The sequence below is a fragment of the Amycolatopsis sp. NPDC059235 genome (assembly GCF_042754125.1).
Lineage (GTDB): Bacteria > Actinomycetota > Actinomycetes > Mycobacteriales > Pseudonocardiaceae > Amycolatopsis > Amycolatopsis albidoflava.
In genome coordinates this window covers 57,672-115,342 of the sequence record NZ_JBHZAG010000020.1, presented here as the reverse complement: position 1 = coordinate 115,342, position 57,671 = coordinate 57,672, and the positions used below count along the sequence as shown (strand labels likewise).

Sequence of the window (57,671 nt, the reverse complement as noted above, 5' to 3'; positions counted from 1 at the left end):
CAGAGCACGAACCGATTCAGGGGCACTGTCACGATCGAATGAGCGACAGCGGCGAACACCGCCCGCACGGCAGCTCGCGCTACTGATGACGTGCGGCTGGCCCAGCATGAAACAACTTGTGCTGTCGCGGGCACCTCGTGAACCGAGGAGATCCAGTCCGCGTCCGGGCTCCGCGCGACGCCAGGAGCTGCTGGCCGAATTCGTCTTCCACCTCCCCCTTCGCGGAGTCCGCGCAAGGATGTGATCGGATTCGAAACCGGGATTGCCCGGCCCCGCAACGGACTCCGATTCGCGCGCGAACTGAAGCAGTCTTCCAGCCGAAGGCGCTACGGCGCATCGCCGACTCTGCCCAGCCGAATATCTCTTTGTCTTCTGCGCCATCGACGTTGTCCGGAGGATCGCCGGCCAGCGCTACGCCGACTCCGGGTGCCACGCGGGGCGCGGTCGATTCGCATTGCCACCAACCGGTGGCCCAGTGGACGAGTCAACTGCAGTTCCAGCACGGCCGACGATCCCATGAGGTCAATTATCTGAAGATCCATGCGGAAACACGAGCCGACGGTCCGATAGGGCAGATTAGCCGACCTTCACGTTCATCGTGAGTTGACGCGACCTGTGAGGATTCCGCGACCATATCGATCTCGATCAAGGCCGAAGGTGCCAGCGACGCTCGTGGCTGCTTCAACGGGAAGGCTGGCAGCCTCCACGCCTGCACGCTGCGACTACAATTCAACCTCGCATTGTGCCACGTCGCACAGGCAGGCGCGTTTGTGGCGATCGATGCGATGGCAACTTGGCCGAGCCGGGTCAGACGCAGCGGCGGGATCCATGACCGGGCCGGCATGCCACCGCTCGGCGAGCTGCCCGCTCAGTGTCTGCCTGTCCATCCGAAACGATTCGGGCGGGCCCGGACGCTCTCGGCGGCCTGACTCCATGCCGGACTCTTTGCGACGTCGTGGCGGGTGGCCCGCCAGGCTAGGCATCCGAGTCGGCTGGAGCGCGCTGGCCGGCAAGGCAATGCCGACCTGCCCGTGCTAGTCCGCCGTGACCACCGGCTCGATCCTCACCGTGCGCTGGGACGCAGGGGCTTCAAAGACCCTTAGGGGGCGTCTGGGAACTGATGTCGCTGGTGTGGGTTGCGGGTGAGTCGTCGGGACATGGTCATGATCATGGCGATGTGGATCATGGCTTCGTGGTGTTCGGGGAGGGTTTCGTAGTCGCGGACGCAGCGGCGGTGTTTGACGATCCAGCCGAAGGTTCGTTCGACGACCCATCTGCGGGGCAGGAGGACGAATCCGGTGGTCTTGTCGGTGCGTGTGACGATCTCGACGGTGAGGGCGAGGACCTGCTGGGCCCAGGCGTCCGGTGTAGCCGCCGTCGGCCCAGACGCAGGCGATGGTGCTGAAGCGGGCGCGCAGCGCGGTCAGCAGCTGGTGGGCGCCGTCGCGGTCTTGTGTCGAGGCGGCGGTGGCCACGACGGCGAGGAGCAGGGCGAGGGTGTCGGTGGCGATGTGCCGTTTGCGTCCTCTGGTTTTCTTGCCCGGGTCTTAGCCCGCGCTGGCGGCGGGCACGGTGTCGGCTCCGCGCACGGTCTGGGCGTCGATGATCGCGGCGGCGGGCAGCGGGTCACGGCCGGCGCGCGCTCGGACCCGAGTCGCGCAAAGCGTCGTGAACCCGTTGCCACGCGCCGGTTTTGGTCCAGCGGCGGAAGATGTCGTAGACGGTCATCGCGGGCGGGAAATCACCAGGCATCTGACGCCAGGCGATCCCGCCGCGGGCCAGACAGAAGATCGCGTCCAGGACAAGACGCCGCGGATGTTTCTCCGGCCGGCCGCCCTTGTCGGTGATGTTGCCCGGCGGCGGCAGCAGGGGCCCGACGAGCGCCCACTGGGCATCGGTCATCGACGAGGTCGGGTAAAACGGACACGGCGGCGCTGACGTGGCGCCCCGGTCACCGTGGGCCGGGCACGACAAACACGGGCAGGTAGGCGACACTGGCACACGAGCTCCTGGCAGGAACGGTTGGCGTAGGAACCACCAGTCCTACCGGGAGTTCACCCAACCTCAGGGCATCACCACGCCAACCGCCCCATCCAGTTCTCAGACGCCCTCTCAGGAACGACTTTCCCCTTCGGACGGTGCGCGGAGCCAGACAGCAGTACGGATGCCGGCGGGCCGGGTCAGACGGAATACCGGCGCGAATCCCAGTTTCCGGTGAAGAGCGCTCGATGCGCCGTTGAAGGGCTCCTCCGAAATCTCGCTGATGACCGGGAGCCGCACGGTGCCCAGCAGCATCCGCGATAGCAGGCCAGTCCCGACGCCGCGCTGGGTCCAACCGGGAGCGACGCAGATTTGTTCAAGGAAAACGTACTCGGGGCAGTGCGGTCTGATCCGCTCGTGTAGCCAGGGATCCAATTCCGAGCGAGCACTGCTGTACGCGATCAGGAATCCGACCAGCTCGGTCTCCTCCGTCGCGACGATGAAGTGCTCGGCCTCTCCGAAGAATCTCGCATAGTCATCGAAGCGCCAGTCGCCGAACAGGAACCCCTGGCGGGTGCCGGCCTCGCCGTCCGCGGATGACAACTGCCAACTGGCGGCCATCTCAGTGATCCGGCGCAGATGGGCAGGCTCGGCCTGCCCGATGTGCACGGTCGAGGATCTCCGGCCGGCACGCTGGTCAGTATGCCGAATACTCGGCATCGGAGTCGAAGGCATGTCGTTCATCACCTTTCAAGGGCGGGTTGAATACGCACACGACTCGCAAGCCGGTTTCGCCGTCGGCGACCAGCGTGTGCGCGTCGTTCTTGTTCAGCGCGTACATGACACCCGGCTCGATGCGGTGAGACTGGCCGTCCGTGCCGACGAGCTCGCCACTCCCTTCGATGCAGTACACGGCTTCCAAATGGTTGCGATACTCCATCTTGGAGGTCGTGCCCGGACGCACCGTGGTGTCGGCGATGCTGAATCCCATCCCGTCGGAATCCAGCAGCAACCGCCGACTGAGCCCGCTTCCCCACTCCACAGTGGTCGCTTCGGTCAAGCGTCGGACGATCATCTGATCTCCCTGTCTTCGTTGATGGCAAAGGCATTCAGACCGGCAGTTCGATACCCAGGCCAAGGGCGCGGGCGGTCTTCCACACTTCCGCCGCGATGGCGACGTCGAGGATTCCCATGCCGAACGGGTTGCTGAGGACGATTTGCCGGTCGTCGGTCCGACCGGGATGCCTGCCGGTCAGGACGCTGCCCAGGACCGCGTCCACCTTTCGGCAGGCATCCGGAGCCGCGGCCTCGGCCGCCGGGCCGACGACCAGTCCGGCCTGGTGCATGCGGCCCAGCACTCTGCGCGTGTCGCTCCGCACCAACTCCCAGTCGTCGACGACGAGAAGGTCCGCGCGTTCGACGACCTCGGGAAGGACATCGTCGAGCGATACGTGCGCGATCAGGGCGCCCTCGCGAAGCCACGCGTACTCGAGGTAGCCCGAGGTGACGGTCGTCGTGGTGACCACGACGTCGGCCGGCCGCACAGCAGCTTCGGCATCCGGCACGCAGCCGGCTCGGGCGCCGCGCTCCCGCAACCGGCCCGCCAGCCGCGCGCACCGATCCGGATCGAGGTCGTGAAGGAGGAATCCGGCCGACGGCAGGCGCTCGCTCAGCAGCAACGCGTGAGTCTCGCCCAGCGTGCCGCAGCCGATCACCGCGACGGTCTCCACTCGTGCCGCCAACAGGTCCGCCGACAGCGCGGTATAGGCGGCGGTACGCAGGGCGCTGATGTACGCCGCTTCCATCAGCGCTGCGGGGCGAGCGGTCTCACGATCGAACAGCAAGGTCAGGCCCTGCGCGCGGGCGATTCCGAGATCCGCGTTTCCCAGGCTGCTGTTGATGATTTTCACGCCGATCGCCGGATCGTCGTCCCACAGCGCACCCGGCAAAGCCAGCGACCTCGCCGGTCGGCCGTCCGAAGTGGACCATCCTAGATACGCCTCGGCGGGCAGTATGGACCGTCCCACGGCATGGAGCGACAAGGCGCGGCGGAGAACTGCTACCTCGTCGACATGTTCGCACGCGGCGATCACGTCCGCCCGCGGCAGATAACGGAGCGACCGGTCGCCGGGGTGGTCATCCGCCGTCATCGCTCGCCCACCCCCCGAGTTCGAACTTCAGGCTGTTTCGGCGCGCCGCTTCCATCGCCGCGGCGACATCGCCGAGGACACCGCGGCCAGCCAGCCATTTGTCGTCGTAAATCGTGCTCCGGTAGTTGCCGCCGCCGTCAGCACACAACAGCAGGGGCAGCCGGGGAGGTTCCGGCAGGCAATCAGGAGCTGCCAGGCAAGCAGCGAGGACCGCACCGCTGGATCCGCCGAGGGCCAATCCGGTGTCCTCGGCCAGCAGCCGACATGCGGCGACAGCCTCAGTGTCAAGCACTTTGGCCGCCCAGTCATAGTGGCGAGATCCGAGAAAGAGCGAAGGGCGGCTAGATCCGATCCCGGTGAGCAGATGGGGCCCGCCCGGCCCGGGGATCGCCCGCGATCCCACCACGTCGACAGCGAGCACTTTGACAGCCGGTGCCGCGTTGCGCAGATGTTCGCTGATGCCGGCCAAGGTGCCGCCGGTGCTCACCGCGACTGCGACCATACCCAGCCGTCCCCGCATCTGATCCACGATCTCCGGTGCCGTGACGGATCGATGGATCGCTGGATTGGCGGACATCCCGTACTGGTTGGCCCACCGGACGGACTGATCGGCTTCGCATAGCTCGCGCACCACGCGAAGACGATCAGCGAGGTAGCTGTGGTTGCCGTCCGGGATTGTGGCAGTGACGACTTCCGCGCCCAGATCCGCCAGGGACTCGCGCATCGCCGCCGGCAATTTCGGGTCGACCACGGCGACAAAGCCGCAGCCGATCTCCTTCGACAGCCGGGCCAGGGCCAAGCCGAGATTGCCCGAGGTCGACTCGACGAGAGTGGTGCCCGGGGCCAACGGCCGTTCCTCGGCGAGCGCGTTCAGCAGCGACAGCGCAGTCCGGTATTTGATCGATCCGGTGGGATTCGCCAGCTCGAGTTTGAGACACACGGTGCGGACGACCGATCCGGTGCGCACCTGGAGGAACCGCACCGGTGTCTTCGTGGCGGCCCGCTCCAGCAGCGTCACACTCGGCGCATTCGACGCTTCAGCCACGAACATGCTGGCCCGCTTCGCGAGGATCCGCGTACCAGCGCCGTTGCCGGTGGAACCTGCGGCGCGCGGAAAAGTACTCCCACGCCACGAACTCCGTGATCAGCGTCCGCCCTCCGGAACGGGGGTCGTATGCGGTCCTCCCGTGCAGCAGACGACCGTTCTGCAGAGCGATGCATTGCCCCGCGCCGAGCCTCAGCCGAAACTGCCGGGCCGGATCCTTGAGATAGTCGAAGAACGCATGATAAGCGTCATAGTACTCGGTGACCTCGTCGGGCGGAAGCCGCCAGTTGGCGGCATGCGAGTGAGCAAAGAACACCCCGGAAACAGAACCGGACGGGTCGACTTCCAGAATTGGCCGCTGCCGCTGATGGAAAAATTCTCGATCCGCATAGAATTGCTGGAAGTTAATAGGTATTCGCACCAGGCGGCCGAACTTATCGGGGCTCTCCCGGCGGAGGTCTTCCGCTGCCTTGAAGCCGTCCACCAGGATCGAATCACCGCCAGTCGCGTCATGTTCAACGCAGAGCATGAATTGCAGCAGCGGCGGCGTGTGCATATGCGGGGAAAAGTCGGTGTGCACCGACAGTTCAGCCCCAGAAAGAGCGAGGTCAGTGGCATCAGGAGACGATTGAACCACGGTCACATGGCCGAACTCGGTCTCGAAAATCGGCCCGATTCGCGCCGCGAACTTGTCCAGCGAGGCCTCGGAAACGCCATCGAGCAGAACGAATCCGTAGCGCGCGAGATCGTCCGCCCACTCGCCGCCGCCAGGATCCGCGTCGTCAAGGCGATGCCATCGAGGTGGCGACAACTCCCAATCCTTGGCATCCCACAACTCGACACTCTCCCCATCCTCCTCCCCCGGCGGATCATACGCGTGAGCAAGAAGCCACTCTATCGGGAAAGTGCTCGAATGCTCCGGGACCTCGTCCCACTCGAGATAAAGAACCTCGTCGGACACCTCCACCCGGCGCACCGCACCCGCTCCGGAAATCTGGCCGAGGTCCACTGTCTTCTGAAAGCTGCCGGCTTCCCGGCAGTCACCGCACAAGCAGTTGTCGCGGAGCCAAACGTGGTGAAATCGCCGACCAAGCACTACCACACTGTCCGACCTCACAAGATTGTCCTCTCAGTGACAGCCGGTCCACCACGGCCTCACGACGGCGACCAGGTGAACGCCTCCTGCGTTGTCAACGTAACGACTCTTCGCCTCTTGCCTCGAAACACAGCAGATTCCTGCGAGCAAGATGCCTTCCTGTCCGAATCCCAGCTGGCCGCCAGCTTGAACGGCGTCACAGTACAGTCGCCACCGCACCCAGTGGTGAAAGCAAGTTCGAAAAGGCACTGGACACTGCACTGCCGATCCAGCCCGGCCGGTACCCGGAGCAGATCGGCCGAGCAGTCGATCGGACCGTGCCGGTCCGGCCGGCTGAATCGCCGACATCCGAGAATTCAGGCGCCACCCCGTGATGCGTCAGCCGGCCGGAGCCAGGAGCCTGCGCACCTCGGACGGCCAGCGCGATGCCGAGGGGGCCGAAAGGCTCCAGCCACCGGCGCCCAAGGCCGAGACCCGCGATCGATGCGCGAGGCCAGCCGCGGCAGCAGCCGCGCACCCGCCCCTACGCTGTTGCCGATCAGTTCGCTCATCGAGCCGGTCACTCCCCGCATACCGCTTACCTCCTCGCTGAGGAATGAGCACTGGTTCGGATGCGAGACGTTCCTCGTCGAGGTTCACCGTTTCGGCACCGCTGTGCAGCGAGCCGATCGCGTCGGACAGTGCGAACCCGAAGTGCCTTTCGTGCTGGCCTCGACTGGCGACGTCAGCCGGGCTGTTCACCACCGCAGGCGACCGCCGGGCCGGAACCGCTTCGCGCTTCGGCATCTTGTGAGGCGTCCGCGGCGACTTTGGCGAAGCCTCCGCCGTCCGCCGATGTCGAAGGCTCCACCGCGGGAACGGTTCTGCTCGCGTCGGCACCGCCGACGCGGCTTGGCCAGCTGCGTCGCGTTCGGCTGCGAGGAAAGCCCTCAACGGCACGCAGCGGCGGCGGCGTGCAAGCCGGCCACGCCTTGGCCGCGACCGCCGGGAAACGCACTCGCAGCGAGCTCAGTCGCATCGCGGCCTCAAGTCGACCACACCCACCCGCGCGGCGTGGGCCTCGCGGCAGGACAGCCCGAAGCGGTCCCACCGGAATCACCGGTCCGCAGCGACCTCGACCTTCGGCACCGCGGCACCGGCCTGGCCGAGCCTCCGCGAGCGGGACTGATTCGCCGTCCGCGCCGGCCGGGAAACGCCGGCCTCTCCCAGGAGAGCGGACAGATACCCGCCGGCAGCCGCACCAGCTCCGGTGCGGCTGCCGGCGGACAAGGCCAGGCGCTGGATCAGGAGAACCGCCACGCCTGATTAGGATTGCCGGTGCAGTCCCAGATTTGGACCTGCGTTCCAGGTGTCGTGGACCAGCCGGTGTCGTCAAGGCACTTTCCGGACTGCGGGTTGTACAGTGCCCCGTTGCCTCCAGGTATCCACACCTGCGCTCCGGTGCCGTTGCAGTCGTAGAGGTCCACCGGCGTGCCGTTAGCCGTGCCACCGCCCAGTACGTCCAGGCACTCGCGCAGCACCCGCAGCGTGCTCCCAGCCCCGACCCGGGTCCACTGCTGCGCCGGGGTTCCGTTGCAGCTGTAGACCTGAACCGGGTTGGAATTCGCCGGATCCGCCCACCGATCGTCCAGGCACAGCCCCTGGTAGCCGGTGATCTGACCGCCCCCCCCCCGGGTTGCCACCGCCGTTCGTCGTGTAAGCGGCGACATAGCGGACGCTCATGGTCCCCGCCTGGAGTCGTCGCGCTCGACGGGCTGGCGCAGCCGCAGACTCCGCTCGGGAAGCCTCCGCCCATCGCCAGGTCCAAGATGATGGACATGTTGTGGTCGAAAGCCTGCTGCCAGGTCGCGGTGTCGACCTGCGCCTCGGTGACGGTGTAGTAGGAGTTGCCGTCCAGGAAGAAGGTGATCGACTCGTTGCCGACGTCAGTCCGGTCGAGGATCATGCTGTAGGCATGGAAGCCGATCTGGCAACCGTCGCATCCGCGCAGGCCGCTGCCGAGCCCGTTGCCCTCATTGCACGGACCCGCCGGGAAATGTTCCGCAATGGACTGTTCCGGCGACCTGGGACCGTGCGTTGACGTCTTCCATGATGTCGATCTCGCCGTTCTCCGGCCACTGCCCCGAGCCCAGCATCCAGAATGGGGGCCAGTAGCCCAGCCCGTTGCCGGGACTGGGCTGCCGAATCGACGCGACGACCGCCAGCTTCCCGCCGGCCGGGGCACCCACGTTGGGCGACGCGGTCCGGATCCGGCCGGATGTCCAGTTGCTCCCACCACCGAGAGCGGTAATATCGAGATTGCCGTTTCCGTCGAGATGGACATTACTGGTCGAATTCGTCATCGTTTCTATTTCGCCGGTGCCGAAATTCGAGCCGGGCCCGGTGTCGTGCACCCAGTTCCCGTCAACGCCGCTGCCCCCCGGCCCGTCGAAATCGTCGCTGAACACCGTGTTCCAGCCGCCTGGCGGCGGTGGCGTCCGAGCACTCGCCTGCGGCGCGCCAGCCACCGCGGTCAGCACGCTCAATCCGACGGCCGCCAGCGCCGCGGCACTTCGGGCTTTCGTGCGCGACAAATGTCTCATAACACCTCCTAGATTGATCTCCTGATTGTCTCCTCCGACAGAATGAAACAGATTGCGGAAAGACCACTGAGAATAACGTCCAGCAGAACGCCACCCGAGCACCGTTGAGCCCATCCGCACCCAGCGAAACAGCGATTGAGCTGCCGCCTCCGGTCACGTTTGATTTGGTCCGCAATCGCGCCGCCGAGACGACGAAGTCCTCGTACGGTTCCCGACCGGATCGGCGGCGAAGCGCTCCGGTTCCAGACCAGCGAACCAGCTGGCCTCCGCTGCCTGAGCACAGAGCCAGCCGGACAAGGACCCGTCAAGCCACTGGTCGATTGCAGGAAGCTCTGCTACGCGCGAGGCAGCCGCACCCCGCGTCGCCAACACTTCAACGACGAATTAAGCCTCGCTCGCCGACTCGCCATCGGACCAGTCGGCAGCGGGGCGGCCTGTCGCCGCGCCCCATTGACGCGACGACCCTCGCCTTTCGTCCCGCGCACCGGACCCAGGTCCGGGACCACAAGGCATCGGAGAACCGACGCCATCCGACATTGCCATCACGCGTGACGCCCTTCCGGTGCGAAACACGATCACAACATCAACCGATGCACTCCAAGAGCGCCGTCCCGTTCTCGCTCACTCATTGACCGCGGCTGCCCGAAACTGGGCACCGACGGCTGCTTTCCTAGTCCTCGAGCCAGCCGTGTGACCGAGCCAAGGTCAGCACCCGCTGCCGGACCGCCAGGATCTGCTCGCCTGTCAAAGTCGGCGTGCAAGCCAGCAACGTTTCGGCCATTTCCGAGGCGAATTCCGACGTCGACAGCACGTCGCACAGGATGTCGTCGGTCTCGGCCGACACCGCGGCAGGCACCGCCGGAGCGATCGACCGGACCTCCGCGCTCGCCGCCGGCTTCTGTGCCTCCCGCAGCCGCACGTGCGAGGCCTTCAGGCCCCGGTCGCCTTCCTCCGCATCGAACTCGACCTGCAGGCCGGGTGAAAGCACTCGTTTGTCGAAGTGCAGGTCGTTCGCATGAATGAACACGTCCTCGCCGCCTTCGTCGGGTGCCACGAACCCGTAACCCCGCACCTCGTCGAACCGGACAACCGTACCCGTCGCCATCTCTCCACCCGCACCCTCATCCGCAACCAACAATCCCTGGCCTTCATTAATAGCAGGTCGTCCGCAGGCGGCACGACGAGCGGGCCGCAGCGTTGCCTTCACAGAAACGAAACCTGCCCTCGCGCCGGTGCCTCAGTCAGGACCGGCCGGCGGTGTCCGCCGCAGCCAGCACGCCACCTCGTGCTCCGGTTTCCCGGACGCCAGCGGAAGCAGATCCGGAGCGGCGTCGGCGCAGGGTTCGAACGCGCGAGAGCACCGCGGATGGTAAGCACAGCCGGACGGCATCGCGCGCGGATCCGGCGGAGCACCGGCGATTCCGGTCAGCTTGCGCCGGGGTCCGCTCAGCCCGGGGAACGAGCCGAGCAGTCCCTCGCCATAGGGGTGCGCCGGTGCCCGGACCAACTCCTCGGCCGGTGCGACCTCGCACACGCGCCCGCCGTACATGAGCGCAACCCGGTCCGCGAACTCGGCGAGCAGGGCGAGATCGTGCGTCACGAAGACAACCGAGAATCCGAGCCGTTCCCGAAGGGCGACCAAACGGAGCAGAATCTGCCGTTGAGTCACGACGTCGAGGGCGGTCGTCGGTTCGTCCAGAATGACGATTTCGGGATCGAGAGCGAGCGCCATCCCGATCATCACTCGCTGCCGCATCCCGCCGGACAGTTCGTGCGGATAGCTGTCGAGCCGGTCCGCCGGAATGTCCACCAGCCGGAGCAGTTCGGCAGCGCGCTCGCGCCGGGCGGCCGCGGTCATACCGGGCCGGTGGACGGCGAGCACATCCGTCAGCTGCGCGGATATTTTGTGCACCGGGTTGAGCGAACTCATCGCGCTCTGGAACACGATCGCCATTTTCTCCCACCGGAAAGCGCGAAGCTCAGCGGGTGGCAGTGCCAGGATCTCGACCGGCTCGGCGCCCGGTGCGCAATACCGCACCGAGCCGCTCCTGATCACCGCAGGCGGGGGCAACAGGCGGGCGATCCCCTGGACCAGGCTGGATTTGCCGCTGCCGCTTTCCCCTGCGACGCCGAGCACTTCGCCGCGGCGCAAGGCGAACGAAACCTCCCGGACGGCGGTTACCGCCGCGTGCGTGCCGTAATCGACGGAAAGCCGCTCGACCCGCAGGACCACGTCGTCCGGCTCCGTGTCTCCCTCCGGTGTGGCCAGTTCCAGCACCGGGGTGAAGCCGCCGCGCATGCGCACCGCCCGGCCGGTCCAGGTGCGCACCCGGCGCTGGGCACTGCCGCGCAGCCGCGGGTTGACGAACTCGTCGACGCCGAAGCTCAGCAGTGCCAGAGCCGTACCGAGGAGCGCGATCGCGAGGCCGACCGGGACGAACCACCACCAGGCGCCCTGAGCGAGTGCCTGCTGGCTCTGTGCCCAGAACAAGATCGTTCCCCAGTTCCAGTCCGAGGTACCGGACACACCGACGAAGGCCAGCACCAGTTCCGCCATCACCGCGAACATCACGTTGCCCACGAAGCTCGCGGTGATGACGGCGGTCAGATTCGGCACGATCTCGAACCCGATGATCCGCAGAGCCGGCTCGCCGACAGACCGGGCCGCCTCCACGTAGTCTCTGCGCCGCAGGGAAAGCGTTTGCGCGCGCAGCACCCGGGCACCCCAGGCCCAGGACGTGAACCCGATCATCAGCAGCACCGCGAGATCGCTCGCGCCGTGCAGCAGCGAAGAAACGATGATCGCCAGCGGAACCGCGGGAAGCACCAGGAACACGTTGGACAGCAGTGAGAGGCCCTCGTCCGTCCAGCCGCCCAGATACCCCGCGGACACGCCGACCGCGACTGCAAGCACGGTCGCGACCGCGGCGGACCCGAAAGCGATCAGCATCACACCGCGCGCACCGACCAGCACCTGGCTCAAGATGTCCTGGCCGAGACTGGTGGTGCCGAACCAGTGCCGGGCAGAAGGCCCGCTCAGCAGATCGGCGCTGCGCCGGGACGGGTCGAAAGGCGCGACCCACGGCCCGGCGATCGCCAGCAGGGCGAAGCCGCCGATGAGCACCAGCCCGACGACCACCTTGGCGTTGCCTGCCAATTTCGCCCGCCGGCTCGCCATCGCTCACGCCTCCCTGCGGACCCGCGGGTCCAAGAACAGGTACACGACGTCTGCGAGCAGATTGGCGGCCAGCACGGCCAGTGTCACCAGCAGCAGAATGCTCTGCAGCAATGGATAGTCCTGAGCTCCGATCGCCTGCACCAGCTCGTAGCCGATCCCGGGATAGGAGAACACGATCTCGACCAGGAGCGTCCCCGCCACGACGAAACCGAGGGACAGCGCGAATCCGGACACATTGGGAATGATCGCGTTCCGGGCCGCGTAGCCGATCATGACGCGCCGAGTGCTCAGCCCTTTGGCGTGAGCAACGGTGACGTAGTCCTCGGCCGCGACGGTGATCATCATGGACCGCATGCTCAGGATCCATCCGCTCATCGACGAGACGATGATCGTCAGCGCCGGCAGCAGGCTGTGCAGGACCGCACTGCCGAGGAACACCGGATCCCAGCTGGGCACCAGCCCAGGGCTGAAGCCGCCTGACGCGGGGAAGACACTGCCCGGTCCGGCCAGCGCCGCGACCGCGACCAGCGCCAGCCAGAAGTACGGCACGGAGGAAAAGAACGTCGCCACCGGCAGCAGGACATCGGTCCACGATCCGCGCCGCCAGCCCGCGATCGCGCCGAGTGCCGTGCCCAGCAGGAAAGCGATCACGGTCGTCGTGCCGACCAGGGCCACCGTCCACGGTAGGCTCTGCACCAGAATTTCCGACACGGGTGTCGGAAAGTAGGTGTAGGAGAGACCGAGGTCGCCACGTGCCAGCTGCCCCCAGTAGTCGACGTACTGGCGCAGTAGGCTGGTGTGCTTGTCCAGGCCGAAAAGCGCGTACAGCGAGTTGATGGTGTGGGTGTCCACCTGGCCGGGGAAACGGCTCAGCAGCGCCAGCACCGGATCGCCGGGGACCAGCCGGGGAAGGACGAAGTTGATCGTCACCGCGGCCCACAGCGTCACCAGGTAGAACGCGATCCGGCGCAGGAGGAATCGCATCAGCCGGCCGCCGGCTCGTCCGGGGCGTACAACCAGCACGCCGCCCAGTGCCCGGCCGAGTCGTGGAGGTCGAACCGGGGCGGCGCCTCGGTGCGGCACCGGGATCGCGCCTGCGGGCACCGGGGATGGAACGGGCAGCCGCCCGGCGGTGTGGCGAGATCGGGTGGTTCGGCCAGCCTGCCGGTCGCAGTGCCCGCGGTGGGAGGCCTCGCCGGGTCGGGCGCGGAGGCGACCAGGAGTCGCGTGTACGGATGGGCCGGCCGCCCGGTGAGGGTCTCGCCCGCACCTCCCTCGACGAGCCGCCCGGCGTACATGACCAGGACATCGTCAGCCAGGTACCGAGCGGACGCGATGTCGTGGGTGATGTAGAGAACAGCGAGCCGCAGGCGGGTCGCCAGGTCCCGCAGCAGATTCAGGACGCCGAGCCGCACGGAGACATCCAGCATCGACACCGGCTCGTCGGCGAGCAGCACCTGCGGGCTGGCGGCCATCGCCCGGGCGACGGCGACTCGCTGCCGCTGCCCGCCGGACAGCTCGTGCGGGAACTTGTCCAGGTATCGCTCTCCCGGGCTGAGCGCGACGTCCTTGAGGAGGTTGCACAGTGCCGCGTCCGGCGCACCGCCGGCACTGTGCAACCGGACCGCCCTGGCCAGGTGGTACCGGACGCTGTGAACCGGGTTCAACGACGCGAACGGGTCCTGCAGGATCAGCTGCACATGATGCCGGTAGGCCCGCAATGAGCGGCCTCGTCTCGTCGGCACCGGCAGTCCGTCGAGCCTGATCTCCCCTGCCGTCCGCGAGACGAGCTGGGCGAGCAGCCGCGCCACGGTGGACTTGCCCGATCCGGACTCGCCAACCAGAGCGGTCACCCGCCCGCGATACAACGTCAGGTCGACGTCTTCGACCGCGGGCACCACTCTCGACGCGCGGTCCAGCCGCGACCAGCCGCGCCGACGAACCGCGAAGTGCTTGGTCAGACCGGTGGCGGCGAGCACTTCGGTCCCGATGACCGGTTCGCCCGATGTCGTGACGCTCATTCTGGCCTCCAGTCGCGCTCGTCAACGTCGGCCGCTCGCGAATAGCGGCTGCGCGCACCCGGGAGGGCGGTTCCCGCGCCGCCGGTCGTGCGGGAACCCGTCGAACACGCCCGGCCGCCGTCTGTCAGCGGCCGAGCGCTTCCCTGCGATATCGCGATCATGCGGGGCGGTCCCGAGCTGGTTCGCGATCTCGCGCACCGGCTCCCGCTGCCCTCAGCCGGCTGGCTTCAGATTCGAGACGATCTGCAACGCGTTCATCTTGTTCGGCTGGAGCCCGGCGTACTGGTTCTGGTCGTCCGCCCAGCCAGTCCAGTGCGCGGTGCTGTACTCGCCCCCGTCATTGACGGCGACCAGCGGGATCATGGGAACCTGGTCGGCCATGATCTGCTGCATTGCCTCGAGCGCTTTGCTCCGGGTGCCTTCGTCGGACGCGCCCGCGTACTGGCGCAGCGCGTTCGTGGCCGCCTCGTCGGAGAACCGGCCCCAGTTGCCGGCGACGCCCCCGGTGCCGACGGGCTTCAGCAATGCTCCATCCATTGCGGACTCATAAAGGTCGTACGGCGTAGCACCGGCATTGGTCCAGTGCAGCGTGCCTCCGAAACGCCCAGTGTCCACATTGGTGTTCCAGACGTTCTGGTCGAGGCGGTCGACGGTCGCGGTGATCCCGATCGCGGCGAGATTGTCCTTGATGATCTCCAGATCCGCGACATAGTCCGACCACCCGGAGGGAACCGGCATCTCGAGCGTGACCGGCTTCCCGGACCGATCGCGCAGCGTCGTGCCAGCGTAGCTGTAGCCGGCGGCGGTCAGCAGTTTCTTCGCGCCTTCGACGTCAACGGCCGCGTTCTTTCCGCGGAACGCCGGCGCGAGGAACGGCTCCCCGGCAGGCAACGGGAGGCCAGTCACGCTCCTCACTTCAGGGTAGAAGTATCCGCCTTCGCCCTGAGTGAAAACGTCGTGCCGGTTGACCGCCAGATTAACGGCCCGGCGCAGCACGACGTCATTGAAGGGCGCTTCCTGGTTGTTCAGCCAGAGGCCGTGAACGGCCAGCGTCGGCGGGAACCACATCTTGAAATGCGCCGGGTCCTTGTCGAGGAAGACCGTTTTGGCATTCGGCAGGAAAACGAAGCTCCAGTCGCATGCGCCAGTGGCCAACGCGGCTGACTGAGTGTCGTTGTCGGAGTACGAGGTGTAGCGGATCTCCTTGACCGCTGGGAGCTGCTGCCAGTAGCTGGACCGTTCGGTGAGCGTCACGGCCTGAGGGGTGGCAGATTTGATCGTGTACGGTCCGGTACCGACCGGATTCGGCACTGTGTCGGTTTCCGGATTCTTCATCGCCGCCCATTGGTGTTCGGGCAGCACCGCCTGATTGAGAATCTTGTTCCGGTTGACGAACTGGGACGACGGGAACGTCAGGGTGACCCGGTTCCCGCTCGCGCTGATGTCGCCGAACGGAATGCCGCTGGAGTTCAACGCCGGGTGCTTCTTCAGCAGCTCGAAAGTGTAGGCGACGTCCGCCCCGGTCATCGGCTTCCCATCCGACCAGGTGACGTTGTCGCGCACGGTCAGGACGAGCCTGGTGAAGTTGGCCGACCAGTCCCACCTCGCGGCCAGCCAGGCCTTGCCCGGGTCGGCCGGACGGATCGAGTTGGTCATGACCAGAGGTTCGTAGATCATGTACCCGTAGCCCAGGGAATTGGCCGGCGACGAGCTGAGGAGCAGATTGTTGTTCTGCGTCAGCGGGCCGTTCGGCATTCCGACGGTGAGCACCGCGTCGGCATTCCCGCTTGCCGCACTTCCTCCGCCGCCGCAACCCGCGAGAAACGCGGCGGCCAGCACACCGGCCGCCGCAGCGGCAGCACCACGTACGCCCATGGTTCCTCCTGTCTGAAGTGCCAGCAGTTTACCTTCGGACACAGCCATTTCCGAAATGTCTCGCATCCGGCACCGCGTTCGTCCGGATCGCTTCGGCCAGCAGCCAGCCGCTGTCCTTGATCCGCCGCTCCTGCGTCGCGAAATCGACATGGACCACTCCGAACCGCTGACTGTAGCCCATCGCCCATTCGAAGTTGTCCAAAAGCGACCAAGCGAGGTAGCCCTCGACCTTCGCGCCCTGCTCGATCGCGTTGTGCACCGCGGCCAGGTGCTCGACGTAGTACCGCACCCGCTCGGAGTCGTGCACGTGCCCGCAGGCGCCGACCGTGTCCGGGAATGCAGCGCCGTTCTCCGCGACAATGAGCGGCAAGTCCCGGCAGTACTCGGTAAGCCACAGCAGCAGTCGGGTCAATTGGTCCGGTGCCTGCTCCCAGCCCATCGAGGTCAGCGGCCCGGGCGCCGGCAACATTCCCACACTGTCGAGTCCCGGCAAGTCACACGCCCACTTGGCCTCGGCCAGCGGAGCCGGGCGGCACGGCGCGTAGTAGTTGATCCCCAGCCAGTCGAGCGGCGCGGCGATCGTCTCCAAGTCCCCGTCGGCGATGGCCGGTTGGAGCGCGTCAAGATGAGCGACATCCGCGAGGAATTCCGCCGGGTAGCCCCTGCCGAGGACCGCGTCGAGGAAGAACCGGTTCTGCAGTCGGTCGAACTTGCGCGCGGCCTGCTGATATCCCTCATCGGCCGTTTCGATCACCGCGGGCGCGAAGTTGAGCGCGATGCCGAATTTGTGGCAGTCTTCAGCCTTTTCCCGAAGCCGCCTCAGCGCGGTGCCGTGCGCCAGCATCAAGTGATGGGCGGCCCGCAGGGCCGCGCGGTGATCACTGATCCCGGGAGCGTGCATTCCGTTGCCGTATCCGAAAAAAGCCGAGCAATAGGGCTCATTGATGGTGACCCACTGCCTCACCCGATCCGAAAGCCGGTCGAACACCAACTCTGCATAGTCAGCGAGCCGTGCGGCGGTGTCGCGGTTCGGCCAGCCGCCTTCATCCTGCAAGGACTGCGGCAGATCCCAGTGGTACAGGGTGGCGATGGGGACGATCCCGCGCTCGGCGAGCCGGTCGGCGAGCCGGTCGTAGAACGCGAGCCCGCGCGGCTCGACCGTCTTGCCGTCCGGCTGCACCCGCGGCCACGAAATGGAAAATCGGTAGTGGGGGATCCCCAGCCGGTCGAGCAGATCGACGTCCTGGTCGGAGCGGTGGAAGTGATCACAGGCGAAGTCCCCGTTGTCATTGTCGAGGACGTTTCCGGGGATCGCCGCGAACGTGTCCCAGATGGACGGCCCTCTGCCGCCCTCCTTCGCCGCACCCTCGATCTGGAACGCCGCGGTGGCCGCACCCCAGACGAAATCGCGCGGGAACCGCGGAATGTGCCCCAAGTCGCATTCGCTCGCCACTCGTCCCCCTCCACGATGCCGACCGAGCCACCGAGCCGGTCCGACGCAGATCAACGCTTTCACGCTAGTGGGCAACCCGACCGACCGCCGGGGCCGAACAGGCCGGTGCCCGTTGAGATAACCCGACCGGCGCGAACGGGCAACGCCGTGCCGGACTGATGGCCGCATCGGACCCGGAGCCGGTCAGGTGTCGATCGTCCGGGCGAACGGCCACGCCAGCCTTTCTGTCGGATGCCAGAACCGGCCAGAGGAGCTGGTTATCTTGACTTCGGCAGCTTCCTCCCACGTCTGGGGCCAGATCTGCACAAGGCACTCCGCCGGACTCGCGTCCGCTTCCGGCACCGCGAGATCGGCGGTGTTGCGCACGTGATAACGAATCCGGTATTCGCCGCTCCCCACCGGCAACGGAGCGAGCGATTCGATCAGCGATTTCGACCAGTCGAGCAGGCCGAGTTCGCCGGACACGCAATGATAGCTGCCCTCGACCACGTCCTGGTAGTCGGCGTCCCGGCCGGCAGGAGGCTCGCCGTACGCTTCGATCACCAGGTTCGCATAGCTTTCCCGGGTTTCGACCGTGAATTTTATCTGCCCATTCTTGATTCCCATCAAACCACACTTGAACATCGGGCGGATCGGGCATTCATGATCGCGCTCGCCGAGGTAGAACTGAGAAAAACGAATCGGAACCCGGCCGACATACCGATAAGTCGGCTCTTCGCTTCTGGGCATGCCCTCAAAACTAGAAGAGCTCCGCTCCGAGTGTCAAACAAATCGCCTGGCCGCAGTATTTTGGACAAGATCACTTGCCCGTTCGGGACTCCAGGACGAGCGACAGTGCCGCCGTGCGGCGACGCCTCCCCCGATTGAAGATAATTCATCTTTAACCGAGTTGCCGAGGCGGACCCGCGGGAAAGAAATTCCGGGCCGCCCGCAGCCGTCCCGGTCCCCCGCGGCAGAGAACACCGGCCCGCCGCGGAATCGCCACGTCACGGAAGGACGGTCGGATTTCGCGCTGCGGCCGCTGTGCTGTCCTGCGCTGGTTCGGAGAAACGGATTTGCGCTTTCCGTGCCCGGCGCCAGCCTCGTCGGTGTCCTTCGCCGAATAGCCGCGAAATCACCAGGAGCGCGAGCACGACCACCAGCACGCCAATCGCACTCGCCGTCGCGAGGACCGGGCCAAGGCCGTCCGGCGCCGACAGGTGCGCCGCGTGCGCTCCGGGGGGCCGGACCACGCTGGCCGCCGACCCGATCTCTTCGGGCAGCTCGTCGGTCACCGCGGCCATCACATTAAGCGTCCCCCAGCCGAGCGCCGGGTCGGGCAGTGCGGCGGCGGGATGATCGGCCGTGGCTTGGAGCCGGTGCTTGACCTGGACCGCGGTCAGGCCCGGGCGGTAGGCCCGGATCAGCGCGGCAGTAGCGGCAACGAACGGCGCGGCGTAGCTGGTTCCGTTGCCCTCCCACTGTCCTGGCCCGCCCGGTCCGATGCTCGTGATGGCCACACCCGGTGCCACGAGCGACACGAACGGTCCGGTCTGGGAGAAGTCCGCGTGCTTGCCGTCCTTGTCAACAGCGCCGACGGCGACGACCGAAGGATAGGAGGCAGGGTAGGTGACCGGATTGCCTTGCTGCGCAGTATTCGCCGCGGATGCGACGACCACTACGTCGTGCTGGCTGGCGTAGTCGATCGCGGCGGCGAGGTCCGGCACCGGCTTCGTCGTGCTCGCCGAGATGTTGATCACTTGCGCGCCCGAGTCGACCGCCTGCCGGATTCCGTTCGCCATGCCCTCCGCGGTCAGCGAACCAGCGACGTTGGGCGTGTCGGTCGTCGCACAGCGAATGGGCAAGATGATCACGTCGGGAGCCATTCCGGCAAAGCCGGTCCCGGGTGCCGGCGTCGCGGCGATGATGCCGGCGTTGAAGGTGCCGTGTCCGTAGCAGTCCGTGTTCGCAGGCCCCCGGCTCGGACTGGTCAGGTCCACGCCGGGCAGCACGTGGGCGTACGCCAGCTGCGGCGTGGCGGCGTCCACGCCGGTGTCGACCACCGCGACGGTGATGTGGGCCCCTTTCGTCAGCGGCCAGACCCGTTGGGGAGCCAGCTGCTGCTGTGCCCATGGCACCCCGGCCTCGGACATCTGCGGTGGGGGCAGGCACGGTGGCTGAGAGGGCGGTGCCGCCGACAGCGGCGGCTGCGATGGCGATGACGACGGCGGTTGCGTTGAAGCCGACGGCGGCGGTGTTTGCTGCTGGGCACCCGCGGGAGCCGCAGCTCCTCCTCCGAGCACACCGGCGATCATCAGGACCGAGAGCCCGCGGGACGGCCTCACGACGCCACCGCCGCGGCACGGCCGGCGCCCGCCGCCTCGCCGTGCCATTCCACGAGCGAAGTCGTCATCCGCGCGATTGTTCCCGGATCTTCGATCAGCCGGAGCCGATGGCTCTGCCGACGCGCCAGCACGCGGTCAAGTTTCGCGAGCGCGAGCTGGTCGCGTTCGTCCAGCCCGGTGCCGGACGGCGTCTCGTCCGGGGCCAACTCGCGGAACAGGGCGGCAACCCTCGGCGCCGCCGGCTCGTTGTCGCGCACCGTCCCGGTTTCGGCGGCCCGGCGCACCGCGAGTGCCTTGAACCGAGAGCCGGCGAGGAACACCACCTCGTCGAACGGGCGGTTCAGCATCAGCTCGGACGTCCGGCGCGCGGTGGACGGCCAGATCAACACGTCGAGGTCGGCACCAGGGGCCGTCGCGTCGAGATCCGCGCCCGCAGTGAGGAAGCCTGGCTCAGCGAGCACCGTGCCCGGAACGCTCCCGTGTTCGATCGATCCCGCCCGCCCCTGCCGCAGCACCGCGCGCCGATGCGTCGGCAGCCGGCGAAGCCCGGACGCCAGGCAAGCGACCTGCCCGTCCATCGGCTCAGGCCGCCCGCCTCGCACCGCATTGTTGACCGCGGCGGCACCCGCCAAGCTTTGCCCGAGGTACAGGCAGACTGCGACGAAATCGGCCTTGGTCCCGGCAGATTCGCCCAGCCGCATCGACGGCCAGGTCGCCAGGGCGGCGTTGACCGTGGCCAGAGCTTCGCCGAAATAGTCGCCTGCGGATTCGGTGAAGCGGAGCTGCTCCGCCGAGTTGCTGGGACGGTCAGCGACAGCGCGCGGATTCAACGGTTCTTCGGGCAATGGCACTGTCACGGTCCGGGCGCGATCATAAGCGGCCGGCGACTGATCAAGAAGCTTCTCCGGAACAAGCACGCCTCGCGGTGGGCGCGGACGCCCCAGCTGGGACACCTCGCCAACCGGTTCGCCTTCGCGGTCGACCACGCGGAATTCTTGCCGGGCACCCGAGTCGTCCCGTACTCCGGGTTCCGGCTCTGGGTTCGACGTCGTCGCCGGACCGGACACAGTGGACACCGGGGACGCGGACGTGGTCATGATCGGCGGCGAGACCGCGGGGCCTGAAGCAGGTTGCCGCGAGCCTGCGGCTGCCCTGCCGTCCCCGGCTGTCGTCGGCCGGTCTGCCGCGCGGACGGCAGCCGAAGCCGGTGCCGCGACCGCCGGCGAGGGTATGGCTCGCGGCGCGGGGGACTCTGCGGGCACCAATGGAGAACGCGCGCTCCCGGCCCACCTGTCGAGGGCCTCCGCCGCCTCGCGGTCGAGCGTGCCAGCCACCTGGATCCGGGCTGCTTGCCGCTGTGCCGGTCCCGCCGTCTCCAGCAACCGCTCCGCAGCGGCCAGGACCGGCAAGCCGACCGGCCGCCCCCGGACTCCCAGCGTCAACGTCCACGACACCGGATCGAACGGGGCGGCTTCGGTGGCCGTGTCTCCCGGTCCGCTTTCCGAGCAGCGCAGTACTAGCCCGGAAGGCACCACATCGGCAGTGACCGGTCCGCCGTCGCGAAGCCGGTAGCTGCGACGGCCGCTGGCCACCCATCCGGGGGGAGCCGGCGCGATGTCAAGAATCGCCTGGTCGCCGGGGCCGGGAGGCTGGCACAGCACCGTCGCGAAAGGACGAAAGCGAACCGCGCCCGTTTCGTCCAGCACCGCGGTCGAAGCAAGGCCCGCCGCGGCTCTCGCTTGCGGACCGGAGCTGAACACGATGTTCCGGCCCAGCCGCATAGCGAGTTCGACCTGCCAGGCATGCGTCGCGGCCTCGGCGGAGGCAGGCACGACCAGCACGCGCTCGGACGGGAGCGAACGCAGGATCGCGGCTACCGCGGACGGGGACGGTGCTGACCGTCCGTCGCCGACGACGATCTGAGGGAAACGCGGATCGACGCTGGCCGCCTCTCCCGGACCAGCCGGATCGGAGGGGTGGGTGCCGGATCTGCGCACCAGCAACCCGCACTGCACCGGCTCGGCCACGGTGCCAGCGACCTCGATCGGGCGATCGGCACACCAGCTCTCCCAGGCCGGCGCGGGAAATCGCGGCCCGGCCGGCCGGGCCGGCCGGCCGGGCGAGAACTCCTGCCACCCGGTGCCGCCGGCCCCGGCCCCGGCGTACAAGCCGACGCCGGGCATCACGGCAAATCCGCCGTCCGGCACGACGACTGTCGTCTTCAGTTCCTCGGACAACCTGCGGGCTTTCGCCGGTTCCTTGGCGAGCGCCGCGATCCCCAGCCAGACCGCATCGACGGGCGCGGAGCTCTTCTCGAGCGGTGCCGCGAGCAGATCCGGCAGCGAAGCGAGCAACGACGGCTCATTCAGCGCACCAGGCGTGACCAAGACGAGCAGCTGCGAAGGAGGAAGCGGTACTGGGGCTTCCAGCCGGGCCTCCAGCCCCGGCTCCCCGCCGCCGCGGATCAGCACGTGCCGCCGATACCGCTCGTGCTGATCCACGACGAGGGCCTCGAGCCGCGGCCGCGCAGCAACCTGGCGCATCTTCACTCCTTCCGTCCGGGTCTTCGGCGGGCAGTGTCACCCGGTGAGAACGATGTCTTCTTCGGTCAGCATGGTGAGATCGGCGGCGTTGGCGGTCAGGCTGGCCGACAGCCGCGACGCCTGTCGGTCCGTCATCCGCTCGAAGACCCGGCGGGCGGTGCGGCCGTTGCCGAAAGTGCCGTCCTTCGGGATCTCGTCGAAATACTTCAGCAAGGCCTCGCTGGCGCTTTCGGTCAGCCGGTAATCGTGCTTGCTGCACTGCGCCCGGACGATCGTGACCAGCTCGTCGGACGTGTAGTTGGCGAACTCGATGGTGCGGCTGAACCGCGACTCCATGCCGGGGTTGGACTCGAGAAACTGCTGCATCTCCCGGGAATACCCGGCCGCGATCACCACCACGTCGTCGCGGTGGTCCTCCATCAGCTTGACCAGCGTGTCGATCGCCTCTTTGCCGAAGTCCGGACCGGTCCCGCCGCCGCTGCTGCTGAGCGTGTACGCCTCGTCGATGAAGAGGACGCCGCCCAGGGCGGTGGTGAACGCCTCGGTGGTCTTGATCGCCGTCCCGCCGATGATCTGGGCGACCAAGTCCGCGCGCGCTACCTCGACCAGATGCCCTTTGCGCAGAACCCCCAACTGAGCCAGGATCTGTCCGTAAAGTCGGGCGACCGTGGTCTTGCCGGTGCCCGGCGCGCCCGCGAAAACCAGGTGCCGGGCCATCGGCGGCGCCGAAAGCCCGGCGTCGATCCGGCGCTGAGCCATCTTGTTCAAATTGACCAGCGAGGTCACCTCGCTCTTGACCCCGGCGAGCCCGACCAGCCCGTGCAGTTCGACCAGCGGATCGGAGCCGAGGCCGGGACGCGGCTGCGGAGCCTGGAGCGCAGCCGACGCGGCGTCCGCGGCCGACGCGGTTCCGAACGCGTCCGGAACCGAGTTGCCGGTGCTGGCGAGTTCCAGCACCTCGATCGCGTTGCCTGGCCGGGTCTGCCGCACGCCGCTGCCGCGATTGTCGCGGACCGTACAGCCGGACAGCCGGACCGCCTCCTCGGTCTCGAGCAGGACGCCGTCCGCGGATCCGCCGTTGAACTCGCAGTCCGCGACAGTGCCGGACGCCCCCTCGCCGAACAGGATTCCTGCGTCTGCGCTGTCGTGGACGCGGCACCGGGACAGCGAAACATCCGCGCCCGCGCCCGCTCGCACGCCCTCCGCCCCTGATTTGCTGATCACACTGTCGGTCAGCGACAGCGCTGCCTCTGCGACGCTCACCCCGGCCCGCGCGGTCGCCCGTGCGCTCAGCCCGCTGATCGACGGGCGGGCGGCTCCGCTCACCGACACTCCGACGTCCCGGCCTTCCTCCACCTCCACGTTCTCCAGCCTGCCCCGGGCATTCCCGCAGATCTCGATCGCCGGGCCGTCGCAGCCGAGCACCTGCAGCCTGCGGAAGAACGGGTCCGAGCCGTCGTCCACGCGGACCCCTGCCGAGGTGCACCCGGACACAGTGATCCGGTTGAACTCCGGAATACTGCGCTCGGTGACGACGACCCCGACGCCGTCGATTTCGGACACTTCGCACGCCGTCACGGTCCCGGATGCTCGTCCGGCGAAATGCAGCCCGCTGCCACGGCTCCGACTGACGGCGCAGTTTCGCAGCACCGGGGCGCAGCCCTCGCCGACATACATCCCTTCCGCGCCCGAACCGGTGACCGCGCATTCCTCCAGCACCGCCGGTTCCGAACTGGCGAGATAGAAACCGATCGCCTTGGCGTCGGCCACCTTGAGCCGAGTCGCGTTCATGACCGCGTGCTGCTCGACCGCGACCGCGGGCTTGCCGGTTCCGGACACCGTCGTGTCCTCGATGGTCAGGCGGCCCCGGCCATTCAGACAGATGCCGTTCCCGGCCGCGCCGCGCACCTGGGACGAGCGAACCAGCAACGTGCCGTTCTCGGCGACGACGACCGCGGACGTGCCGAGATCGTCGAGCCGGCAATTGTCGAGCACCCCGCCGTCGGGGGAGGTCACCACAACGCCGGCGCCGGCAGTGTTGTGCACCTGGCTTGCCCGCATCAGGACGGTTCCCCGGTCGTGGACGTAGACCGACGCCCAACTGGACGCGTCCACCACGGACTCGGTGATGCTCAGCTGCCCGCGAGTCACCAGCACGGCCGGGCTCTCCTCGTCCATCGACACGACCGTCACGCCGGAGAGCGCGGCGCAGTCCGCATCGAGGGTGACCGTCGTGCCTCTGGCAGCGACCAGCCAGACGGTGCCCGGGCCGTTCTCGGCGGTGATCGTCACGGCCTTGGTCAGCACCAGGTTTTCCGTATATCGCCCCGGCCCCACCATGATCACCGCTCCCTCAGCGGCGCGGTCGACTGCATCGCCGATGTTCCGGTACCGCTGGCCCGGTGACTGGGCGACCGCGATCACGTTCCTGCTCACGTCTCAGCTCTCCTCCGTGCCGACCTTGCCCACTGCGGCGCTTACGCCCCGACCTGTTCCAGCCAACCGCCCAGACCCGACGTCGCCAGCCCGTGCCGGGTCCGGCACCCTGCCTTGGCGAAGAGGCGGGTGAGGTGCTTCTCCACGGTCTTCTCGCTCATGCGCAGTTCGAGTGCGATCTGCCGGTTGGTTCGCCCCGACCGGATCAGCTCGATGATCCGCAGTTCGGTCTCGGAAAGCTGCTCACGCGCAGGACTAGGCCTCGCCATCGAAACCACGACGCCGTGGCACCGCAGCGACTGCCGGGCACGGGCGGTCAGCCGGGCGGCACCGATCGCCCGTGCGATCTCGTACGCCTCGTTCAGCCACACGTGCGGCTCGTCCGAAGTCTCCGCGACCCGCTGGCAGGCCAGCGAAAGCTCGAACCGGTTGCCGTGCCGGCGGATCACCCGCTCCGCGGCGCGGGCGTGCGTCCCGTCGTCCTCCACGAGCCCCCGGACGACCAGAACCGTCTTCGTCGATTCGACGGTGCCGAACCCGCCGTGCCAGGCCTGCGCTTCCGCCAGGACCCGGCGCGCGTCGGCGGGCCGGCCCGACTCCGCCGCGATCGCCGCCAACCGGCGGAGTAGGAGCGACACCCCGAGCGTCTCCTCGCGATCCCGGCCGCGGAGGAAGGCGCTCCAGCCGATCTCGAACGCGCCCGCCACATCGCCCGAGTGCTGCCGGATGCCAGCCAGCACCCAGCCGCGCAGCGCCGCGAAGACCGCGCCGTCCTCCGGCACGCCGACCAGCCAGGAGGCCGCCAGCCGGTCTTCGCCCCGCCAATTGCACATCTCGGCGGCGAGCAGTCGGGTCGCCTGACGGCTCAGCTGATCGGCGTCCGGATCGGTCTCGAGCCGGCGGGCTGCGCTGAGCGCATCAGTCCAGTCCTCGCCCGCGTACCCCGCGCAGACCCGGTGCACAGCGGCGATCGGGCCGTCGGGAGCAGCCTGGTAGCCCGGGCCGAGCACCGACTCGAGAGCTGGCACCAGGTCGCGCATCGCGAGCGCGGCATCCAGCACCGAACCAAGCGGCTGGCGGTGGAGCCGGTCATTCGGCAGGCACCATTGCCGCAGCGGCGCGAAAGCGGATTCGACATCGGCCACGCGGACGACTGCACCGGCGAACCAGCGCCGACCGAACTCCGCGGCGTCCGAGCCGTCGAGCGCGGCCTCGACCGCTGCGGGAACCGGCTGCCCGAGGTGGACCGACGCGAGCATCGCTGCCGCAGCGATGCCGTCCAGGCACGCGGCGGTGCTGCCGGCACGGCAGGCTGCCTCCGCCGCGAAGTCCGCCAGCCGCGCGTAGGCACCGGCACGGACCAGCGACCGCACGATCTCCCCGGCCAGCCGATCCGATTCCGGCCCCGGCCGCGCGCGCTGCCACACTGCGTACTTCTGCCACGCGGGATCGAGCGGAATGTCCGCGCTCGAAACCGGTCGCACGTCGTTCACGGCCGGGTCGGCGACTTGCTCGTCGACCGTCCGGCGCAACCTGGCCAGCCGGTCCGGGTCCGCCGCCGCCACCGCGGCACCCAGCGCGGGGCAGCCGACCGTCAGCCGCGCGGCGGGGTCGGCGTCCAGAACCTCGGCGAGCACGAGCCGGTCCGCTGTGCGCCCGTATTCGATCGGAGACCGGCCCGCCGCCGCGGCGAGCACAGGGATTTCGTCGACGCCAAAACGCGGACCAGCGGAGGCGAGCAGAACGAGGTCGCGCGCGGCCGGACCCCCGGAATCGACTTCGGCGCAGAGCGGATGCCCCGGGGGAAGGGCGATCGGCTCGGCGACGTCGCGCAGGCAAAGGTGGCCGTGGACGGTCGTCAGCCGGTCCCGCAGGTGCAAATCCGCGACTGCCGCCGTCAGCGTGCCGGGGTTGAGGTACCAGCGGCCGAGGTCGCGGCGCAGGGCGTCCCGCAGCGCGCCATCGATCGCGGTGCCGGCGACCTGCTTGAGCAGCAAGTCGGCGTCGGGCTGCTGGAGCGGGCCGAGATCGACCACCTGGTCGGCCGCCGCGCAAAGCTCCCCGGCCTCGCCTCGGCACGAGGCGATCACCAGCTGGCCCGCCGGACGCAGCGCGGCCAGCGCGACCGCGGGCTGGGCGATCAAGTGCGTGTCGTCCACCAGCAACGCGACCGGTTTGCGCGCTCCGAGCACCCTGAACAACGCGCTGAACGCATGGATCAGCCGGTACTTCCCGGACGAGGAGGCGTAATTGTCTTCAGTGCACAACCGGCGCGCGGCGGCAAGTGCCTCGGTGGCGCGGGGTCCGCCGCCGATCTCCTCGAAGCCCTCGCACACGGCGCGCAGCACCGCGCATATCCCGAACAAGTCCCACTCCGGATGCTCCGCCGAGCCGGGAACCTCGACGGTCACGAATCCGTTGCCCGCCAGCTCCTGGCTCGACCGCGCCAGGACGCTGGTCTTGCCGCTGCCCGCGGGACCGCGTACCACCAGCATCGCCCTGCGGCGATCAGCGCCCTGAAGAACAGCCAGCTCTGCGTCCCTGCCGACCAGCGCCATCCGCTGCTGCCTCATCTCGACCAATCCTCCCCGGTTCGTCTCGTCCCAGCCGCGCCGGAGTCCACAGCGGACCCGCAGGAACCAGTCTCTCCGGGTCTTCTTCATGCGGTCTCTATGCCGCGGCGCTAGAACCGGCCGGTCAGCATCGCGCCGGAAAGCTCGATCCGGGATCGGTAGCCGGTGCGCAGGAACAGCCGGCTCAGCCGTCCTTCGACGCTCTTCTCGCTGGTGCGCAAGACAGTCGCGAGCTGCTTGTTGCTGAGCCCTTCGGCGGCCAGCATCGCCAGCACCCGCTCGTTCTCGACGAGGGTTTCCTGCCGGCCCGGCACCGCGACGCCGTGGTCGCGCATCACGTTTCGCAGCCAGGCCCGGCAAAGCAACGCGTCGAGCTCCCCGTACTGGGCATACGCCTCGGTCAGCAGACGCGAGTGGCCGGCTCCATTGCGCGCGAGCCGTTCCAGGACGACAGCCAATTCGAACGGCTGCCCGCGCTCCCTTGCGGCAGCCAGGCATTCCGCCGCCGCGGCCCGGTCGTGGTGCACCGTGGCGCGCACGAGCCCGGCAAGCACCGACGCGCGGCCGGCGGGCATGCGCTCGACGACTTTCTCCAGTTCGGCACAACTGCGCCGGGCCAGCCACCGGTCATCCGATTCGAGGGCCAGTTGGGCCAGCTCCGCCCAGGCGACATCGGTGCCGGCGACCAGGCCGTTCTCGCCCGCGTCGGCAAGAGATTGTTCGAGCCGGGCCACTGCGCCCTCATTCTCGCCGAGTGCCTGATCGATCCTCGCATCGGCGATGTCCAGCAGATACGCCAGCTGAGGCGAAGCTGCCCGCGCAACGGCCAGCTGGTCCCGTGCCTCGGCCAGTTTTCCTTGGGCCACCAGCAAAGAGACGACCAGCAGGTGCATTCCGGCCGACGCCGCGCCGTCAGTCCGGCTGGCGCCCCGCGCGATACCGCGTGTGGCCAATTCGAGCGCCTGCCCGGCTTGGCCGCGCAGGGCCGCCAGCATCGCGCCGGTGGCCGGGGACAGGTTCGAGGCCGGAAGATGCTCGTCGGCCAGCAGCCTTTCCGCACCGCCGAGGTCGCCGATGATCAAGAGCGCGGTGACGTACGAACCTACCTGGTGGACGCGGTGCCGCTCGACGTGCCACAACGGCCGCTCGGAACGAGCCGCCACACCGGATTCCAGTGCAACCAGGTCGCCGGTCCACGCAGCGGCCAACGTCTTCAGCCGACCGACGGTCATCATCGAAACCGCGTCGTCCGCGCCATTGTGCCACCGGTCCCCCGCGAGCAGGTCGCGCACCCGTTCCCATCGATCGAGCAAACTGCAGGCGAAGGCTTGTGCGACACGGCGGCTTTCCGCTCCGGCTGGCGGAAGGCCGGACTGCCTCGCGATCGCGTCGACGGATTCCAGCTTGCCCAAGCTTCGCCATGAGCACAGCCGGATCAGCCGGATCTCCTGGATTTCGTCCGGAGCCAGCGAGTCAGCGAGATCGGTCAGAAGCAACTCGGCGCCGCGCAGGCTCTGTTCGGGGCGATCCGCCCGATGGCAGGCGACGGTATGCTGGTACAGAACCGCCGCCCGGGACGCCCGGCTCTCGGCAAGGTCCAAGGCCGCGGCGAGCCACCGCAAAACCCGCTCAGCGCGGGACAGGTCCGCGTCGGCGGCGCGATCGAGCAGCACCGCGAACGCCCGGCGGACGTCGATCAGGCGCCCGGCGTCGGCCACCAGGTCGGCGAACAGGTCCGGGTCGGAACACCTCGCCGAACCGGCCCACACCGCGCGGACCGCATACGCGGCAAGCTGCCTGCGCTCGAATGGCCCCAGCTGGCCGGCAAGCACGGATTCCCAGTGCGGCAACGGAAATCTCCACTCCTGCCCTCGGTGCAGCACTCCTTCGCGGGACAGGAGATCCAGCGCCGCCAGGGTGTCCGATCGAGTCAGCCCGAGCGCCTCCGACACCAGCTCCGGAACCGCCTCGCCCAGCGGCGCGACCAGAGCTACGGCCTTGGCCACCGTCCACGCAGGTCGGCCGAGTCCGCGCACCGCGGCCTCGAACCTGCTCGCGAAGGCCGGCCGCGACTCTTGTCCGGACACCAAGCAGGCCCGGCCGGAGATCGTTTGTATCGAGCCGTCTCTGCGCAATCGCTCGAAAGACTCGTCCACGGCCAACGGGATCCCTCTGGCGCTCTGGAGAAGCCGGTCGAGCAGTTCACGATCCGGTGCGGCTTCGGTCAGCTTGACCACCCGCCGGGAGATCTCCGCCGCCGTCCACGGCCGCAACCGCACGGAATGGACCAGCCCTGCCTGACGGAGTCTGCTCAGCCGCATCCGGCCTTCCTCCGCCGCTGGGCCTGCCGCTGGAGTGCGAATCGCACAGCAGAACATCGCCGACGCGTTCGTCAACAGCCGGGTGAGGCTTTCCAACACCGCAAGGGAATCCCGGTCCGCCCACTGGATGTCGTCGACCAGCAAAGCCGATTCGCCGCCGCCGCGCAGGATGGCCGCTGCCGCGGCCATCGCCGCACGCCTGCCGATCCGAGGATCGTCAGCCGCGCCGGCCGCATGTCCGACAGCGACCCACGCCGAATCCAATCCCGCGGTGCCGGGCGACCGCGGACCTCCTGCGACCGGACCTGGCGGGTCGTCCTCCGCGCCGACGCTCGCCGGCACCGCGATGCCGGCGCGGGTGAACCGGATCGCGGAAACCTGGACCCCCGCGGCCGCCAGTTGCGCGCCGAGCTCTCCGAGGAAGGCGGTCCTCCCGATCCCGGTCGGCCCGGAGATCGTGACCAGCGCCTTCCCGGATGCACGAGCGGCCGCGAGTTCGGTGTCCACGTCCGCATCATGCGGCGGCGCTCCGCCATGACGGCGTCCTTGGGATCAGCCGAGGTACTTTCCGCGATGCGTTGTGTCCGAACGGCCACGGCCGTCCCGGGTCGCCGGGCGGCTTCTCAGCGGCGTTTGCGGAGCCGTGCACGAATCGGCAGCACGTACCAGAGCGAGACAAGCATCGCCAGCGCGCCTGTCGCGGCCGCACTCGCCATCACGGGCCCGATCGCGATGGACAGCACCAGCAGGAAGGCCGAACTCAACGACAGCATGAGGAACGAGAACCCGGCCAGGACGAGGACGTTCGACGTCCGAACCAGATCCTCCCGGAGATTGCACCCGAAGATCACCCGGTGGTACACCGCAGGAGCGACCAGCAACGCATTCGCGGCCACCCCTAGAATCAAGGCCGTGACGTACACGCCGCGCTGAAAGTGGGAAAAAGACGAAAAAAGCGGGGTGAACACCATCGTCAGCATCGACGCGAGAAGCAGTTGCACTCCGGTCTGCGCGACCCGGACTTCCTGAAGGAGCTCGGCGTAATTGCGGTGCAACCGCTGCGACTGCGTTTCGGCGCGCACTTCGAGCCCACCGGCCCGGGGCCGGTGGGCTGCCGGGAGGTCGGGCGGCTCGGCACGCATCTCAGGCACTTTCAGCTCATGCCGGGGTTCGGCAAGGACTTCCGCTGCTTCCGCCACCGTGGGCCTCCTGCCTGTGCCGACTGCGCAGCCGAGAACGACCGCGAGATCAGGACAGTAGCCCGCGGCGCCCGGACCGGCACAAGCCGCGTTACCAGGGTTGAGGCCGAATTTCGGCGCCGGTTGCCTGTTGTGCCCCCTCATCAGCCCTTCGCCGCGAAGCAGGCATGCCGTCGGGGATCCCGGATTTCCCCGACGGCCCCGCGGCGGCTCACCGGTCGCAAACCGGGCAACCGGCTGCCCGCGTCAGACCATTCCGCACCGAATGGCATAAGCGACGGCATGGGCCCGGCTGTTCAGACCGAGCCGGGTCATCATCACCTGGAGAACGGTTTTGATCGTCCGTTCCGAATAATTGAGCTTCACGGCGATCTCAACGGTGTCCAGCCCGTCCGACAGCAGTCGCAGAACTTCGATTTCGCGCTTGTTGAGCCCCGCGGACGTCAGCCCGTAGGTGCTGTGCAGCCGTTCCTGCGACTGCCGGATGCGCTCCAGCAACGCGAACAGCAACGGCTCCGGCATCGTCGAGCGCGCCCGGTTCGCGTTGATCGCGGTCCGGACGATGGTCTCGTAGTCGACCTCGCCGTGCGCAAGCACGCTGACCAGCCCGCATTCGAACGCCCTGAGCAGATAGTATTCAGGCAGCCGATTGACCACGAGCACGACGCGGACGCTCGAAGACTCGGCGCGTTCGACGAACTCCTCGATCATGGACAACAGTGCGCCGTCGACAGTGCCAGCAATGACGATCAGCACCCGGGCCTGCACTTCGGCGTCCCCGAGCACCAACCGGATGCCCGGACGGCCGTGCAGCGCCGCGCGCGCCCCGTCCGCGGCGATCGGATCCCTTGCCAAGACTGCCACGCTCACCCAGTTCATCACGCCTCCATCCCGCACACGGACCAAGCCGGCCGCTACGGCCGGCATCTGGCGAGACACAGTTCTCGCGCTCCGACCGCAGTGTTTCGCGGGATGAGCACCTTCGCACGCCCCCCGACCGCCCGGCCGGCACCCGCTCCGCGACCCGATTGTCCGATCTGGCCTGGGAAACCGATACGATCACATTCTGGCGGATCAGGCACGCTGGCGCACCAGGGACGAGAGACCAGCACCGCCATTCCCGGTCCGCCGCCGCTCCCAGGTGATCGGCCGGCCTGGCTCCGCAGGCCGATGACGGGCCTGGTCGACCGGACCGCAGCGCTGGCTGGGTGAACCGGGCACGCGTGCCCGGACCTCGCCGCTCGTCCGCCCAGCCCGCCGGTTTCGCACCACTGCCGCCGCTCAGGATTGTCTTCGCCACCGCTGAGCCCTCCGCGTCCCGGCCCCGCAGTGCACTATCGCAGGAGAAGCGTTCGCGCCGCCGTGCCATCATTTTTGAGACTTCGTGAAGGCCACCATCTCACACTGGCCGCAGCCATGTGGATACCCAGTGGAGGTGAGCGACCGTGGGTAATGTGCGCGTCGCCGTACGTGCGAGCGACATCGTGACCGGAGTCGGCCTCGCAAGCTTTCTCGAGACGCATCCACTGCTGACAGTCGTTCCCTGCGCGTTGCCGCTCGAAGCCGACGTGCTCGTGTTCGCCTCTGACTCGCTCGACACGGACAGTGCGGCGGCCCTGCGATCAGTCACCGGCAGAGACAAGGCCCGGGTCGTGCTGATCGCCGAGCATTTCTCCGAGGCGAACGTGATCGCCGCGGTCGAATGCGGCGTGGTTTCGGTCCTGCCGCTCAGCGGCAGCAGCGGCGCCGACCTCGTCGACACCGTGCTGGAGGCCGCCGAGCGGCCCGCGCTGGACCCGCGATTGCTCGCCGAACTGATGGACCAGATCCGGCGCATGGGCCGCCCCGCCCCGGGCTCGGGCCAGCTGACCGCCCGGGAAATCGCCATCCTGCGGATGCTGGCAGACGGGTTGGACACCCAGCAGATCGCCGAGCAGCTTTGTTACTCGGTGCGCACGGTGAAGAATGTCCTTCATGTTCTACTGAGCCGGAAAAACCTGCGCAACCGGCAGCACGCAGTGGCCTACGCTGTGCGAGCTGGCCTGATCTGAGCAGTGGCCCGCACGGGGTCCGTGCCGACCCCGGGGCCGGTCATGCCCCGAAGTTCCGCCGGGTCCGCTCGCCCGCGTCCGCCGACAGCTCCAGTTCGGCCACGTCGACGCTTTGCAGCAGCTCAACGGCCGAGCGCAGCCTGGTAACCGCGTCGATGGAATCCCGCCGGGCAGTCGCCCGCATCGCTGCGGCCGCGTCGACCAAGCCGACCATGAGATCCACGTAGCGTTCGCGTGCTTCGTCGGTTTTCTGCCTCGCGCTGATCACAACGCACTCGTCCACCCAGCGATCGAACCGGTCGGCCAGCGACAGCTGCGGCACCACCACACCCTCCGGCCGGTCTCGCCGCGAGCGACTCAAGCCGTCGACGTGACAGCCGTCCTCGCCGGATTCAGTCCCCACGATCCCCACCTCGCCAGTAGGCTCCTGAGCTCTGCTCGATAAATCTGATGAATAGTGACACATGGGGGCACCCCAGTGGGCCGTTCCCTCCTTCAAATCAGTCGTTCGCAGCATCGAGATGGGCCGAATTGCCCATCTCGCATTATCTCGGAGCCCGGCCGGCTCGCCGTTCGGTTCAAAAGCCGCCACGAGCGCTCCGCCGCGCGTTCGGCGGGGACCAGCCGCGCGGCAAGCACTGCGAGCAGACGCGCTACAAGCTTTTCGACATCTGGCGAAATCCTGAAGACAGTGACCCCGGCGCGGGCGGGCGCTTTCCCTACCCCGCCGACCGCCGCGAACTCAGTCCGCCGACAGCCGGGCGAACTCAAGGTCGAAGTCGACCCACCGCGATTCGCTGCCCCAGGGCACGATATCGTAAGTGCGGTCGAGGAATTCCCTGAGCTCGGACACAGGCGCGCACAGGACAGCGTACCCGGTGGGCGAATCCAGTTCGATGAGGACTGCCTCCGGATTCTCCTCGGAAGGCCGGACTCTGACGTCACCGGTGCCCGTCGGCGAGTGGAGCCCGCTCGCCAGAAGACAGCGCGCGAAGATCCACTGGACGGAGTGCGGAGCATCGACGGTGTCGAACTCCATGGAGACCGCGTAAGGATCCAGCGTTCCGTAACGCAGCTTCGCGCGAATCGGAACCGGGTGCGTGTATCCTGCCATCAAGTCGAAAACCAGTTCGCGGGTGACGATCGCATCGTCCGAGGCGTTGGCACCGATGCGGCGCAGCTCCTTGTTATCGTTCATGTCGATAGTGTCCGCGTCGGGACTTCATTCCCAATCCACGCGATCCTGATCGACGCACCGACAGGCCGGTGCACAGGCGGGAGCACAACGGGAACGCCACCGCGACGGCATCGAGACGAGCCGATTCCGCCGCGTTCCCCGAGCCGCCCTGTCACGGATGATTCCTCCGCAAGCCGGCGCAGGCCCTCGATCGCGCCGGAATGGTCGTTCCGGGTGCCGAAAACTGCCCGTTGGTACCTGATTGCCAGTTGGCCGGGCGACGTGACCTGGACCGGATTTGCTTCGCTTACGATGCGGGAAGGTGCGCGGCAAAGGCACGAGAGGCGTTGAGGTTGTGGGCGACGATCTGACATCGGGGCTGACAATTCAGCTCCTTGGCGACGTGCGCGTCGCCCGAGGCTCGGTGGAACTCGACCTGGGTTCGTCGTTCCGCCGAGGAGTGTTCGCCGTTCTCGCTTGCTCCGCCGAGCACACGGTCGCCCGGCATGAACTGGTCGACGCGCTCTGGGGCGAAGCCCCGCCGCCGAGCGCCAGCGGCAGTCTCTACACGTATGTCTCCGATCTGCGGCGGGTGCTCGAGCCGGGCCGGCCGCGGCGCGGCGATTGCCGGACGCTCGCCTCGATCGGCTCGGGTTACACGCTTTCGGTGCCACGGAAGAACATCGATCTCTTCCAGTTCGGCACTCTGTGCGAAGCCGCGCAGGATCTCGCCGCGAACGGCAGCGCGGAGCAGGCACTTGAAACGGTCGAGACCGCGCTCAGGCTGTGGCGTGCCGACGCGCTGTCGGGCGTCCCCGGCCCGTTCGCCGAGGCACAACGGCTCCGGCTCGCCGGAATGCGGTTGAGCGCTATCGAGCTGAGGGGCGAACTGCTGCTCAGCCTCGGCCGGCACACCGGACTCGTCGACGAGCTGAGAGCGCTCTGCGCCGCGCATCCGAACCGGGAGCCGCTGCGCGCACAACTCATGCAGGCGCTGCATAGTTGCGGTCGCACCGCGGAGGCACTTGAGGTATTCGAGGAGTTCCAGGCTGCGCTGCTGGACGAATCGGGCATCGAGCCAAGCCCTGGCCTCCGGAAGCTGTACCGCTGGCTTCTCGATCCGCTCACGGGGTGCGATCCGTCGGCGCAGCAGCGGGCCGCTGCCGAAGCCCCCGTGCTGCCGTCGAAGCGGAAACCGGAGAGGACCGACGGATTCGTCGGGCGCACCGAGGAACTGGCTGTCCTCGATGCGGCTGTCAAGGACGTCGTCGCGGGACGCGGCGGCGCGGTGCGAGTGGAAGGCGAGCCGGGAATCGGCAAATCCGCGCTGCTGGCGGAAGCAGCCGCGGAGATGTCCGGCGCCGAGGTTCGCTGGGCCAAGGCGCACGAACTGGACACCGAGGTCCCGTTCCGGCTGTTCGCCGAGCTTCTCGGCCTGTCCGCGGAAGCCGGGTCCCGGACCGGAATGGCTTTCGAGACCGCGATGCCGGAGATGCTCGCTGTCGTGCGACGGCTTTGCGCCGAGCAGCCGCTCGTCCTCGTGGCCGACGACCTGCAGTGGGCCGACGAGGCGAGCGTTGCGGCGTGGCAATGCCTCAGCGCGCTCGCCGACCTGCCGCTGCTGCTGATCAGCGCCTCGCGCACGGCCGAGCACCCGCCCGAGGCAGGCACGGCCAGCCGATGCGCCACCCTGCCCCTCGGCCCGCTGCGGCCGACCGAAGTACGCCAATTGGTCGACCGGCTCACCGGGCCGGGCGGGGATCGGCCCTACCAGGAGGCGGCCGACGGAGCCGGCAATCCTTGGTACGTCCGCCAGATCGTCGCCTGTGTCGGCGACGCACCACCCTTCGCAGACGCGTTGCCGCTGCACCTGGTCTCGCTTGTCAGCCAGCACTTGACCTTCCTGTCCGAGGAGACACTTGCGACGGTCAAATACGCGGCGATGCTGACCGATGGATTCACCTCGGACGAGGCGGCCGCTGCGATCGGCCGGGCACGGAACGAGGTGGCGGTCCACCTTCAGGAGGCGACGTCGGCGGGAATCCTCGACCGTGCCGGGGATCGCCACGCGTTCCGGCATCCCGTAGTGCGCCAGGCACTCTACGAGCGGACGCCCCGGGCGCTGCGCGGAATGCTGCATCGCCAACTCGCCGAACTGTTGGCCAAGATCGACGCGCCCGCGCACCGCGTAGCGGAACACCTTGTCATCGTTCCGGCCGCGATGGACGACTGGGCGGCCGAATGGCTTACGACGAAGATCAGCGCCGTCGCGGCGGAGCGCCCGCAGCTCGCACTTCAGCTGCTGCGGCAGGCACTCGGCTTCGGGTCGCTCGCTCCGGAGACCGCCGATCTGTTCAGCTCGACGCTCGCCTGGATTCTCCTGTGGCTGGGCGAAGAGCCCGAATTGGAGGCCCGGTCCGCCCTCGCCCGGACTGACGATCCGGAGCGCGCGGCAGAGTTCCGCTGGATCCTGGCGCAGATCCACAAAGGGCGCGGTGAACGCGATTCCGCGCTCGCCGAGATCACGAAAGTACTGCTGGACGACCGGGTCACCGGGGAGTGGCGTGCGAGACACGAGGCGTTGCTGAGCCGGCTCGGCACCCGGCCAGCAAGCATCGGCGATCCCAGCAGCGCTGCGAACTGATCCAGGTTCTCGCCGCAGGCCCGGCGTGCGGCGCTGGCGAGCGACGGAAACGGCCCCGGCCCGATCCGGTCAAGCGACTGATTACGGCTTGAAGGCTTGCCGAAGCGCGTGAGCCTGAACGGAGCCGATCAGAGGGCTCCGGCGCGGATCGCGTACGCCACGGCGTGCGCGCGGTTCTGCAAGCCGAATCGGTCGATGACGCCGTACAACACGTTCTTCACGGTGCCTTCGGAGCACCACATCCTGGCCGCGATCTCGTCGGTGCGCAGCCCCGCGGCCACCATGCCGAGAACATCCACTTCCCGGTCGGACAGGCCCGCAAGCGAGAAGCCGTTGGGCTCAAGCACACCGCGACGCAGCGCGTTTAACTGCTCGAGCAACGCGCGCTGCAGCTGGGCAGGTAGGTAAGCGGAGCCCTGCCCGGCCGCTCGGACAGCCGACACGAGCAACTCCCGGTCGATCTTCACCCTGGGCAGTACCGCCTTCACCCCGTGCTCGACTGCCCGCATGGTCATCGCCGGATCGAAACGGTCGGTCACCACCACGCAGCGCTGGGGCCGCCGACGGCCAGCCTGCTTCGCGCGCAACGCAGACAGCCGGTTCAGGTCAGCGACCATGAGCTCGCCGGTGATCAACACGACCACCTCAGCCGCTCCTGCCTCAGCTTGGGCGACCAGCCGCAACTGGTCGTCCGAGCTCAGGAACCGGGCCGCACCGGCATAATTAATCTCGTCCGCGGCCAGGATGCTCACTGTCGTCGGGTTCATGCCAGCCCCCGTCACGCTCGTCTCATCGCCAGACACTCACCAGTGTCGGGGCCGGCTCTTCATACCTCCTCTATGCGCCCGGACGAGCAGCCGGAGCGAGGGACGCCGCTTCCCGGACCGCGTCGGCGAAAAGGCGGATAGCCGCCGGGCCGCCGGGGTTGAGCATGACATCCACGCCGCTCTGGGGAAGCGCTTCCGCCAATCGCTGGACAGTGACATTCGCCCACGCGGGCACGTCCTCCACCCGAGCGCGATGCCCAGGTGACGTCGTGACCAGAACTGAAGGAACTCCGTCCGGCGCGGCGCGGACCAGCGCGATGCCCTCTTCATCGACCGCGATGCCGACCAGGACCTCGCTCAGCAACCCGGGCAGCATCTCGGCGACGTCCTCGCCCCTCGCGAGCATGCGCAGAATGGCGTCGATCGGGTCGAGCGGCGAATCCGGCCGCATCGGCCGGTACAGCGGATTCGGCTGGAACACCCCACGTTCGCCGTCCGGGGTCACGACCCACGCCCCGAGCAGTGCGTCGAGCGGCGGATCAGGGGCGTCAGCAGTGGCTCGCCATTCCAGATCGACGAGAACCATGAGCCCGCCGTCTGCGAACGGATCGACGGGCTCAGCCATGGCCGACGCCCGGCAGCACGCGGAATCTGGCGACGGCGGCGGCCGGGACCCGCTGCGCCGGTTCCGCCGCCGCCCAGCGCTCTTCGCTGCGGCGAAGCGACTTCTTCGCCATTGCATCGAGCGAGGACCGATTCGGCGCCGGTTGCCCGTCCGCGGTGAGCTCGGCGGCCGGCAGCTCCCGCAGGACGATCCGGCCCCGCGCATCGCCGCTGGGGGCGGCCGATTCCAGTACTTTGAACGCGGTCCCCGGCGCGAACACCACGCGGTCCGCCACACCGTCAGCCGGCTCCAGCAGCGCTGTCTTGCGACCCGAAACCGACCACACGAGCAGGTCGGTGTCACCAACGGCAGCGGAGCACGGCGCCGCGAGCAGATTCAAGAAACCGAGCTCGGTGACGAGCGCACTCGCGCTCAGCACGGCCCACTCCGCGGCAGTCGGTGACAGGGCAGACACGGCCCCTCCGCGATAGGCGGGCATGGCGGCAAGGCCCGCCGCCACGCATCGGCTGAACGCGTCGCAGGCACCGGACTGGCCGGTACGCAGCCCCAGATCGACATCGAGCCCTTGCCCGGCCAAGTACATGCGCAGGGCGACCGCATCGGCCGCCAGCTCCGCGCGCTCCGCGGCCGACCCGCTCCGGAACACCCTGGGATTCCTTGCCAGCACGGCTTCGACTGACGGTTTGTGCGCACCGAAATCCGCCGCCCAGTTGAATTGCAGCCATTCGCGCGCCGAATCGAGGTCATCAGCCGCTGGCGGCTCCGGCGTGGGCGGCTCCGGCGCGGGCGGCTCCGCTCGTCCGGAGGACGGGGCCTCTTCCCCTGCGGATTCCGGGGCGACGGGTGCCTCGAGCTTCATCGTTTCCATCAACTGGCTTAGCCAGGGCAGTGCCGTCACGGGCTCCGCGTCGCCCAGCGGACGCCTCGCCGGGGCAGGCGTCGACGGAACGGGGGGTGGCGCACCGGGTCGCAACGCGACGACCGGTACTACGGCGGTCACCCGCCGGGTCGAGTCGCTGAGACCTCTGGTCAGCGTCATCGCCAAAGCACGCATCCGGGTGCGCTGGGCCGCGTCTCCGCCCTCGAAGACGACGAGGTGCCGGGCCGGGTCCGCCGGCACGGAACGTACGAGTGCCGTGTACGGCGACCCGCCCTCAGGCCGGATCCACAACCCGGCACGCACGACCTCGACCACGGCTCCGACTGCGTAGCGGAATACTCCGGGCGAAAGCTCCGGCAGACCCGCTATCGGCGATCGGTAGCCGCACAACCGAGCCGGTGCGGCACCGGCGACGCGGGGCCGGAAGGCGACCTGCTCGGCACACGTGCGCCAGCTGTGCGAGCCGTCCGAGCGCAGGACGATCACCTGCGGATCGTCCGGAGATCCGGAGGGCAGGCCGGTGTAGCACACCACCTCCGTTCCGAGCAGGTCGGCGAGCGCCTGTCCGAGGCTGACCGCCGGCAGCAGCTCCACTGGCCCGGCTTGCGCGAATCTGGCCCGCGCTCGCGCCGAGTCGTCCAGAGTCGACCACAGCTCGGCGACAGCCTCCAACGGCAGCGGGGGAAGCCGCTCGCCGCCGAGCACGATCGTGAGCACATCCGGCTGGCACGGGACCCACCGGGCCAGCCGGTAGCGCCCTCGCTCGAGGGCAGGCTCGCCGCCGTCCGAGCGGACCCACAGCCCAGCGGGCAGCGGCTCGGCGCTCGCCACCCCGGCAAGCGGGCACATCGTGGAGACGACCGGGGAATCCCAGACCGGGCGAGGAAACCGGATCCCTTCGTGCACCGGTGGGCGGCCGCGCCGGAAACGGCCCCAGCCGCGGTGTTGCCCGGGATGGACGAACAAGGTGCCGCTGGCGGTCTGGAACGTCGTGCCGCACGGCGCGATCACCGGCCGGCCGAGCCGCTCGGCGAGCCACTGCGCCGTCTCCGGGCTCAACCAGCGCGGGAACCGGCCAGGAACCAAGCGCACCGGCTGCTTGCCCTTCGGCACCGCCTCGGCGACGGACTCCCAGACCTCGACAGGCGAATCCGGCGGCACGTCGACGACGACGAGGAGACAGTCCCGGTCCGGCGGCAGCGCTGCCGCCATCGAGGTCGCCTCGACTCCCGCGTCATCCGCGTGGTGCACGACGGTCGCGGCACCGCTGGCAGATGCCAGCATTTCCCGGGCATCTCGGCCAGACCGCTGCCGTCCCTTGCGGGGGAACCTGGTCAGGAGAGTCATCGGCTTCCCTTCGGGACGCGTTCCGTCACGACTACACCGCTTGCATCACCGCCGGGCGAGCATCCGAATCGGCGTCCCCGACTGGCTTCGACGGGCTCAAAGCGGAGGTTCGGCCGCCTTGGAATCGCTCTGTCGGCCCGGGTCATCAGCCTCCGCGGGCGAAGCGCCAGCCTCGGTTCCGCTGTCGTCCTGCTCGGGTGAGTCCGGTTCGCTCGCGCCCTCGCCGGGCGGCCGGGTCAGGTCGACCGGCACGACGCGCAGTCCCTCCGAGTCCAGCTCCTGCTCGGAGTACAGCCCGGCCAGCTCTTCTTCATCCATCATCAGCGTTTCCCGGATGAAGTCGCCGTCGAGGCGGACCGCCGAGGCACCACCCGGGTTGATGAACACGTCGATGTCGTCTTCGAGCAACTCCACCAGCTCGTCCAAGTCGACCCGCTCCCAGTCCGGCGCGTTGATCCGGAGCCGGTGCACCTCGCTGGTCACGATGACGGTGCAGAGCTTGTCGTCGGGCGACTGGGTGATCAGCGGCCGGCCGTCGCCGTTCATCGCGATGTCGAAAAGTGTCTCCCGAAGGATCAGCTGAATGTGCTCCGCCGTCGCGTCGCCCTTCATCACCAAGCGCAGCACCGCGTCGAGCGGGTCCGAAGGCGAGTTTTCGTCGGAAGGCTCGTACTGCGGGTTCGACCGGAACTTGCCGAGCTTGCCGCCTTCTTCGACCGGCCACAACCCCACCACCGCCTCGATCGGCGGCGGCTCGTTCTCCGCCTGCGGCCGCCAGGCAGGGTCCATCAGCAGGAACCAGTTCTCCAGCTGCTCGTCGGCTGCGTCCTCGGGTGTCTCGGTCTCCGCGGTCATCGGCCTTCCCCGTTTCGTCCCGGCGGTCTCGTCTGGGATGTTAAGCCAGTCTCGCCCGCTCCGCGCCCGATCGGGCTGCATGTCAGCCAACCTTGCCCCAACGCGCTGCCCTGGCCGGACCGCGCCAACGCTGGTTGCCCGGCCAGCCGGAGATGCAGGCTCGCCCGCGGAGACCGACCCGCGTGGCGATCGCCGAAATCGAGTCCTGCTCCCATGGGCCACCGAGCTCACCTACGCCGAAATCCCCGGTCGGGACGTCGAGAGCAGCCAGTGGCGAGTCCGGCTGCGCACCGACGCCGCCGCGGTCCGCGACGAACAGACCCTGAACCACCCAGCAGGACGACGACCAGACCGTGTTCTGGTCACTGGAATCCTCCCGGATGTTCGCCGGCCTGCACGGCTCCCGAACCCTCGCCCCCACCCCGCTGTGGGCGTCGCCCCAGTAACCTGGCTGGCCGTGACGCCCAAGGTTCCCACGCTCGCGGTGCGCGCCAATGGGCCGAACGCATGATCATCGGGCTTCCCCGCCACATCGAGCAGGAACCCGCGTGCGCCCTCCTGCCGGTGCGCCACCGCCCGAACCATCGGGTGTCTTTGCCGGTGTTTTCTGGCCCCACTCGTTCGCTGGTTTGTGGCCCCACCGCATTTGTGGCGGGGCCGGTGAAGGTGCGTCGGTGGTGTCTGTTCGGCGGTTTTTGGCCCCATCCCTGAATGGGTGAAGTTGGGGCGGGTGCGGGGTGCTGCGGTGGCGTGCTGCGCCGGTGCGACGACGGGGACCGGTTAGGTTGTGCGGGCCGGGTGTCCACGGACCCGTCTCCGACAAGGCGAAGCGCCGTGGGCAGCTGGCCCTTCGTGTTCGGCGCGGTGCCGATCGCGACTGCGCTCGCCGCTGCCGCCCCTGGTCGGCCCCGCCGCGAGTTCGCCTGGACCGAGATGCGCCATGCGTTCCTGCGGGCGACCGCGTCGAACGCGGCGAAGCATTCCAGGCCCTGAACGACGCCGTTCATGGTCATGGAGATGATGCGCGAACGTGAGTTCGCCGTCGCGACGACGACTACGGTCTCCCTCGGGGCGCAGCTCAACGACTATGGGGCTGCGCTGCTGGAGCGATGGAACCGCGACGTCAAGAGCTGACGCGGTCCGTTCGCGTGGTCGTCGATCGTTGTCAGTGCTGGGGATCGTCGTCGTTGCGGACGGCGTCCAGCCGTTTCAGCTCGGCGGGGTCCACTTCGGACAGGACGGCCAGCCGCCGGGTTTCTTCCAGGGCGTGGCGCGGCCAGGCGAAGTCGGCAACGCAACAGTCGATGAGTTCGTGAGTTCGGTCAGCACTGTCGGCCGCCTTGCTCGTGCCTGGACCAGGACCTGTGGGCGCGCTCGTCGGTCTTCGACCCCAATTGAAGGTTCGTCATCCGGAGTGACATGATCGCCTCCTGGATGAGCAATCTTCACTGAGGATGAACCCGAGGGGTGCGAGTTGGCGCTGGCCGTGGTGCGTGATCTGCGTGATCTGCGCGCGCCGGAGACCCCGGAGGACCTCGCCGACTTCGAGACGGACGTGCTGGCCGGGTTCGTGCTGGCCCGTGCGTCGGCCGGCTTGGTCGACAGCACGATCCGCAACGACACCAACCACCTGGAGCTGATCAGGGACTGGTTCGGTCGTCCGCTGTGGGAGATGCAGCCTCCGGACGCCGATGTCTACTTCGGCAAAGAACTGCGCGACGCGAGGCCGTCGACGCGTGCCGGCCGCGCGGGTTCGCTGGCGGTGTACTTCGAGTACCTCGAACTGCGCCACAAGGTCGAACTGCACAACCTCACCGGCCGGGTGGTCGAATGCCCGCTCGACGAGATGAACCGGCCTCGCCAGTCGGTCGAGCCGCAGTTGCGGATCCCGCCCACCGAGGCCGAGATCGACCAGCTTTCACCGGATGGCGCCAGGAATTGGTCACCTGCCGCAAGTTCTCTCCGATGGCTCGCAACTACGCGGTCGCCCGCCGCGCGGCCGACGTGGGCGTGCGGATCACCGAGGCCCGGATGCTCGACCTGGACGATGTCCGGTGGGAGCTGGGACGGTACGGCAAGCTCAACGTCCGGCACGGCAAAGGCTCGCGCCGCAAAGGCCCGAGACCGCGCCTCGCGCCGTTGATCAACGGCGCGGATCGCAATCTGCTCTGGTTCATCGAGGACGTATGGGGCCAGTTCGGCGACGATCACACGCGGCCGGGCGTCCCGTTGTTCCCCTCCGAACGCAAGAACCATGACGGCTCGTGCTCGCGAGCGACCGCCGATGTGTTCCGGCGAGCGCTCGCCGCGGCCGCCGCCACGCATCTGCCGGCCTGGGCGGGGAAGCTCACACCCCATGTCCTGCGGCGCTTTTGCGCCAGTCAGCTCTATCTCGGGGGCATGAGCTTGTTCGCCATTCAGGAGTTGCTCGGTCACGCCTGGACTGGCACGGCGGCCCGGTACATCCATGTTCACGGAACCCACGTCGAGGATGCCTGGGTGGCTGGACAACAAACGCGCGACCGACCGATGGAAGGGACTGGCCTGATGAAGTGGAACCTGCGGCTCGCGGCAGCCAACCGCGGCATCTGGAAAGCCAGCGAGCTGCAACGGATGCTCGCCGAGCGCGGCGTCGTGATCAGCGCCGGAAAGATGTCGGGCCTGTGGTCCGGGCAGCCCAACACCGTCAAGCTCGACGAACTCGACGTCCTCTGCGCGATCCTCGGATGCGGAGTCGACGAGCTGCTGCTGCCCGAACCGGAGACAGTGCCAGCACCGCAGCCCGCAACGGACGACCAGGCCGCTGCGAGCGGGCAGACCCGTAGCGTCACACCGCGCCCGCGCACCGGCAGGTCGCTGCCGCCGCGGTGAACTGCGCGCACTGCGGCCAGCCGATTCCCGCCGGAAGTCGACGAGATCGGCGCTACTGCCACAAAAACTGCCGGCAGCTGGCCTACGTCGCACGCCGCTTCGCCGGAAGCGCGCCGCTCCCACGCTGGCGACATCCCGCGCTGGAGTCGGACAATCTCCAGATCCAGGCCGCAGCGGATCTCGCCGAGCAGCTCGGCGCGGCACACGGCTGGTCGTCCTCCACGATCCGATGCACGATCGACGGCTTGGAGGTAGTGCTGGACGGGCGGTCGCCGGGCGAGCGGGTGAGGCTCACCGAGGTCCGGTCGCGGACATCACGACAGACATCGAGCGCCCGGGTTGCGGAAGTGCTGTCCGGGCTAGGCCTGCTCGAGGACGACACCGTCCCGCCGATCCGATCCTGGATCGACCGGCGAGCAAGCACACTGGCGTCCGGCTTCGCCAGCGATGTGCGTGCCTGGCTGCTGGTTCTTCTTGACGGCGATGACCGCACCCGGCCGCGGTCGCATTCCTGCCTCTACGCATATTTCGGTGCTGTCCAACCGTTTCTGGCGACTTGGGCGGACACTCGCGGGCAATTGCGCGAAATCACCTCTGCTGATGTCGCTGCCGCTCTCGATCCGTTGCTCGGGTGGCGGCGGCGCAACGCCATCGCCGCCCTGCGGTCGCTGTTCCGCTTCGCCAAGAAACGCGGCGTGATCTTCGCTGACCCGACGACTCGGCTGAAGGCCCTCGACGTCGAGCGCGGCTTGCTCCCGATGACCGACGCCGAAGTCCGCGACGTCGAGAATCTCGCTGTCGCGCCACGACAGCACCTGGCCATCGCGCTGGCCGCGGTCCACGCCGCGCGGGCAACCGCCATCCGACGGCTCACTCTCGACGACCTCGACATGCCGAACCGTCGTATCACCATCGACGGGCATACCCAACGCCTTGGGGAGCTCGCCCACCGAACGCTGAATGCCTGGCTCGAACACAGACGTTTGCGCTGGCCTCACACCCCCAACCGGCACCTGCTGGTCTCGGAGAAGACCGCGTTGGGAACCGGACCCGTCAGCCGCGACTACCTCAAACGCTGTCTGCTGCACCACGGCGTCCGCCTCGAACAGATCCGCGGCGACCGGATTCTGCAGGAAGCACTTGCGGTCGGTGCCGACCCCCTGCACCTGAGCCTTGTCTTCGACCTGTCCCACAGCACGGCGAGCCGATACGCCGATATCGCCCGTCAAATCCTCGCCGAGGACCTCGAAGAACAAGCCGACGAGCGGTGAACACCGCATCCGCACTACGCTTCAACCGAACCGGACGCCTTTTCCCGCTCCGGAGGTCGTTCACACCGTGGGTTCCCGGTGAAGAACCTTCAGTCACGCTGAACTCACGGCGGAGCTGTCGTTAAGGACGGTGTCATGAGCCGCCATTCGAGCTGAGCGGGCTGGTCAGTGGGCTGGCGCTGGGATGGCTACTGCCCGAATGCCGACTCCGCTGCTGCGGCCTGTTTTTTTGGGGCCGGCGCGGAAGTAGCGGGCCGAGGTTTCGGTCGAGGCGTGGTTGAGCAGGGCCTGGACCTGGGCGACGTCGGCGCCGTCCTGGCGGAGCCGGGTGCCGTAGGTGTGGCGGAGCCGGTGGGGCCGGAGGCCGGTGATGCCGGCGTCCTGGCCGACCGCGAGGACGGCCTGGGTGATGCCCGAGACGGTCATTCGGCCGCGTTGCCCGGTCCACAACGGCCCGGGTTGGTTGCCGCGCACCGTGATCCAGGCCGACAGCCGGTCCCGCGCCGCGGCGGGCAGCGGGACCTCGTGGATCTCGTCTCCCTTGCCGTGCAGGCGGATGCTGCCGGTGCGCGGGGTGATCGCCACGTCGTCCAGGTCGAGCCGTGCGCATTCCTGGACCCGCGCGCCGGCGTAGAGCAGCATCGCGATGATCGCCGCGTCGCGTTCGCTGCGGCGGAGCGAGGCGCGTTCGACCTTGCCCTGCTCGGCGGGTTCCAGCGCGTCGGGTTGGCCGGGCCGGGGCACGCGGGCGCTTGACGGCGATGCGCAGCTGCGGGCCGTGCTCGTAGAGCAGGGTGACCGCGGCGAGTGCCTGGTTGACTGTGGCCGGGCTGGACTTGCGGCTGCGTACCAGGTGTCGGCGCCATGCGGTGACCGCGGCCTCGGCGCCGACCAGGTCGGCGAAGGCGTCCGGGTGGTCGGCGGCGCGGGCGGTCAGCCAGGTCACGTAGGCGCTGGTCTGCCGGCGGTACGCCTTGACCGTGTTGGCGGCCAGCTTGCAGCGGGCCAGGTAGCGGTGCGCCCCCGTCAAGGCCCGCTGGGCGGCGTCGGTGACGTCCGGGTGCAGCGGGACGACGTCGGCGGTCACCGGCCGCCCGGGACGCCGGTCGGCCTCGGTCATGCCCGGACCGTCCGCCCGGCCTCGTACGCGCGGGTGATCAGGCCGATCACCGCTTGTGCGGCCGCAGATTGAAGATCGGCCAGCCGCTCCAGCGTGTGGCGATCGAACTCACCCAGCTCGCCCCCCGGCGTCTCGGCACGCGGCGGTCAGGTGACCCATGACCGTGTCGCGGACGAGGTGTTCGGGGTCGCCGGAGCGGACCCGGCCGGCGACGTGCAGCTCGTGCACCGCCCGCGGCATCGGCTCGTCGTAGGTGTCGGTCTCGCGCTCGTAGGGCCCGGCCATGGAGGGCACTCCTTTTCTTATCCGCTGAGTTCCGGCCCGGTGTCGACGTCCTCTGCGACCGCGTTATCCACTGTGATCGTAGCGAGTCTGAGCGGATAATGGCGGTTATCCGCTCAGACCCCGTCGCGGTGCCATTCCATGCTTGGTCGGCGGTGGCCCCTTCGTCGTCTTCGGCGTTGAGGCGGGCAAGATGGTGTCCGTGACCCCGGAACCTGGCTGTCGGCGCGAGTGGACTTCATCGGCGGGCGCTGTGGTCTGCGGCAGCCGCGGCCGCCGACCAGGGGTGCAGTCGGTCGGGACGTCGGCTTCGGCCGGGGTGCCGTCGCCGGATGCGCTCGCGGCCGGGAGCGGTTGTTTCGGCCGGGTTTTGCGGGGTCGTGGGGGTGGTCGGTGATCACGCTCGATGCGGGTGTGCCGGCGTTGACGCGGCTGGGCGGTGTGTCCGTCGGGCTGTTCCGGTTGCGGATGGGCGAGTTCACGGTGCATGCCTCGATGCCGGAGGCGGTGCGCTGGGCCACGACCGTGGGCTGGCGGTCGAGCATTCCGGCGATGCTCGGCCGCCCGCGGGCGGCGGGAGTCGACTTCGGCGGCTACTGCCGCATCGAACCGTCCTCCTCGACGCCTCCGGCCTCCTCCGGCGGGCAGCTGTTCCGGGGCAACGGGCGTGTCGACTGGCGATCGTGGCCCTGGCCGGCGGGGCTGGATCCGTTCCTGTTCATGGTGCACGCGTCGCCGCTGGACGACATCTGCCTGTTGGCGGGCGGGACGGTCCGGCCGGTCACCGACCCGGCCCTCGGCGCGTGGTTGCGGCGTTTGCCCGCGCTCAGCCTGGGCCGGCGGTCGTTGGAGGACCCGGTGGTGGTGCTGACCTGCACCGGGAGTGCGACCCGCCAGGAGCTGGCAGACCGGACCGGGCGCCTGGTCTGGTTCGTCGACGGCCCGGTGATCGTCGGAGCCGAGCCGCTCGACCCCGCCGGCCGGGTGCCCGGGGGCCGGGTGCTCGTCGGCGTGCCCCGCTCCCGGGACGGTCGCGTCGACGGGTTCAGGTCGGTCTACCCGCGCGGGCCGGCCGGCGACCGGGTCCGCTGGGCCCTCGGGCGCCGATTCGCCGCCCGCGCGGCGGGCTTGCTGGTCGAGGCCAGCGCCGCGCCGGGGACCAGGGCGTCGGCGCACGCGCGGCCCCTGGTGTTCGGCGGCCGGGGCTTTGTCGGCCTGTCCTATTTCGACGCGCGCGACCGCGCGTCCCGCGCCGCGGTGCTGGGTTCGTCGGCGTTCGCGACCACCTACGCGGCGTGGACGCCGAACCACGCCTATCTGCCGGGCCTGGCCTGGACCCCGCCGTCCGGCGGGACGGCCTCGGCCTGGAACCTGCGGGAGCTGGGCGTCCTGCCCTTCGACCCGGCCGCCGCTGTGATCGTGACCGGATACTTCGCCGACGGCCGATTCGCCGTCTACGACCGCGACCGCGACGTCACCTGCTGGGAAACGCCCACGGCGTTCGGCCACCGGCTCGCCCGCGACATCGACGCGGCCCGGACAACCGCGACGGCCCTGCGTCCCAGGCTGGCGCACGCGGTGCTGCTCACCGACTTCCAGGCAGTGCCCGACGCGGCCCGCGCCGAGATCGCACGCCGCCTCCGCAGCCTCGCAGTGATCACCGCGAACGCTCCGTCGACCCTGTTCCTTGACCACGACTCGGATGGAGTTACCAGGGCGCGTATCGCACTACTGCCAGGTAACCATGCGACCACGGAAGCGCCGGAGTGGACCTCCACGACCGTCACCGGCATCTCCACGACGCTGCCCCGGGAGCGGAGGGCGCAGCCGGCCGGCGACGCGCTGCGGCGGTCTGCTCCCGCCACCTGGACACCGCCGCCACCGGGACCGGCAGGCGACCGGCGGGCGCCCGTCGGTCGCCTGGACCCCGGCCTGGCCGGTGGCGCGGAGGAGGGCGCGGGCGGCGGCGACGCGGGCGGGCCGCTGGACGCGGAGCGGGCGCTGGCGTTGCCGGCAGGGTCGGAGCTGTCCCGGGAGCGTTTCCGGACGGTGTCGGACGAACAGGACTGTTTCGACCGGCGCTACCGGGTGCTGCGCGGGGTCGGCCAGGCCCGGCGCCGGCAGAACAACTGCCTGGCAGCGCAGGTCCAGGGTTCGTTCTCCATCATGGAGGGCGTGACCTACCGGGCCGAGCCGGCCGGGCCGCGGCGGGCCCGGCGGGTGCGGTTCGCGGAGGAGCTCGCCGGCGCACCGGCCGTGAGGGCGAGCCTCGAGCAGATCACCGAGCACATGCGCGGCCAGCCGGAGAACGCCATGGGCCTGGTGTACCTGGGAGGCGGGCGGCGCGACGGCCACTACGTACTGGTGCACAAGGACCGGCGCGGGGTGGTGAACTACCTGGACGCGCAGGCCGGGCGGTTCGCCGCAGTGCGGGGGCGGCGCCCTGTCATCGGGTTCGTGCCCCTGGCCTGGACCGGCGCGGCGGGGCTGCCCGAGGCCGCCCGGCTGGACCCCGGCCTGGTGGGCAGCCACGGCGGCGCGGCGGGACCCTCCGCGGCGGGGCATCCGGTGCTCGCGCGGTGGGACCAGGAGACCGGGACGGGCCCGGTGGCCAACGGGTTCCTCAGCCAGGACGACGCGGTCGCGGCGTTCGGCGCGGCAGGAGCCAGCCGGCTGATCAGGTTCTCCGTCACGGACGTCAAGTGCCGTGCGCTCACGACGGGCGACGACGTGCCGGTCGGCTCCGACTTCACGTTCGACGACGCGGATCCCGATCCCGACCACGACACGAGGTGGGCCGGGGCGGACGAGCGGGGGAAATTCCATTGGCGGGGACGCGGCGAGCCCGACACCGCCAGCGCGCGGGCGGCGCTGCGCGCCGAACTGGGGTACCCCGGCCGGGTGCAGGCGCCCGGGGCAGAGGACTACGCGCGCCACGAAGCCGGCCCGATCGAGATCATCGCGCACGGCGACGAGCGCTCCGCCTACGTCACACTGCCCGCCGGGACGCGCCTGGAGGACGGCCGGGAACTGCGCAGCGCCGTGACCGTTGCCGTCTCCGGCCACGCGCTCGCCCTCATCGTGGACAACGCCCCGTCATTCCAGGCCGCGTACCGCGACCGGCCCTGGGCCGCGCTTCGCGGCGTGGTCTGCGAGGCCGGCTCCTCCGGGGTGGCCGAGGAGTTCATGGACACCCTCCACCACGACCTCGGCTACCCGAACACCGGCTTCTTCTACGAACACGACATCGCGACCACCACCCCGGAACCGGGCTACGCCTACAAGCTCGGCGACCTCCTCGGCTCCGGCAACGCCGCCTGGAAAGAGTACTCGCGCGAACCGGACGGCTCCACGCGCCAGACCCGCCGCGACGAAGCACTGTATCCCGAGTACATGCTCGCCGCACTCGACGACGCCGCGCGCCAGGCCGCCGGGAAGCGGTCCGAGCACCGGGCCGCCCGGCGGGCGCTGGCGGCGCACCCGCTGTACCGGCACGCGGCGGGCGTGAACCGGCCCTTCCTCGACCAGGGACTGCGGGGGCACCTGCGCAACGCGTTCGAATCGGTTCTCGCGGCCTCGGCATCGATCCTGCAGGGGCGGACGATCCCCGCGAAACCGGGCGGGCCGGTGACAGTGCGGGAAGCAGAGACACGGCTCGGAGCGCAGTTCACCCGCGCGTCGCTGGACCGGATCACCGCCCACATGCGAGCGCAGCCGCCCGGCGCGCAAGGCGTGGCGTTCCTGGACGGCAACTACCTGCTGGTGCACACCGACCAGCGCACCGCCGGCACCACGACCCAGGTCAACTACCTCGACGCCCACCGAGGAGTGATCGCGGACCTGGCCACCCGCCTCGGGCGCGACGACCAGGGCCGGCTGATCGAGGGCGAATGCGGCTTCTTGGCGCTCACCCACACCGGAGCCAGCCCCCTCGGACACCACCGGCTCGACCCCGGCCTCGTCGGCGGAGGACAGAGCGTGGAGGCCGAGTGGGCGCACCCCATCCACGTCGAGCCCTTCGAATCCGATGCGGAAGACGACGAGTCGATGGACATCGAGGTGGTGGAGCTCCACGAAACGGAGGTACTGGCACACCGCAGGGGCGCGGAGGTGATCATGGAGACGCAGTACTTCTACCAAGACGACCAGGACCGGCTCCACGCAACCAAACAGGGTGCACTGGCCGCGTCCGCGGGCAGCGTACGAGGCGGAATGTTCGGACTCCCCGAGCTGGTCGTGCGGGTCATGCCGCACCTGCCTGGCGAGGCACGCGATACTTCGCTGGATGAGGGCAGGGCCGTTTACCGGATGGTGAGCGAGGCGCTGGCCGGGATCCCCGGAGCGCCGGGCGATCTGCCGGGCACTGCGCTGGCGGACGTGCTGCGTCCGCAGGACGGCTGGGACGTGACCGACCTGGGCGATGCAGCCTGGATCGGCCCCCCGGCGTTGGGGGCGGACGGAGGGGCTGTCGTCCACTTCAACGTGGGCGTCCCCCCGGAGACGGGCTTCCTGTTCCGGCAGCACCTGCAGGCGCAGACATCCACTGCCTGGGGGTCGCACACGCTGACCCACCGCCACGACGCGCTGCGATTCGCCGACGAAGTCACAGCCTGGTACCTGAGCTGGCGTGCCCTGGGCCGCATCTCGGACCGCATGGACCGTGCCAGGAGTTTCGTCGGGGTAGCGGACCTGTCGGCGCAGGCCGTGCGCTCCCACGTGCTGTCAGCGTACATCCACGCTGCAGCGATCTTCACAGAACCGGCCACCGTGGATCCGGTCAAGTATCACGCAGCCGACCTGACCCGGCACGAGCCCAAGGACCTGCGCCGAGCTCTGCCTGCCCAGTCCCAGGAGTTCCTGCGGCTGTTCGCGGAGAGAATCTACCGCCTGATGATGGCCATGGCTGCTTTCCGGATCCCGGACCGTGACGCTCGTGCGAGGTCGCAGCCCGCCGACGACCCGGAGGCGCGGCTCCAAGTGAGCAACGACAACACGCGCCTGTACTGGGAAGCGGCACTCACCGACCGGCACGACGACCGGTACGTGATGAGGGCGTGCTTCAAGCGGATGACTGTGCTGCGCGATTTCGACGTGGTCGACGGCATACCGCTGGCGGTGGTGGAAGTGCGCTGCTACGGGGCGAGCAAGTACCTGACCTACCCGGAGATGGCCCAAGCCCAGGATCGGATCGCGGACGCGGCGAGGCACGCACATGCGGTGGCCCAGAGATTGCGCGATCCTACGCCCGACATGCTGTCCGACTTCGAGGCAACGTTGCAGGAACTGCGTGCTCACGACGCGGGCCACAGTCCAACGTCGAGCGCTTAAGCTGACGCCGCTGGGTCAGTGCCACGACACCACGCGCACCGCCTTGCGCAGCTCCCGCGTCTTCTTCGCCGCTCGGCTCCCACCGAGCCAGCCCCACCATAGTTGGAACCTTTCCCAAAAAGGAGATGTAAAACCAGGTTTTCACCTCGGGCGCGCACAGGGCTCCCGTGAAGTTACGGGATAACAGACCGTTATCCGGTAGAGCGATCCACAACGCGGACCGGCGACCAGCGGCGGCCCTGCGCGGCCACCTGCGCGACTCGTGCACGTTATCCGGTAGGTCGATCGGAAGAGGGACTCGATGGCGGGCGAGGCGGCGAGAGCCGAAGCGACGGTGACCGACCTCGGCACGCGTCGCCCGGCGTCCGCTCGCCGTGGCGGCGGTCCGACGGTGCGCCGGGCGGTCGACGCGTTCCTGGACTCGCCGAAGGTCGCCGGCAACGCCAACACCCTCCGCGCCTACACCGGCGTGCTCGACCGCACGGCCGCCGAACTCGGCCCGGACCGGCCGCTGGAGGACGTCGCCGACGACGAGATCGAGGCGTCGCTGTCCGCGCTGTGGGGCTCGGCGGCCGCGGCGACCTGGAATTGCAACCGCGCGGCCGTCGGCTCATGGCTGGCCTGGTGTGCCGACAAGCAGCGCTGGACCTCGCCGGCCATGCCGGCCGCCGCCGAAAGGCGGCGCGAGCACCACGACGAGACCAAAGCCGTGTCCCGGTCCCGGATCGACCGGCTCTGCCGCCGACGCGACGTCCCGCTGCGGGAGAAACCCTGTGGCGGATGCTCTACGAAACCGCCGCCCGCGCCTCCGAAGTTCTCTCCCTCGACATCGAGAAGCTCGACCTCGCCAACCGCCAGGCGCCGGTCGTCGTCAAAGGCGGCGACACCCGGTGGATCACCTGGGGCACCGACACCGCCCGGCTGCTGCCCCGCCTGATCGCCGGACGGCAGCGCGGCCCGCTGTTCCTGTCCGAATACCGCCCCGGCCCGCACCGGCTGGCGACCACCGACCCAGACGAGCTTTGCCCCGAGACCGGCCGGGCCCGGCTGGGCTACGACCGCGCCCGGATCCTGCTCGGCCGCTACGCCGACGGACTGGAACTGCACCAGCTCCGGCACAGCTCGGCCACCCACCTCGGAGACGCCAACACCTCCGCGAACGTGATCATGGCCAAAACCGGGCACAAGTCCCTGCGGTCCGTCCAGCGCTACGTCAAACCTGGCCTCGCCGCCGTGCACACCGCCACCGAGGTGCTGTCCAGCCCGCGGCGCCGCGGATAGCGCCCAACAGCACCGCAGGCCAGGCCGCCCGCGGCCGACAGGCATCGCTCGGGGCACGGCCGCCGGAGCGGTCAGTGCACTGGGAAGCCCTGCGGGTCGTTGCCGTTGCCGCGATTGCGGTGCAGCGAGGCGAGGAACTCGTACTGCTCGGGGCTGGGCACCCGGGCGAGCATCCCGTCCCGGGCGACCTGCACGCGCATCGAGTGGGCCCGGTTGACGTCCGGCGCGCCGTCAGGACCGTCGAGCACGGCCAGGACGATCCGGCCGGTCGGGGTCTCGGGAGCGTCGGCGACCCGGACGTGCCAGCTCGACAGCATGCCGACGTGGATGTAGCCGTGCCAGTCGCGATGCCGCCGGGCACTCTGAAGTTCCCGCCGTCTGCGGAACTGGTTTCGGATCCACACCACCACGGCGGCCACGACGGACCCGCCGCCGAGAATGGTGGCGATCCAGGCACCGTCCTGGAGCACGTTGTTCATGGCTGTCACAGTGCCATCTCGTCTGACGCCGCCCGCCGACCTTGATGTGTTGCACGTCACAAAGGCAAGGACGACGTCTCCGTCCGCAGCGGTCCGACCAGCGACTCCTGGCCTTAGCGCCGTTCTCGGTTCCGATGTTCCTTCTGCCGCCAATTGCAGCAGATGCGAATTCGCGACAGTTTGCGATGGAAGTCCACAGTGGTTGCCGCGCTGGTGGTGTGGCCAGCGCGCGAAGCGTCGCGGCGAGGTGGAGGCTACTGGCTCGCTCGACGGAGCAGAGGTGATCGCGTCGGTCACTCGTTTGGCTGGTTGCGCTGGGGTTTTCTGGACGACTCGCATCAGATGCGATTCAGTCGCATTTGATGCGAGTGACGGAGGGTGGTGGCCGGGTGAGGCCGATCGGTGTGGCACCGGGTGCGGCGAGCCTGCAGCTGGTGGGCGGAGTGTCGCTGCTTCGGCCGGAGGAGCAGGTGTTCTCGGCGATGCTGGCCGGGTTCGCCAATCAGCAGCTCGCCCGCAACCTGGCCCGTTCGACGGTCGAGGGCCGCGAGCACACGGTGCGGGCGTTCTCCCACTACGTCAACGCTTTCCCGTGGCAGTGGTCCCCGGCGATGATCGACGAGTGGCTGGGTGATCTGCGGTCGCTGCGCGAGCTGAAGCGCTCGACGATCCGCTCCTACTCCGAGGCCGTCCGGGCGTTCTGCCACTTCGTCACCGACCCGGCCTACGAGTGGACCGAGACGTGCGAGGAGCGGTTCGGCACGCACCCGATCCAGGTCGTGCACGAGTGGAACACCGCCGAGCACGTCCAGGCCACCGAAGCCGACCCGAAGAAGAGGGCCTTCACGAAGAAAGAGCTGCATGAGTTCTTCGCCTACGCCGACGACCAGGTGGCGCGCATCCGAGCATTCGGCCGCAAGGGCTGGCTCCCGGCGTTCCGCGACGCGACGCTGTTCAAGACCGCCTACGCCTTCGGGTTGCGGCGCAACGAAACCCGGATGCTGGACGCGGCCGACTTCGCCCGCAACGTGGCCGGTCCAGAGTTCGGCGAGTACGGGTTGTGCCGGGTCCGGTTCGGCAAGGCGAAGAAAGGCTCACCGCCGAAGCAGCGCAGCGTGATGACCGTCTGGGACTGGACCCCGGACGTCCTGGACGAGTGGTTCGGCGAGGTCCGTCCCCTGCTCGGCGCGGACGGCAGCCCGGCGGCCTGGCCGTCCGAGCGCGGAGCACGGGTGGGTTGCCAGCGGCTGGACTCCCGGTTCGTCGCTTACCGCCGCGACCTGGGCCTGGACGACGGGCTGGATTTCCACTCGCTGCGCCGTTCCTACGTCACGCACCTGATCGAGGACGGCTGGGATCCTCGCTTCGTCCAGGAACAAGTCGGTCACGAACACGCGTCCACGACCTCGATCTACACCTGCGTGGGCTCGGACTTCCGCAAACGCACCCTGCGCCGCCACCTCGACAGCGTGGTCACCGCGGCCTTGGCCAGCCCGGGAGTCCTGTCGTGAAGCGGAAAGTCGGCTACACCTGGCGGCTGCGGGAGATCATGGCCACCCGCGGGATCTTCACCGCCACCGAGCTGGTCCCCCTGCTGCAGGAACGGGGGATCGACCTGTCCGCGTCCCAGGTCCACCGCCTGGTCTCCGGCACCCCGGAGCGGTTGTCGCTGCAGGTGCTGTCCGCGTTCTGCGACATCCTCGGCTGCAGCCCTGCCGACCTGGTTGTCACTACCGCGGAGAACGCCAGCGTCCGCAAGACCGCCACCGACGACCGCCCCGCACCGTCGGCCGCGGCCGCGAAGCTGAGGCCTCGCGCCGCCCGGATCCTGCCCGGCGAGTGAGTCCCGCCTACCGCACGCCGGAGCAGCTCGAGCGCTGGCACAAGCGGACCTGCGCGCGCTGCGGCCGGTTCGGCTTCTTCGCCGCCGTCTGGCCGGACGGGCCGGTCTGCCGGACATGCGAGTGCCGCGCCCTGCGCGTTCAGGGGCGCTGTTCCGAGTGCGGCGAGCACCGGATCCTTCCCGGCCTCCGGCCTGCCCACGCCGTCGCGATCTGCACTGGCTGCGCCGGTTTCCGCCCGTCCTACGCCTGTTCGCGCTGCGGTCAGGAAAGCCAGCTGCGCGCGGGACGTCTCTGCACCCGCTGCACCCTGTCCGACCAGGCCGCCGCGCTGCTGGACGACGGCACCGGCCAGGTCCGGCCCGAGCTGGTTCCGCTGCACCGGATGCTCGTCGCGATGAAGAACCCGCGCACCGGGTTGAGCTGGCTCGAAGGACGCCCGCCGAACGCTGGCGCGGCGGCGAAGCTGCTGCGCGGCCTGGGAAACGGCGACATCGAACTCACGCACGAGGCGTTCCACCGCCTCCAGCCCTGGCGGGCCGCCGGGCACCTGCGGGAACTGCTGATGTCCTGCGGTGTCTTGCCGCCGATGGACAAGCAGATCTGCTCGTTCGAACGCTGGCTGCGCGCGCACCTCGACGGCATCAGCGTCCCCGAACACGAGCAGATCGTGCGCCGGTTCGCCACCTGGGAGGTCCTGCCCCGGCTGCGCACCCGCGCCGCGCGCAAGCCGCTCACCCCCTCCGCACGCTATTTCGCCTCCGACCAGGTCAAGTTGGCCACCCAGTTCCTCGCCTGGCTCGCCGACCGCGAGCGAACCCTGGAGATCTGCCGTCAGGCCGACATCGACGACTGGCACGCCGGCCGCCGCGAACACGAGCGGAACCGGCTGCGCGGATTCTTGCTCTGGGCCATGGCCAGCAAACTCGCCCGGCCGCTGCGGCTGCCTGCTCAAACGATCACCCGCAAAGCCCCGCTGCCCGAGCCGGAGCGGATCGCGTTGCTGGGCCGGCTGCTCTCCGGCCACGACCTGCCACTGCGATCCCGGGTCGCCGGCGTGATCGTCTTGCTCTACGCGCAACCGCTCAGCCGGATCGTCCGACTCACCGTCGACGACCTCACCCGCGACGGCGACCAGGTCCTGCTGCGCCTCGGCGAACCACCCTCACCGGTCCCGGCGCCAGTCGCGGAACTGCTCCTGGCCTGGATCGCCCAGCGCGACAACATGAACACCGCCACAAACCCCGACTCCCAGTGGTTGTTCCCCGGCCGCCGCGCCGGACAACCGATGCACTCCAGGTCGCTCGGCATGTTGGTGACCGGGCTCGGCGTCCCCACCACAACCGGGCGCACCGCAGCCATCCAGCACCACGTGCTCACCATGCCCGCACCCGTGGTCGCCGACGCCCTCGGCTACCACCCGGTCACCACCACCAAGATCGCCACACGAGCCGGAACCACCTGGAACCGCTACGCCCCAGGCGATCACTCACCGCCACAACCACGACGAGCACGGTCGGGTAGCCGGAGCGCATTGCTACGCTCCGGCCCCCTCAGAACCGTGCGTGCGACTCGTCACCGCACACGGCTCAAGCAAGCCCTGGAGGCTCGCGGGCTGTTTGCTGGGTGGTGTCGCGGTTAGCCGGGCCAAGGATCTGACGTCGGCATGCCGCGTGAATGAGGCCGATCGTGGAGTAGTCCGACGTGCCGTCGCCTTGATAGCTGATCGCCTTCTTGGCGGTAGCCGTCTTGACGCTCCGCGCCCAGTGCTCCCATTCTCGGGGGCTTTGGGGCGCGAACTCGGCGTAGAGCAGCAGGTTCCCGCACCACTTGCACCGGCCGTCCTGCTTCTTAAGAAGACGCAGGGTGAGCCGGTCCACCGGCGGCAATGGCCTTTTGCGTCGCCGCGCGGCCCAGTACTCGGACAGGGCAGGGTCATCCGGGGATGCCGCGCCGCTGACCATCTGGTGTCGGACGATCTTCGTCCAAGCGAACTTGGCCAGGAAGGCGCCAGTGGACTGGTCGCCGAACACCCAGCGGTCGTTCCTGGACTTGTTGAACGCGCCGAAGTAGCGG

44 protein-coding genes and 1 pseudogene (1 of these 45 only partly in view) are annotated in these 57,671 nt (G+C 68.9%); 10 read left to right on the top strand and 35 right to left on the bottom strand.

The window, feature by feature from the left end:
• Positions 1 to 1,099: 1,099 nt before the first annotated feature.
• From ACFXI3_RS16150 to ACFXI3_RS16035, 24 genes and pseudogenes are all read right to left on the bottom strand, one after another.
• Positions 1,100 to 1,532 (bottom strand): annotated as a pseudogene (locus tag ACFXI3_RS16150) (transposase); the annotation flags it as partial.
• Between the two features lie 94 nt (positions 1,533 to 1,626).
• Positions 1,627 to 1,902 (bottom strand): transposase, encoded by a 276-nt coding sequence (locus ACFXI3_RS16145; protein ID WP_378400145.1) that lies wholly within the window; start codon positions 1,900 to 1,902, stop codon positions 1,627 to 1,629.
• A 210-nt stretch (positions 1,903 to 2,112) separates the two neighbouring features.
• Positions 2,113 to 2,649 carry a GNAT family N-acetyltransferase gene (locus ACFXI3_RS16140; RefSeq protein WP_378400144.1) on the bottom strand — a complete coding sequence of 179 codons (537 nt, stop codon included), beginning with the start codon at positions 2,647 to 2,649 and terminating at the stop codon, positions 2,113 to 2,115.
• Between the two features lie 28 nt (positions 2,650 to 2,677).
• The gene (locus tag ACFXI3_RS16135) at positions 2,678 to 3,055 is read right to left on the bottom strand and encodes an ectoine synthase (RefSeq protein WP_378400143.1); all 378 of its coding nucleotides are present in this window, start codon (positions 3,053 to 3,055) and stop codon (positions 2,678 to 2,680) included.
• 34 nt (positions 3,056 to 3,089) lie between these two features.
• The gene (locus tag ACFXI3_RS16130) at positions 3,090 to 4,130 is read right to left on the bottom strand and encodes an ornithine cyclodeaminase (protein WP_378400142.1); all 1,041 of its coding nucleotides are present in this window, start codon (positions 4,128 to 4,130) and stop codon (positions 3,090 to 3,092) included.
• On the bottom strand, positions 4,117 to 5,181 hold the full coding sequence (locus ACFXI3_RS16125) for a pyridoxal-phosphate dependent enzyme (protein WP_378400141.1): 1,065 nt from the start codon (positions 5,179 to 5,181) through the stop codon (positions 4,117 to 4,119). The genes ACFXI3_RS16130 and ACFXI3_RS16125 overlap by 14 nt, the downstream gene beginning before the upstream one ends.
• Positions 5,168 to 6,271, bottom strand: coding sequence for a TauD/TfdA family dioxygenase (locus tag ACFXI3_RS16120; RefSeq protein ID WP_378400140.1), 1,104 nt, complete (start codon positions 6,269 to 6,271; stop codon positions 5,168 to 5,170). The genes ACFXI3_RS16125 and ACFXI3_RS16120 overlap by 14 nt, the downstream gene beginning before the upstream one ends.
• Before the next feature lie 1,095 nt (positions 6,272 to 7,366).
• On the bottom strand, positions 7,367 to 7,570 hold the full coding sequence (locus tag ACFXI3_RS16115; protein ID WP_378400139.1) for a hypothetical protein: 204 nt from the start codon (positions 7,568 to 7,570) through the stop codon (positions 7,367 to 7,369).
• Positions 7,555 to 7,953, bottom strand: a complete 399-nt coding sequence (locus tag ACFXI3_RS16110; protein ID WP_378400138.1) for a ricin-type beta-trefoil lectin domain protein — start codon at positions 7,951 to 7,953, stop codon at positions 7,555 to 7,557. Before ACFXI3_RS16110 ends, ACFXI3_RS16115 begins: the two co-directional genes overlap by 16 nt.
• A gap of 330 nt (positions 7,954 to 8,283) precedes the next feature.
• On the bottom strand, positions 8,284 to 8,853 hold the full coding sequence (locus tag ACFXI3_RS16105) for a hypothetical protein (protein WP_378400137.1): 570 nt from the start codon (positions 8,851 to 8,853) through the stop codon (positions 8,284 to 8,286).
• 670 nt (positions 8,854 to 9,523) lie between these two features.
• The gene (locus ACFXI3_RS16100; protein ID WP_378400136.1) at positions 9,524 to 9,958 is read right to left on the bottom strand and encodes a cold-shock protein; all 435 of its coding nucleotides are present in this window, start codon (positions 9,956 to 9,958) and stop codon (positions 9,524 to 9,526) included.
• Positions 9,959 to 10,090: 132 nt separating this feature from the next.
• Complete coding sequence (locus ACFXI3_RS16095) at positions 10,091 to 12,031, bottom strand: dipeptide/oligopeptide/nickel ABC transporter permease/ATP-binding protein (protein ID WP_378400135.1); 1,941 nt, start codon at positions 12,029 to 12,031, stop codon at positions 10,091 to 10,093.
• A 3-nt stretch (positions 12,032 to 12,034) separates the two neighbouring features.
• Positions 12,035 to 13,015 carry an ABC transporter permease gene (locus ACFXI3_RS16090; RefSeq protein WP_378400134.1) on the bottom strand — a complete coding sequence of 327 codons (981 nt, stop codon included), beginning with the start codon at positions 13,013 to 13,015 and terminating at the stop codon, positions 12,035 to 12,037.
• Entirely contained in the window at positions 13,015 to 14,052 is a 1,038-nt protein-coding gene (locus tag ACFXI3_RS16085; protein WP_378400133.1) for an ABC transporter ATP-binding protein, read from the bottom strand. The genes ACFXI3_RS16090 and ACFXI3_RS16085 overlap by 1 nt, the downstream gene beginning before the upstream one ends.
• A gap of 213 nt (positions 14,053 to 14,265) precedes the next feature.
• Complete coding sequence (locus ACFXI3_RS16080) at positions 14,266 to 15,927, bottom strand: ABC transporter substrate-binding protein (protein WP_378400132.1); 1,662 nt, start codon at positions 15,925 to 15,927, stop codon at positions 14,266 to 14,268.
• A 28-nt stretch (positions 15,928 to 15,955) separates the two neighbouring features.
• The gene (locus ACFXI3_RS16075; protein ID WP_378400131.1) at positions 15,956 to 17,380 is read right to left on the bottom strand and encodes a GH1 family beta-glucosidase; all 1,425 of its coding nucleotides are present in this window, start codon (positions 17,378 to 17,380) and stop codon (positions 15,956 to 15,958) included.
• A gap of 183 nt (positions 17,381 to 17,563) precedes the next feature.
• Entirely contained in the window at positions 17,564 to 18,109 is a 546-nt protein-coding gene (locus ACFXI3_RS16070) for a hypothetical protein (RefSeq protein ID WP_378400130.1), read from the bottom strand.
• Positions 18,110 to 18,366: 257 nt separating this feature from the next.
• A complete protein-coding gene (gene mycP / locus ACFXI3_RS16065) occupies positions 18,367 to 19,512 on the bottom strand; it encodes a type VII secretion-associated serine protease mycosin (RefSeq protein ID WP_378400129.1) in 1,146 nt (381 codons plus the stop codon).
• A gap of 188 nt (positions 19,513 to 19,700) precedes the next feature.
• Entirely contained in the window at positions 19,701 to 22,247 is a 2,547-nt protein-coding gene (locus tag ACFXI3_RS16060; protein ID WP_378400128.1) for a hypothetical protein, read from the bottom strand.
• Positions 22,248 to 22,283: 36 nt separating this feature from the next.
• Positions 22,284 to 24,683 (bottom strand): right-handed parallel beta-helix repeat-containing protein, encoded by a 2,400-nt coding sequence (locus ACFXI3_RS16055; RefSeq protein WP_378400127.1) that lies wholly within the window; start codon positions 24,681 to 24,683, stop codon positions 22,284 to 22,286.
• Between the two features lie 41 nt (positions 24,684 to 24,724).
• On the bottom strand, positions 24,725 to 27,346 hold the full coding sequence (locus ACFXI3_RS16050; protein ID WP_378400126.1) for a LuxR C-terminal-related transcriptional regulator: 2,622 nt from the start codon (positions 27,344 to 27,346) through the stop codon (positions 24,725 to 24,727).
• A 20-nt stretch (positions 27,347 to 27,366) separates the two neighbouring features.
• Positions 27,367 to 30,084, bottom strand: a complete 2,718-nt coding sequence (locus ACFXI3_RS16045) for an AAA family ATPase (RefSeq protein ID WP_378400125.1) — start codon at positions 30,082 to 30,084, stop codon at positions 27,367 to 27,369.
• A 116-nt stretch (positions 30,085 to 30,200) separates the two neighbouring features.
• Positions 30,201 to 30,776, bottom strand: coding sequence for a DUF6328 family protein (locus tag ACFXI3_RS16040; protein ID WP_378400124.1), 576 nt, complete (start codon positions 30,774 to 30,776; stop codon positions 30,201 to 30,203).
• 246 nt (positions 30,777 to 31,022) lie between these two features.
• A complete protein-coding gene (locus ACFXI3_RS16035) occupies positions 31,023 to 31,655 on the bottom strand; it encodes a LuxR C-terminal-related transcriptional regulator (protein ID WP_378400123.1) in 633 nt (210 codons plus the stop codon).
• A gap of 566 nt (positions 31,656 to 32,221) precedes the next feature.
• Here ACFXI3_RS16035 and ACFXI3_RS16030 point away from each other — a divergent pair.
• Positions 32,222 to 32,827: a LuxR C-terminal-related transcriptional regulator gene (locus ACFXI3_RS16030; protein WP_378400122.1), complete on the top strand. Its 606-nt coding sequence runs from the start codon at positions 32,222 to 32,224 to the stop codon at positions 32,825 to 32,827.
• A gap of 40 nt (positions 32,828 to 32,867) precedes the next feature.
• On the opposite strand, the gene ACFXI3_RS16025 is transcribed toward ACFXI3_RS16030, so the two are convergent.
• Together ACFXI3_RS16025 and ACFXI3_RS16020 are read right to left on the bottom strand one after the other, a co-directional pair.
• Positions 32,868 to 33,230 (bottom strand): hypothetical protein, encoded by a 363-nt coding sequence (locus tag ACFXI3_RS16025; RefSeq protein WP_378400121.1) that lies wholly within the window; start codon positions 33,228 to 33,230, stop codon positions 32,868 to 32,870.
• Between the two features lie 339 nt (positions 33,231 to 33,569).
• Positions 33,570 to 34,025, bottom strand: a complete 456-nt coding sequence (locus ACFXI3_RS16020) for an SsgA family sporulation/cell division regulator (RefSeq protein ID WP_378400120.1) — start codon at positions 34,023 to 34,025, stop codon at positions 33,570 to 33,572.
• A gap of 382 nt (positions 34,026 to 34,407) precedes the next feature.
• Between ACFXI3_RS16020 and ACFXI3_RS16015 the strand changes: the two genes are divergently transcribed.
• The gene (locus ACFXI3_RS16015) at positions 34,408 to 36,648 is read left to right on the top strand and encodes a BTAD domain-containing putative transcriptional regulator (RefSeq protein WP_378400119.1); all 2,241 of its coding nucleotides are present in this window, start codon (positions 34,408 to 34,410) and stop codon (positions 36,646 to 36,648) included.
• Positions 36,649 to 36,776: 128 nt separating this feature from the next.
• On the opposite strand, the gene ACFXI3_RS16010 is transcribed toward ACFXI3_RS16015, so the two are convergent.
• From ACFXI3_RS16010 to ACFXI3_RS15995, 4 genes are all read right to left on the bottom strand, one after another.
• On the bottom strand, positions 36,777 to 37,415 hold the full coding sequence (locus ACFXI3_RS16010; RefSeq protein ID WP_378400118.1) for a LuxR C-terminal-related transcriptional regulator: 639 nt from the start codon (positions 37,413 to 37,415) through the stop codon (positions 36,777 to 36,779).
• Between the two features lie 70 nt (positions 37,416 to 37,485).
• Positions 37,486 to 38,040 (bottom strand): type VII secretion system-associated protein, encoded by a 555-nt coding sequence (locus ACFXI3_RS16005; protein ID WP_378400117.1) that lies wholly within the window; start codon positions 38,038 to 38,040, stop codon positions 37,486 to 37,488.
• The gene (locus tag ACFXI3_RS16000) at positions 38,033 to 40,267 is read right to left on the bottom strand and encodes a hypothetical protein (protein WP_378400116.1); all 2,235 of its coding nucleotides are present in this window, start codon (positions 40,265 to 40,267) and stop codon (positions 38,033 to 38,035) included. Before ACFXI3_RS16000 ends, ACFXI3_RS16005 begins: the two co-directional genes overlap by 8 nt.
• A gap of 96 nt (positions 40,268 to 40,363) precedes the next feature.
• Complete coding sequence (locus ACFXI3_RS15995; RefSeq protein ID WP_378400115.1) at positions 40,364 to 41,122, bottom strand: type VII secretion system-associated protein; 759 nt, start codon at positions 41,120 to 41,122, stop codon at positions 40,364 to 40,366.
• A gap of 834 nt (positions 41,123 to 41,956) precedes the next feature.
• Between ACFXI3_RS15995 and ACFXI3_RS15990 the strand changes: the two genes are divergently transcribed.
• The 3 genes from ACFXI3_RS15990 (at position 41,957) to ACFXI3_RS15980 (ending at position 45,264) form a co-directional block, all read left to right on the top strand.
• A complete protein-coding gene (locus ACFXI3_RS15990; protein WP_378400114.1) occupies positions 41,957 to 42,115 on the top strand; it encodes a hypothetical protein in 159 nt (52 codons plus the stop codon).
• Between the two features lie 972 nt (positions 42,116 to 43,087).
• Positions 43,088 to 43,993, top strand: coding sequence for a tyrosine-type recombinase/integrase (locus tag ACFXI3_RS15985; RefSeq protein WP_378400113.1), 906 nt, complete (start codon positions 43,088 to 43,090; stop codon positions 43,991 to 43,993).
• A complete protein-coding gene (locus tag ACFXI3_RS15980; RefSeq protein WP_378400112.1) occupies positions 43,990 to 45,264 on the top strand; it encodes a hypothetical protein in 1,275 nt (424 codons plus the stop codon). The genes ACFXI3_RS15985 and ACFXI3_RS15980 overlap by 4 nt, the downstream gene beginning before the upstream one ends.
• A gap of 165 nt (positions 45,265 to 45,429) precedes the next feature.
• Here the strand turns inward: ACFXI3_RS15980 and ACFXI3_RS15975 are convergent, their stop codons facing one another.
• Both ACFXI3_RS15975 and ACFXI3_RS15970 read right to left on the bottom strand, forming a co-directional pair.
• Positions 45,430 to 46,008, bottom strand: coding sequence for a tyrosine-type recombinase/integrase (locus ACFXI3_RS15975; RefSeq protein ID WP_378400111.1), 579 nt, complete (start codon positions 46,006 to 46,008; stop codon positions 45,430 to 45,432).
• 484 nt (positions 46,009 to 46,492) lie between these two features.
• Positions 46,493 to 46,669, bottom strand: coding sequence for a hypothetical protein (locus ACFXI3_RS15970; RefSeq protein ID WP_378400110.1), 177 nt, complete (start codon positions 46,667 to 46,669; stop codon positions 46,493 to 46,495).
• A 390-nt stretch (positions 46,670 to 47,059) separates the two neighbouring features.
• Between ACFXI3_RS15970 and ACFXI3_RS15965 the strand changes: the two genes are divergently transcribed.
• A complete protein-coding gene (locus ACFXI3_RS15965) occupies positions 47,060 to 51,994 on the top strand; it encodes a hypothetical protein (RefSeq protein WP_378400109.1) in 4,935 nt (1,644 codons plus the stop codon).
• A gap of 459 nt (positions 51,995 to 52,453) precedes the next feature.
• Here ACFXI3_RS15965 and ACFXI3_RS15960 read toward each other — a convergent pair whose 3' ends face one another.
• Positions 52,454 to 52,654, bottom strand: a complete 201-nt coding sequence (locus ACFXI3_RS15960) for a hypothetical protein (RefSeq protein WP_378400108.1) — start codon at positions 52,652 to 52,654, stop codon at positions 52,454 to 52,456.
• Positions 52,655 to 52,774: 120 nt separating this feature from the next.
• Between ACFXI3_RS15960 and ACFXI3_RS15955 the strand changes: the two genes are divergently transcribed.
• Positions 52,775 to 53,275, top strand: a complete 501-nt coding sequence (locus ACFXI3_RS15955) for a tyrosine-type recombinase/integrase (protein ID WP_378400107.1) — start codon at positions 52,775 to 52,777, stop codon at positions 53,273 to 53,275.
• A 71-nt stretch (positions 53,276 to 53,346) separates the two neighbouring features.
• Here ACFXI3_RS15955 and ACFXI3_RS15950 read toward each other — a convergent pair whose 3' ends face one another.
• Complete coding sequence (locus tag ACFXI3_RS15950) at positions 53,347 to 53,754, bottom strand: hypothetical protein (protein ID WP_378400106.1); 408 nt, start codon at positions 53,752 to 53,754, stop codon at positions 53,347 to 53,349.
• Between the two features lie 389 nt (positions 53,755 to 54,143).
• Between ACFXI3_RS15950 and ACFXI3_RS15945 the strand changes: the two genes are divergently transcribed.
• From ACFXI3_RS15945 to ACFXI3_RS15935, 3 genes are read left to right on the top strand one after another with little or no spacing between them, the layout of a single operon-like run.
• A complete protein-coding gene (locus tag ACFXI3_RS15945) occupies positions 54,144 to 55,265 on the top strand; it encodes a tyrosine-type recombinase/integrase (protein WP_378400105.1) in 1,122 nt (373 codons plus the stop codon).
• A complete protein-coding gene (locus tag ACFXI3_RS15940) occupies positions 55,262 to 55,597 on the top strand; it encodes a helix-turn-helix domain-containing protein (RefSeq protein WP_378400104.1) in 336 nt (111 codons plus the stop codon). The genes ACFXI3_RS15945 and ACFXI3_RS15940 overlap by 4 nt, the downstream gene beginning before the upstream one ends.
• The gene (locus tag ACFXI3_RS15935; RefSeq protein ID WP_378400103.1) at positions 55,594 to 57,237 is read left to right on the top strand and encodes a hypothetical protein; all 1,644 of its coding nucleotides are present in this window, start codon (positions 55,594 to 55,596) and stop codon (positions 57,235 to 57,237) included. Before ACFXI3_RS15940 ends, ACFXI3_RS15935 begins: the two co-directional genes overlap by 4 nt.
• Here the strand turns inward: ACFXI3_RS15935 and ltrA are convergent.
• On the bottom strand, positions 57,185 to 57,671 hold the 3' portion of the coding sequence (ltrA, locus tag ACFXI3_RS15930) for a group II intron reverse transcriptase/maturase (RefSeq protein ID WP_378400151.1). 1,265 nt of this gene lie beyond the right edge of the window; 487 of the gene's 1,752 nt are visible here — the last part of the coding sequence; its start codon lies off the right edge, out of view — the gene reads right to left on this strand; it ends in the stop codon at positions 57,185 to 57,187. The genes ACFXI3_RS15935 and ltrA overlap by 53 nt on opposite strands.

Bases quoted from the DNA above. Each gene is read 5' to 3' on its own strand.
- ACFXI3_RS16145 (WP_378400145.1), bottom strand. From the start codon at position 1,902: ATGACCGATGCCCAGTGGGCGCTCGTCGGGCCCCTGCTGCCGCCGCCG.
- ACFXI3_RS16135 (WP_378400143.1), bottom strand. From the start codon at position 3,055: ATGATCGTCCGACGCTTGACCGAAGCGACCACTGTGGAGTGGGGAAGC.
- ACFXI3_RS16130 (WP_378400142.1), bottom strand. From the start codon at position 4,130: ATGACGGCGGATGACCACCCCGGCGACCGGTCGCTCCGTTATCTGCCG.
- ACFXI3_RS16125 (WP_378400141.1), bottom strand. From the start codon at position 5,181: ATGTTCGTGGCTGAAGCGTCGAATGCGCCGAGTGTGACGCTGCTGGAG.
- ACFXI3_RS16105 (WP_378400137.1), bottom strand. From the start codon at position 8,853: ATGAGACATTTGTCGCGCACGAAAGCCCGAAGTGCCGCGGCGCTGGCG.
- ACFXI3_RS16100 (WP_378400136.1), bottom strand. From the start codon at position 9,958: ATGGCGACGGGTACGGTTGTCCGGTTCGACGAGGTGCGGGGTTACGGG.
- ACFXI3_RS16095 (WP_378400135.1), bottom strand. From the start codon at position 12,031: ATGGCGAGCCGGCGGGCGAAATTGGCAGGCAACGCCAAGGTGGTCGTC.
- ACFXI3_RS16090 (WP_378400134.1), bottom strand. From the start codon at position 13,015: ATGCGATTCCTCCTGCGCCGGATCGCGTTCTACCTGGTGACGCTGTGG.
- ACFXI3_RS16085 (WP_378400133.1), bottom strand. From the start codon at position 14,052: ATGAGCGTCACGACATCGGGCGAACCGGTCATCGGGACCGAAGTGCTC.
- ACFXI3_RS16080 (WP_378400132.1), bottom strand. From the start codon at position 15,927: ATGGGCGTACGTGGTGCTGCCGCTGCGGCGGCCGGTGTGCTGGCCGCC.
- ACFXI3_RS16070 (WP_378400130.1), bottom strand. From the start codon at position 18,109: ATGCCCAGAAGCGAAGAGCCGACTTATCGGTATGTCGGCCGGGTTCCG.
- mycP (WP_378400129.1), bottom strand. From the start codon at position 19,512: ATGTCCGAGGCCGGGGTGCCATGGGCACAGCAGCAGCTGGCTCCCCAA.
- ACFXI3_RS16060 (WP_378400128.1), bottom strand. From the start codon at position 22,247: ATGCGCCAGGTTGCTGCGCGGCCGCGGCTCGAGGCCCTCGTCGTGGAT.
- ACFXI3_RS16050 (WP_378400126.1), bottom strand. From the start codon at position 27,346: ATGAAGAAGACCCGGAGAGACTGGTTCCTGCGGGTCCGCTGTGGACTC.
- ACFXI3_RS16035 (WP_378400123.1), bottom strand. From the start codon at position 31,655: ATGAACTGGGTGAGCGTGGCAGTCTTGGCAAGGGATCCGATCGCCGCG.
- ACFXI3_RS16020 (WP_378400120.1), bottom strand. From the start codon at position 34,025: ATGAACGATAACAAGGAGCTGCGCCGCATCGGTGCCAACGCCTCGGAC.
- ACFXI3_RS16010 (WP_378400118.1), bottom strand. From the start codon at position 37,415: ATGAACCCGACGACAGTGAGCATCCTGGCCGCGGACGAGATTAATTAT.
- ACFXI3_RS16005 (WP_378400117.1), bottom strand. From the start codon at position 38,040: ATGGCTGAGCCCGTCGATCCGTTCGCAGACGGCGGGCTCATGGTTCTC.
- ACFXI3_RS16000 (WP_378400116.1), bottom strand. From the start codon at position 40,267: ATGACTCTCCTGACCAGGTTCCCCCGCAAGGGACGGCAGCGGTCTGGC.
- ACFXI3_RS15995 (WP_378400115.1), bottom strand. From the start codon at position 41,122: ATGACCGCGGAGACCGAGACACCCGAGGACGCAGCCGACGAGCAGCTG.
- ACFXI3_RS15985 (WP_378400113.1), top strand. From the start codon at position 43,088: ATGGCTCGCAACTACGCGGTCGCCCGCCGCGCGGCCGACGTGGGCGTG.
- ACFXI3_RS15970 (WP_378400110.1), bottom strand. From the start codon at position 46,669: ATGGCCGGGCCCTACGAGCGCGAGACCGACACCTACGACGAGCCGATG.
- ACFXI3_RS15960 (WP_378400108.1), bottom strand. From the start codon at position 52,654: ATGGCCGGCGAGGTCCAGCGCTGCTTGTCGGCACACCAGGCCAGCCAT.
- ACFXI3_RS15955 (WP_378400107.1), top strand. From the start codon at position 52,775: ATGCTCTACGAAACCGCCGCCCGCGCCTCCGAAGTTCTCTCCCTCGAC.
- ACFXI3_RS15950 (WP_378400106.1), bottom strand. From the start codon at position 53,754: ATGAACAACGTGCTCCAGGACGGTGCCTGGATCGCCACCATTCTCGGC.